This is a genomic window from Saccharothrix xinjiangensis, assembly GCF_039527585.1.
Classification (GTDB): domain Bacteria; phylum Actinomycetota; class Actinomycetes; order Mycobacteriales; family Pseudonocardiaceae; genus Actinosynnema; species Actinosynnema xinjiangensis.
This window is the reverse complement of the sequence record NZ_BAAAKE010000023.1, coordinates 1-57,671: the sequence shown is the minus strand read 5'-3', so window position 1 is coordinate 57,671 and position 57,671 is coordinate 1. Positions and strand designations below refer to the sequence as shown.

Sequence of the window (57,671 nt, the reverse complement as noted above, 5' to 3'; positions counted from 1 at the left end):
CCAGCGTGGCGGGCCCCCGTGCCCCGACGGTCCGCTGGTTCTGGTTGTCGTAGACGGAATGCCCCTGCCGGTTGGTCAGCACGGGGCGGTCATCACCCGGTTGGGATCCCTTGCTCGCCACGTCGGTCATGACGGTCGCGTCGTCCTTCCACACGTCTGCCCGGTCCACTGCGCCCATCGGCCTACCCGCTGGGCCGATCGGAGCAACGCGTACGGCCGAAAGGTACCGGGTCGGGTGGTGTGGATCAGGCGGGGTGGGCCGGGCGGCGGGGGCGCGTCGCGGGCCGGGCGTCGCGAGCCGGGCGGCACGGGCCGGGCGGCGGTGTCCCGGCCCGTGCCGCCGCCGGTCACGTGTAGCAGGGCTTCTCGAACCGGAACCCCTCCGCCGTGGGCCCGGTGAAGAAGTCCTTGACCAGCCCCACCCCGGTGGGCTCGCCCTCCTGCGGCCGGTAGATCAGCGACTGCCGGACCAGCGACTCGTCCGGCGTCCCGGAGAACCGGCCCGCGCCCTCGGGCAGCATCCCCTCGTAGTCGACCGACTCCAGCTGCCGCACCGCGTTCAGCACGCCCGCGCGGGTGAGGTCCTTGTTCTCCGCGGCCTTCTCCAGCGCCGCCTTGAGCGGGTACGCCCACACCCAGCCCGAGGTGTACCCGTCGTTCGGGGTGACGCCCGACAGGGCCGCGCGCATCGCCTCGTGCCCCGGCGAGTCGGTCCCCCACGGCTTCCACGGCGCGGACTGGTAGTACAGGGCCTTGATCGCGGACGCGGCCGGGCTGGCCAGCAGGCCCTGGTTCCACGTCGGCGAGGTGCCGATGAACTTGCCGGTGAAGCCGCGGGCCGCGGTCTGCCCGACGATCACCGCCGCGTCGGTCGGGCCGACGGTCAGGACGACCACGTCCGGCTTGGCCGACACGATCGCGTCGATCGCGCCGCCCTGGTTGTCCTGCCCGGTCTGGGTGACGGTGCTGGAGAAGGTCAGCCCCCGCCCCTCGGCGGCGAGCTTCGCCCCCGCGGCGGCGTCGTCGCCGTAGTCGCCCTGGAAGTGCACGGCCATCACGCTCTTGGCGCCCAGGTCGTCCGCCGCGAAGTCGACCGCGTTCATCGACTCCACGCAGTAGTTCGCGCCGGACTCCAGCACGACCTCCTCGAAGCCCCACAGCGACGTCCACGACGCGGGCACGCTCACCATCTGCGTGCTCTCCAGGTCGGGCAGGATGGCCGCGGTGGTCGGCGAGCCCAGGGTCTGGGTCAGCGCCAGGACGTCGCCCTTCATCTCCTGGTAGACCTGGTTGTGGATCTGCGGGTTGTACTTGTTGTCGGCGACGTGCGTGGTCATGTCGATGTCGTAGCCGCCGATGCCGCCCTGGTCGTTGACCCGCTTCCAGAACGCCTTCTGCGACTCGACGATCGACGTGGCCAGGGCCTTGAACGGCCCCTCGGTCAGGTCGGAGATGGTGCCCAGGTAGATGCAGCCGCGGTCGGGGTGGCCGGTGTCCGGGCACGGCTCCCGGGTCACCCCGAAGTCGACCTTGGTGCCGCTCTCGTCCTGGGCGGGCGCCGCGCCGTCACCGCCGCGGCAGGCCGCCGCGGCCAGCGCCACCACCGACAGGACCGCGACCACCGCTCTGCGCCTGACTCTTCCGGAGCCAACCATCACATCCACCCTCCGAACTCGGGGATTCAGTACGAGAAAGGCCAGGTGCGCCAGTAGTTGCGGACCCGTGCCCAGATCCCGACCAGGCCGCGCGGCTCGACGATCAGGAACACCACGATCAGCAGCCCGTACAGCACCGCCTCGACCTGGAACACGGTCACCGCGCCGGTCGCGTCGGCGCTGATGAACGGCAGCACCTCCGGCAGCTCCCGGGTGACGCGCGGCAGCAGCGTGATGAACAGCGCGCCCATGATCGCGCCGGAGATCGTGCCCGCGCCGCCGATGAGGACCATGGCGATGTACTGCACCGACAGCAGCAGCCCGAACGAGCCCGGGTCGAAGAACCCGTTCACCGCGAACAGCAGCGAGCCCGCCACGCCGGCGTAGAACGACGAGATCGCGAACGCCAGCACCTTGTACCGGGTCGGGTCCACGCCGATCACCGCCGCCGCGAGGTCGCGGTCGCGCACCGCCGCGAACGCCCGCCCGATCCGCGACCGCACGAGGTTCCGCGCGAGCACCCCGAACACCACCAGCAGCACGAACATCAGCAGGTACAGCTGCTGCGGCCCGGTGAACCACGCCGAGGGCCGGTCCAGCCGCACCCCGAGCAGCTCGGGCACCGCCGCGGGCCTGCCGATGCCCGGACCGCCGGTCAGCGACGTCCACTCCCGGAACACGTGCTCGCCGAGGAACACCAGCCCCAGCGTCACGATCGCCAGGTACAGGCCGCGCAGCCGCACCGCCAGCGGCGCCACCAGCAGCCCCGCCAGTCCCGCCACGAGCCCCGACGCCAGCAGCCACACGGGCAGCGAGGTCACGCCGAACCCGATCACCCGGCCGTCCGGGTCGCCGGACAGCGCCGCGCCCGTGTACGCGCCGATGGCCAGGAAGAACGCGTGCCCCAGCGACACCTGCCCGGCGTAGCCGGTGACGATGTTCAGCCCGATCGCGCCGATCGCCGCGACGAACCCGGTGGCCAGCAGCACCAGCAGGTCGTCGGTGACCAGGAACGGCACCAGCAGCGCGAACGCCACCAGCGCGCCGGTCCAGGCCCGCTTGGGCCGCGTGTTCAGGAACGCGGTGTCCTGCGCGTACGAGGTGTACAGCTCCGGACGACCCCTCACAGCCGTTCCACCTCCTTGGCGCCGAACAGGCCGTGCGGTCGCACCAGGAGCACCACCAGCATCAGCGCGTACGGCGCGACCAGGGCGAAGTTCGGTCCGAGCCACGGCGCGACGTCGCCCTGGTAGGTGCCGACCAGCGACTCCACCACCCCGACCGCCAGGCCGCCCGCGACCGCGCCGCCCAGCGAGTCCAGGCCGCCGAGGATGACCGCGGGCAGCGCCTTGAGCGCCACCACCCACAGCTGCTGGTCCACGCCCGCGCCGGTGGCCACGAACACCCCGGCCAGCGCGGCCAGCCCGCCGGCCAGCGCCCACGACAGCGCGAACACCGACCCGACCCGGATGCCCTGGGCCAGCGCGACCTCCTGGTCGTGGGCGACCGCCCGCATGGCCAGGCCCGTGCGGGAGAACCGGAAGAACGCGAACAGCGCGACCACCACGGCCACCGTCGTCGCGAGCATCACCAGGTACCGCTGCTGCACCTCGACGCCCAGCAGCGACACGGTGGTCAGGCCCCACGGGTCGCCCACCGGCAGCACGTCCAGCCCGATGAACGCGTTGGTCACCACCCGCACCACCACGTCCACGCCGATGGTGATGATCGCGACCACGAACACCGGCTTGCCGATCATGGGCCGCAGCACGGTCCGCTCCACGCCCAGCGCCAGCGCCGCGATCACCAGCGCCGCCACCGGCACGGCCAGGAAGAACCCGACGCCCGGCGACAAGTGGGCGACCAGCACCGCGCCCGCGAGCATGAACGCCGGCTGCGCGAAGCTGATCACCCGCGTCGACTTGTGGATGATCACGAAGCCCAGCGCGAGCAGGGCGTAGACCGATCCGGTGCCCAGGCCCCGGACCAGCGACTGGAGGAACTCGCTCACGACCGCCCCCCGCCGAGGTACATGTCCTCCACCAGCTCCCCGTAGGCCTTGGCCAGCGCGGACCGCTTCACCTTCTGGGTGGCGGTCAGCTCGCCGTCCTCGTGCTCCAGCTCCTTCGGCAGCATCCGGAACTTCTTCACCTGCTCCACGGCGGCGAACCGCTCGTTGACCTCGCGCACGACCCCGTCCACCAGCTCGCGCACCTCGTCCTTCTCCGCCAGGTCGCGGTAGGTGGTGTAGGTGATGCCGCGCCGGCCGGCCCAGTGGCCGACGGTGTCGGGTTCGATGCCGATCAGCGCCACCAGGTACGGGCGCCGGTCGCCGAGCACGACGGCTTCCTTGACGTAGGGGGAGGCCTTCAGGGCGTTCTCGACCTCGGACGGGGCCACGTTCTTCCCGCCGGCCGTGATGATGATGTCCTTCATCCGGTCGGTGATCCGCACGTGCGTGCCGTCGACCCACTCGCCCACGTCGCCGGTGCGCAGCCAGCCGTCGCCGGTGAGCGCCCGCCGGGTGGCCTCCTCGTCGCGCCAGTAGCCCGCGAACACGCCCGGGTGGCGGGTCTGGATCTCGCCGTCCCCGTCGATCCGCAGCTCCACGCCCGCCTGCGGCTCCCCGACCGTGCCGAGCCGGACCCGGCCGGGCCGGTTGCCGGTGGCGACGCCGCTGTTCTCGGTCATCCCGTACACCTCGTGCACGGGCACGCCGATGCCCATGAAGAAGCGGAGCACCTCCGGCGAGATCGGCGCGGCGCCCGACGCGGCGTAGCGGACGTGCCGCATCCCGATGCGCGTCTTCAGCGCCCGGTAGCAGCACACCCAGCCCACCGCGTACCGCAGGCGGGTGGCGGTGGTGTGCCGGCCGCCGTTGCGGACCAGCTCGGCGCCGACCCGGTCGGCGACCCGCAGCCAGAACCGCGTGGTCACGCGCTTGACCGGGGACGCGTTCGAGGTGCCGACGGTGACCGCCGCCAGCACCTTCTCCCAGATGCGCGGCACGCCGAACAGGATGGTCGGCTGCACCTCGCGCAGGTTGGCCTGCACGGTCTCGATCGACTCGGCGAAGTGCACCTGGATGCCCGCCGCCGCGCTGAGCCAGGTGGTGAAGACGCGCTCGGCGACGTGGCACAGCGGCAGGTACGACAGGGTGACGTCGCGCGGCGAGGCCGCCGGGGAGGCGAACGCGCCGCCGGTGGTCGCGGCGACGGCGAACTCGACGTTGGCGGCGGTCAGCATCGCGCCCTTGGGCGGGCCGGTGGTGCCGGAGGTGTAGACGAGGGTCACCACGTCGTCCGGCTCGGCCTCGCGCACCCGGCGGGCGACCGCGCCCGGGTGGTCCTCGCGGTGCCGCGCGCCGAGGGCGAGGAAGTCGTCCCAGGACACCAGGCGGGGGTCGGTGTAGCGGCTCCGGATGCCGCGCGGCTCCAGGTAGACGACGTGCTCCAGGTCGGGCAGCGCGTCCAGCACGGCCAGCACCTTGTCGACCTGCTCCTGGTCCTCGGCGACGAGCACCCGAGCGCCCGAGTGGGATAACAGGTACGCGACCTCGCTCGCCGGACTGGTCGGGTACAGGCCGACGGTGGTGGCGCGCACGGCCACCGCGCCGATGTCCGCGTACAGCCACTCGCGGCGGTTCTCCGAGTGCACGGCGACCCGGTCGCCCGGGTCGACGCCGAGCGCGAGCAGGGCGTGACCGACCAGCTCGGCCTGGTCCCAGTACTCCGACCAGGTGACCTCCTGCCAGATGCCCAGGCGCTTGGCGCGCAGGGCCACCGCCCGCGGGGTGGCCGACGCCCGGTCGCGCACGCGGGTGACGACGGTGGTGATCACGCGGCGCCCCCCGTGCCCTGGTGGTCGCGCGCCTCGCCGAGGTAGGCGCGGACCACGTCCGGGTCGCGCTGCACCTCGGCGGGCGTGCCGGTGCGGATGGGCCGGCCGAAGTCGAGCACCAGCACCCGGTCGGCGAGGTCCATGACCAGGCCCATGTCGTGCTCGACCAGGACGATCGCGATGCCCAGCTCCTCCCGGACGTCCAGCACGAACCGGGCCATGTCCTCGGTCTCCTCGGCGTTCATGCCCGCCACCGGCTCGTCCAGCAGCAGCACCTTCGGCTCCATGGCCAGCGCCCGCCCCAGCTCCACGCGCTTGCGCACCCCGTAGGGCAGCAGCCCGACGGGCATCCGCCGCCACGGGGCCAGCTCCAGGAAGTCGACGACCTCCTCCACCGCCGCCCGGTTGGCCAGCTCCTCGCGCCGCGCCGGGCCGAGCCAGGCGAACGCCGCCAGCGCGCCGCACCGCATGTGGTGGTGGCGGCCGAGCATGAGGTTCTCGACCACGTTCAGGTGGGCGAACAGCTCGACGTTCTGGAAGGTGCGGGCGATGCCCAGGGCGGCGATCCGGTGCGGGCGCACGCCCAGCAGCTCCCGCCCCTCGAACCGGACGGACCCCGACCGCGGCCGGTACACGCCGGAGAGCACGTTGAAGATCGACGTCTTGCCCGCGCCGTTCGGCCCGATGATCGCGAACAGCTCGCCGGGGTCGACGTGGAACGACACCCCGTCGATGGCGGTGACCCCGGCGAAGGCCAGCGTCACGTCCTCGAACTCCAGGACGGGGTTCGCGGCGGGGTTCGCGGTCGGGTCCGCGGCGGGGTTCGCGGTCGGGTTCACGAGAGCCACCGCTTCCGCCGCTTGTAGTGCTTGACGTCCCGGAACGACCGCGCCGCGCCCTCGCCGCCCAGGCCCAGGTAGAACTCGCGCACGTCCTCGTCGGCCAGCAGCGCGACCGCGGGCGAGTCCATCACGACCTTGCCGGTCTCCAGCACGTAGCCGTGGTCGGCGATGGACAGCGCCATGGTGGCGTTCTGCTCGACCAGCAGCACGGTCGTGCCGTCGGCGTTGATCTTCACCACGAGGTCGCGGATCTGCTGGACCACCAGCGGCGCCAGGCCCAGGCTCGGCTCGTCCAGCAGCAGGTACCGGGGCTCGGACATGAGCGCCCGCCCGATCGACAGCATCTGCTGCTCGCCGCCGGACAGGTAGCCGGCGCTCTGCCCGCGCCGCTCCCGCAGCCGCGGGAACAGCTCGTACATGCGTTCCAGGTTGCGCTTGACCGCGCGCGGCGCGGTGTGCCCGCCGACGCGCAGGTTCTCCTCGACGGTGAGCTGGGCCAGCACGCGCCTGCCCTCCAGCGCCTGCTTCACCCCGAGCGCGGCGATGCGCGAGGGCGACGCGCGGTGGATCGGCTCGCCGTCCAGCGTGACCCGCCCCCGGGTGACCTTGCCCTCGTGCACGCCCAGCAGGCCGGACAGGGCGCGCAGCAGGGTGGTCTTGCCCGCTCCGTTGGCGCCGAGCAGCGCCACGACCCGACCCTCGGGGACCTTCAGGCTGACGCCGCGGAGCACGAGCACGACGTCGTCGTAGACCACTTCGAGGTTGTTCGCCTCCAGCACCGGCGCCTCCGTGTGGTTGGCGTGGGGAGGCGGCCAGTATGGCCCCGATCACAGCGTTACCTACCGCTGTTCGCAAACCGTGATGAACCCTCCCACCGCCTGTTCGGCTTTCACGATTCTGTTGCTGGGTCCTGTGTGGACTGGTGTAACGCCCCTGACACGCGGGTATGCCCCCCGAACCTGGAACGAGAGGAGCGTTCGCCACTCATGGACGGCCCGGAGGTGGAGCTGAGGGTGGCGGCGCGGCCGACGCACCTCTCGACGGTCCGCGCGGTCGCGAAGGCGGTGGCCCGGTCCACCCCGGAGCTCGCGATCGACCTGGTGATCGCCGTGGACGAGGCGTGCACCGCCCTCGTCGCCCGCGCGAAGAGCGGGACGCAACTGCTGTGCAGGTTCGCCCGGGAAGGTGATTCCATTCGGTTTCACGCACAGGTCCGCTCATCGGCCGTCACCGTGCCCGACCACGACTCGTTGTACTGGCGGGTCGTCAGTTCCGTGACAGACGCGGTGGCCACATGGGTGGAGGGGGACGGCCACTTGCGGGTGGAGCTGAGGTGCCGGGCATGAACGCGGTCGACTACCAGCCGATGTTCCACGAGATGGCGACGGCTGACGGGGTGAGGCACCAGCAGCTGCGGGACCGGCTGGTCACCGAGCACCTGCCGATGGCCAGGCACATCGCCGACCGGTTCGCCGAGCGCGGCGAGTCGGTGGAGGACCTGCGGCAGGTGGCCGCGGTCGGGCTGATCAACGCGGTGGACCGGTTCGACCCGTCTCGCGGCATCGACTTCCTGGCGTTCGCCGTGCCCACCATCACGGGCGAGGTGCGGCGGTACCTGCGCGACCAGGGGTGGGCGGTGCGCGTGCCCCGCAGGTTGAAGGAGCTGTGCACGGCGATCGACGGCGCGCGGGTCGAGCTGGTCAGGCGCACCGGGCGCACGCCCAAGCCGAGCGAGGTGGCGCGGCACCTGGGCGTGCCCCTGGACCAGGTGTACGAGGGCCTGCACGCGGCGTCGGCGCACCACCTGCTGTCACTGGACGACGGGCTGGCCGACTCCGAGGGGCTGGCGTTCGACGACCCGGCGCTGGAGGTCGTGGAGCTCCAGCACGCCCTCGACCCCATGCTGCGCGGGCTGCCGAAGCGGGAGCGGCGGATCGTGGTGCTGCGGTTCTACCGGAACATGACGCAGAGCCAGATCGCCGACTCGGTGGGCGTGTCGCAGATGCACGTGTCGCGATTGTTGAGCCGATCCCTGGCGCGATTGCGCGACCTGCTCGACGATTGAGCCGGACGACGGTTGGACCGGCCGGTGCCGGTTGAGCCGGGTGGACGCGGTTGAGCCGAACGGGCCGGTCGAGCCGGACCCGGGTGAGAGGGGTTGGTCGCGGTGGTGGCGAACCTGTGCTGGCCGCAGCGGTCGGCCCTGTGCGTCGGCGTGCTGCTCGTGCTGTGGGGCGTGGCCGACTTCGTCGCGGGCCGGGCGCCCCTGGGGGTGCTGCACGTGGTGACCGGCGTGGTCCTCGGCGCCTCCGCGACGTCGATGCGCGCGTCCCGACCCGTGGGAGCGCTGATGGCCGTGGTGTTCCTGGTGGTGTTCGCGTTCGGCGTCGGTGAGGCGGGCGAGGCCGGCCAGGCGGGCCAGGTCGGTTCGGCGATGGACGCCGGCGCGGTCGGCAACGCGGCACACCTGCTGATCGGCTTCGCGTCCGTGGCCGTGGCCGCGAGCTGCGCGTGGTGCGAACAGCGCACGCGGTCAACCCTTCGCGTGCCCTGACCCACTCGCCCCCGACCCGCTCCGCTCTCCCGCTTGCCGCTCTCCCGCTTGCCGCTCTCCCGCTTGCCGCTCCCCCGCTTGCCGCTCCCCCGCTTGCCGCTCCCCCGCTTGCCGCTCCCCCGCTTGCCGCTCTCCCGCTTGCCGCTCCCCCGGTTGGTGACCGATCGTCCTGAATCGTGACGAACGGTTGCCTTAGGCCACTTTCGGGTACCTCCCGTTTGACCCGAACCGGGAGGACCCATGGACACCGCGAGTCTGCACGACGTGGTCGGGATCGAGGGGCCGTTCGTCTCCGTGTTCCTGGACGTGGGCGACCACGTCGAACTGCGCTGGCGCGCGATGCGGGACCAGCTCCAGGCCCAGTCCGCCGACCCGTACCTGGTGGCGTTGGCGCACAACTCGATCATGAGCGGCGAAACCCCGCGCGGCATGGCGGGCCGAGGCCTGGTGGTGGGCGGCGGGCGAGTGCTGGTGGACCGTTACGTGCCCGTGCCGCCCACCGGGTACACGGCGCGGTACGGCGAACTGCCCTACCTCCTGCCGCTGGCGGACCTCTCCGAACCGCTGCTCCCGCACGTCGTCGTGCAGGTGGGCGAGCACGGCGTGGACCTGCGCGGCGTGGACCCGAGCGGCCGACCGGTGGCCGTGGCGACGGTCGGCGCACGCCGCCCGGACCACCGCCTGGACGCGGCCGAACTCGCCGACGTGGCCCACGAAGCGACCTCCCTCGTGGACCGCCTGGGCGCCCCGCTGCTGGTGCTGGCGGGCCCGCTGGCCGGCCGCCGTTCACTGCGCGTGGCGCTGCCCAGCCGGTACCACCACCTGGTGGTCGAGGTCGAGGGCCCGCCGGACCGAGCGGTCCTCCACCTGGCAGGCCGGGCCAACCAGGACGCGCGCCGAGCCGTGGTCGAACGCTTCCGCGACGAGTCGACCCGCCTCACCGGCCGAGCGGTGCACGGCCTGGACGCGGTGACGCGGGCACTCGAAGAGGGCACCGTGGACACCCTCCTCCTGACCGACGTGCTGGCGGGCTCGCACCTGGTGGGCGAACACCGAGCCGACGAGCTCCTGCCGCTGCGGGCGGTCACCTGCGAGGCGGACATCGTCCTGGTGGGCGGTGCGATCCGGCTCCACGAGGACGTCGGGGCGCTGCTCAAGGACTGATCACTCCCACCCCCACCCAGTTCCGCCCCACCCAGTCCCGCCCCAACCAGTTCCACCCCCACCCGGCTCCACCCCCACCCCGCCGATTCCACTCCCCCCTCCGCACCTCCACCCACATCCCGCTCGCCTGCCGCCCATCCGGCGTGCGGGTCGGGCCGCCTCCAGGCCAGACCGCCTCCGGGCCGGGTCAGGGATCGGAAGGTGTGGGCCTGGCAGGTTCATCGGGTCGGCCAGGTCCAGGGTCGGGGTCGGAAGCCAGGGGCCGGGGCCGGGGGGCCGAGGCTCAGGGTCGTTGCGGTGCCCCGCCCAACACAACATCCGGTGGTTCGCGCAGTTCCTCATGTTCAACCGAGTCGCGAACCCCTCGTTTTCGTACATCTTCGGCCGATGATCACCCGATCGTGTGGCCGATCCGCCTAACCCTTCCCCTTCTTCCGCAGCAACTTCACCACGGCCCGCTCCACTGTCCCACGGTCGGCCGACTTCGGCTTGATCACCACCCCGCGCCGCCAGAGGTCCACCACCCTCGGGTCGACGTAGGACTTCCGGGCGACCGCCGGCGTGTTCCCGAGGTGCTCCGACACCTCCCGCACCACCGCCGCCTCCACCCGCTTCGCCCCGCTCTTGGTCCCCGGCGTCCCCTCCCGCGCGAACGCCGCCGCCGCGAGCACCGTCGCGTGCCACGTCCTCAGGTCCTTCACCGAGAACTCGTCACCGACCAGCTCCTTGAACCGCTCGTTGATGTCGTCCGACCCGATCTCGTACCCGCTGTCGTCCACGAGCAGCCTCTCACCCGGGCCCGACTCCGAACCCGAACCGGACCCGGCCCCGGCCCCGGAACCAGCCCGCCCTCGCAACAACGACCGAACCGCCCGGGCCAACCCCGCGTCCTCCACCTCCGTGGTGAACTGGATCCCGCCCTTCGCCGGGTAGCAGAAGTCCACAGTGGACCCCCTCACCGCCACGTGCGTGCACAGCAGCGTCGCCACCCCGTGCGTGCCGTTGTCCGCCGCGTACGTCTCGCCCCCGACCCGGAACACCCCCTGGTCGAGCACCGCCAGCGCCACGGCCAGCACCCGCCGCCGCGAGCGGCCCCGTTCGCGCAGTTCCCGGCCGACCTCCTCGCGGAACGCCGGCAGCGCGGGGACCAGCTCCAGCACCCTCTCGTGCTTCTCCTCGTCCCGGTCCTGCCGCCACTTCTCGTGGTACAGGTACTGCCGCCGCCCGGCCGAGTCCGTGCCGACGGCCTGGATGTGCCCGTTCGGGTGGGGGCAGATCCACACGTCCCGCCAGGCCGGCGGGATCACCAGGGCCTTCACCCGTTCGACCGACCCGGCGTCCAGGGGCGCGCCGTCCGCGTCGGTGTAGCTGAACCCGCGCCCCCGCGCACGGCGGTGCCAGCCGGGTCCGTTGGGGTCGCTGCGGCGGAGTCTCACCCCCGCGCAGGTTCCCTCCCGGACCAATGCCAAACACGATGGTTGGATCATGCCCCGATTGGGTATGGGAGCGGTCATGAGACAGCCGTGGACCGTCGGGGTCGAGCAGGAGTTCCTGCTCGTCGACCCCGAATCACGCCGTCCCGTTCCGCTGGCGGAGTCGGTTCAGCAGCACGCGGGGGCGCGCCTGGACGTGCAGCGCGAGCTGACGCCGTTCCAGATCGAGGTCGCCACGCCGGTGTGCGAGTCGACCGACCAGCTGTTCGAGCAGGTCCTGCTCGGCCGGACGCACCTGGCGAAGGCCGCGCACGCGGCGGGGTGCCGGCTGCTGGCCTCGTCGGTGCCGCCGATCGGCACGGCGGGTCCGCCGCCCGGCACGGACGACCCCCGCTACCGGATGATGGAGTACTCCCACCGCAAGATGATCGGCGGCTCCGGCGTGTGCGGGATGCACGTCCACGTCGGCGTGCCGGACCAGGACACGGCGGTGCGCGTGGGCAACGCCCTCCGGCCGTGGCTGCCGACGCTGCTCGCGCTGAGCGCGAACTCGCCGATCGAGCAGGCGGAGGACACCGGGTACGCGAGTTGGCGCTCGATCGTGTGGTCCCGCTGGCCGATCAGCGGCCCCCCGCCGCACCTGGCGTCGGCCGAGGAGTACGACCGGGTGGTCAGCGCCCTGGAGGCGACCGAGGTGCTGCTGGACAGCGGCATGGTCTACTGGGACGTCCGGCCGTCCGCGAACCACCCGACGGTCGAGATCCGGGTCACGGACCTGCCGATGACGGCCCGCGAGGTCGTGGTCATCGCCGAGCTGATCAGGGCTTTCGCCCGGACCGCGGCCGAGTCGGCTGACGTCGAGCCGGTGAGCGACGTGCTGCTGAAGGCGGCCTACTGGCGCGCGTCGCGCGACGGCGTGGACGGGCTGGCCGTCGACCCCCGCACCGGTCACCTCCTCCCGGCCCGCGAGCTGGCCCTGGAGCTGGCGCGGTGGTGCGAGCCCGCGTTGCGGGACGCGGACGCGCTGGGCACCGTGGAGGGTCACCTGGAGTGGCTGCGCAGTCACGGCAGCGGCGCGGCCAGGCAGCGGCGCGCGTTCGGCGCGTCACCCGACGCGCGTGAGCTGGTGGACGTGGTGGTGGCCGAGACGGTCGACGACGCCCGCTAGGGATTACCGTGGAGTACGCGCCGCACCGGGCGGCGTTGAACGAGAGGAGAACGAGCGTGCCAGAACCCGCGGCGACGCTCGCTTCCGTGCGGGTCGACCGACCGGCGGACGGCGTGGTGGTGCTGCACGTGTCGGGCGAGTTGGACACGAGCAGCGCGGACGAGTTGGCCAGGCCGCTGAAGGAGCACCTGGTCGAAGGCGTGCGAGGGGTGGTCGTCGACCTCGGCGGAGTGCGGTTCCTGGGCTCCGCCGGCCTGGAGTCGCTGGTGGTGGGCAACCAGCGGGCGTCCTCGCTGGGCGTGTCGCTGGTGCTCGTGGCCACGAGCCGGGCGACCCTGCGCCCCATCCAGGCGACCGGGTTGGACTCCGTGTTCACCGTGGTCGAGTCGCTCGATGACGCGTTGGGCCGGTTCTAGCGGAACCGGCGGACGGTCCTGATGGCGCAGCGCACCGCCCCCACCGGGGGCAGTGCGCCCGCCGGGGGGACCACCCAGCGCGACTCCTGCGCGGGGATGCGCCGGGGTCCGCGCCAGTACCGGGCGTTCGGCGGCAGCACGTAGCGCGGTTCGGGTTCGGCGTCCGGCTCGGCGAGGAACAGCCATCTCAGCCGGGGGCCGGGGATCGCGAGGATCGGCCCGAGGGGGCCGGTGGAGCGGAGCTGGTGGCTCACCTCGGCGCCCCAGCTCGCGGGCACCTCCACGGCCACCACGCCCTCGTCGAGGACGAGGCAGTGGTCCACGTACCAGGGATTCATGCCCGTTGATCTTGACAGCGGTCCGTGTCGGGACTGTGTCCCGAGGCGACGTTCCGCGTTAATCCTGGCCGATGTCCTCGAACCACAGCTCGGGCTTGGCCGCGATGAACTCCGTCATCATCGCCACGCACCCCGGGTCGTCCAGGAGGGTGATCCCCACGCCGTGCTCGGCCAGCCAGTCGTGACCGCCGTGGAAGGTCCGGGCTTCGCCGATCACCACGCGGGGGATGCCGAACTGGCGGACGAGGCCGCTGCAGTACCAGCAGGGTGACAGCGTGGTGACCATCACGGTGCCGCGGTAGCCCGCCCGGCGGCCCGCGGCGCGGAACGCGGCGGTCTCGGCGTGGGTCGAGGCGTCGCCGTCCTGCACCCGCCGGTTGTGGCCGCGACCGAGCAGCTCGCCGTCGGCGGAGAACAGCGCCGCGCCGATCGGTATGCCGCCCTCGGCCAGGCCCGCGCGTGCTTCCTCCACCGCCACGGCCAGCATCTCGCGTGCGTCCACCCGCCCAACCTAGCGGCCGGAACGCGCGCGAACGCAGAACTCGGGGGTCCTGAGCGTTCGACACGGTGGACCTGGGCGTACGACTCGCGCGGGCTGGACGTACGACACGCGGGGGCTGGGCGTACGACTCGCGCGGGGGTCAGGCGCCGAAGCAGAGGAAGCCCGCGCCGGCGGCGTAGGCGGCGTCGCCGGATTCGCGGTGGGCTTCCTGGGCGTTGGCCAGGGCGACCGCCGGTGGTTCGCCGGCGTTCAGCCGGCGGTGCAGGTCGACCATCAGGGGGGTGGTGACCTCGGCGGGGACGGGGACGACCGGGGCGATGAGGGTGCGCGTGCCCAGGCCGAGGAGGGCGGCGGTGAAGCCCATCAGCTCGTCGCCGGGGCGGACCGCCGAGAGGCCCGAGTCGCAGGCCGACAGGACCACCCGGGCGGGTGGGGTGCGCAGGCGTTCCAGGTCGTAGACGGTGAGGGGGCCGTCGGCCAGTTCCAGGGCGGAGAACAGGGGGTTGTCGGCGCGGAACGAGCCGTGCGCGGCGACGTGCGCCAGCGGTGCGCCGTCCATCGCGGCGGCCACGGCGTCGACCGTGGCGTCCGCGCCGACCAGGACCGACGCCGGGCCCGTCAACGGGGCGATGGCGGCGATCTCGGCGGGTGCGGCGGGCAGCCTCGGGCCGGCGGCCAGGACCGCCCGACCGGGGCCTGATGCCCGACCCGCGCCGACCGCCCAGTCCGGCCCGTCCGCCAGGCCCGCCTGGCCGGGCGCGGCGCCGTTGAGGAGGTGGGTCGGGGGCCGGGGAGCGCCGGGTGGGCGGGGGTCGGCCGTGGAGGCGCGGAGCCAGACGGTGGCCGAGGGGGCCACCACGACCGAGCGGCCCCGGCAGCTCGGCAGGGCGGACCAGGGCAGGCCGCCGAGGGGGCCGGTGGGCGCCAGCACGAGGGGGCGGGCGCCGAGGCGGCGGCGCAGGGGTGCGAGCAGGCGGGTCTCCAGCAGGCCGGCCGCGTGGTCCGCGCCCGCGCGGACGGCCGAGCGGTCCACGTGCTCGGGCAGGGTGACCAGGCGGTGCAGGGCGAAGCGGAGCAGCCGGACCTCGCGCAGGGCCCCGTCGAGCCGGCCCAGGTGGTGCAGGGAGGCGCGGCCGCCCGCCACCACCACGGCCAGCAGCGCGCCACCGTGGTCGATGTACTCCACCAGGGCCGCCGGGCCGAGGGCGTGGGCCAGGTCGTGGACGTCGGGCGGGGTGGACACGGCGCCGCCGCCGCTGGTCTGCCGGGTCAGGTCGCGCACGCGCTGCTCGCCGCGCACCTGCCGCTGCCGCAGGGCCGCCACGGGCCTGCCACCCAGCAGGGCGGCCTCCAGGTCGGCGGTCACGGCGCGCAGCTCGGCCAGGGCGTCGGCCAGGCCGGAGTCCTCGGGTGGTCGGGCGGGGGTCATGCGCAGCGCGCCGGCCCGCCACGCCTCCGCCCACGACAGGACCCGGGCGGCGTGCCCGGAGGCCACGGCCGCGCGCAGGCCTTCCAGCGCCAGCGCCTTGCCCTGGGCGCCGCTCAGGGCGCGCAGCTCCGCCGCGCCCAGCGACACCCGGTACTCGTCGAGCAGCCGCAGGCCGCGCCGCAGGGCGATCTGCGCGCCCCGCGCGTTGCCCTCCAGGTCGCGTCGCAGCGCCTCGGCGTACCAGCCCTGCACGCGGTGGGCGGCCGTGCCGCCGTGCCGGGCCGCGCCCGCCACCACCAGTTCCGCCACGGCGCGCCGCCCGTCGCCGAGGTCGCGGGCCACGAGCGCCGCGTCGACCCGGGCCTCCAGGCCCGCCATGCGCCAGCCCAGGGCGTCGAGCCGGGACGCCACCCGCGCCAGCGCGGCGCCGAGGGCCCGGTCGCGCCGCCCGCTCAGGTACGCGGCGCGCAGCTCCACGTGCCGGGCGCCCGCCTCCCACACCTCGCGCTTCTCGCGCCGGAACCCGCGCCGCGCGGCCACCGCCATCTCCACGGCCCTGTCCAGGTCGCCCTCCAGCAGGGCGACGCGGGCCCGGTAGAACATCGCCTCCGAGCGGGCCAGCACCAGGTCGTCGCCCAGCTCCTCCAGCGCCCGGTCGGCCGCCGCCCGCGCCTCCTCCAGCAGGGGCACGGACACCAGCAGCTCCAGCCGGTTGATCAGCAGCGCCGGGCGGGGCACCTCCAGCCGCCGGTACTCGCGCTCGGCCTCGGCGAACATGGTCAGCGCCCGGGGCACGTCGCCCGCCCGGGACGCGGAGATGCCCGCGTTCCACCGCACGTCGGCCACCGCCAGTTCCAGGTCCAGCTCGCGGTAGAGGGCGGCGGCGCGGTCGAAGTCCTCGTCGGCGGCGCGCAGGCCGCCCGTGTAGGCGCGCAGCAGGCCCCGGTTGTTGCGGGCGCGGGCCTCGCCGAGCTTGTCGCCGGTGCGGCGGGCCGCCTCGATGGACCGGTTGTACTCGCGCCGGGCCTCGTCGTACCGGCACAGGTAGTGCAGCACCAGGCCGCGCTGCATCCGGGCGATGTCGGCGTCGCCGCCGTCCAGCTCCTCCAGCGCCGCGTTGACCGCGCGCAGCGCCTGCGCGTGCCGGCCGGTGTTGGACAGCACGAACGCGAGGCTCACCCGGGCCAGCGCCGCCAGTCGCGCCGAGCCCGCCCGTTCGGCGATCCGCACCGCGCGGCGCAGGTGCCGCAGCGCGCCGTCGAAGTCGTGCAGCTCCCGCAGGGAGAGACCGATCGCGCGTTCGGCGGCCGACGCCTCTTCCGCGTCGCCCGCCGCCCGCGCCGCCCGCAGTGCCGAGCGGCCGATCTCGATCGCCGCGCGCGGGTCCCGCTGCCGGGCCTCCAGCGCTGCGGCGGCGGTTTCACCGGCCACGAGAACCACCTTATTACCAAGAACCCTGTGGTAGCTTGATCAAAGCTCACCACACCCCTTCTACGCCGTTGTGAGGCCGTGGTGTCCCAACCTTCCGATCGTGCGGCTCTTTACCTCAGGGCATTCGACCAGGCGATCAGTGAGCACAAGAACTTCCTGTTGCACCCGGAGCGCGGTCGGGAATTCGCGTACGTGGCGCGGGAGCTGCTCACCATCCCGGAGGACGTCGCCCGGGTCGCCCGGAAGTTGGCGCAGAACAACATCGGCAGCGAGCGCGGCAGGGATTTCGCGGGCATGGCGCGGCTGGTGCTGCCGGTGCGCAACGCCGGTGACGTCCCGGACGTCGTGCGGCTGCTGCGCGACCCGCAGCAGTGGCCGGGCGAGCGCACACCGGTGGTCCAGCCGCACCACGTGCTGTTCGGGCACGGCGGCAACATGCACGGCCACCCGGGTCAGCCGCCGCGCGTGTCGGGTCCGATCGCCGACCCGGCGCCGGCGGACGCGGGCCTGGGCAGGGGCGTGACCGTCGGCATCGTGGACACGGGCATCTCGCAGACGGCGGGCGGCGACCACCCGGCGTGGCTGGGCACCGCGTTCTCGCCGAGGGCCGACGAGGTCGACCCGGCCTACTCCGCCGGCGACGTGTTCGCGGTGGAGGGCGGTCACGGCACGTTCGTGGCGGGCGTGGTCCGGCAGGCCGCGCCGGGCGTGCGGTTCGACCCGGAGAAGGCGCTCGACCAGTTCGGCCTGGGCACCGAGGAGGACTTCGCGCGGGCGCTGTCCTCGTTCGACGAGCGGGTGCAGGTCGTCAACGTGTCGATGGGCTGCTTCACGCAGGGCGACGTGGCGTCCGAGCCGGTCCGCCGGTCGGTCGCGGCGCTGCCCGCCGACGTGGTGGTGGTCGCCTCCGCCGGCAACCAGGGCACGGCCCGGCCGAGCTGGCCCGCCGCGCTCCCGGGGGTGACGGCGGTCGCGGCGGTCGCCGAGGAGCGCGACGGCACGCGCTCACCCGCCTGCTACTCCAACCACGGCCACTGGGTGGACGCGTGCGCGGTCGGCAACCGGACCAGCACGTTCCTCAAGGGCCGGTGGGTGCTGCCGGGCTACCCGGACGAGGTCTACGACCGGTTCGCCTACTGGCTGGGCACCTCGTTCGCCGCGCCGCACGTGGCCGGGCGGATCGCCGCGACGATGACCCGGTCGGGCGTCTCGGCCGCCGCCGCGCGCGACCAGCTGCTCGTCGGGCAGCCCGAGTTCTTCACCGGCTACGGCGTCTTCGTCGAATGAGGCCGACCGGCCTCACCCGACAGGGTGGTCGGTGTATCTGGCGAACGCCTCCGGGCTCCGTAGTGTGTGGCATCGACGAACCTGAAGTCCGAGACCCGGCCGGGGTCCGCGCCGGCGCACGCCCGGTCGGTGGTGAAGCACCCCCGGGACCCGAGGAGGGGACGTGATCCCAGCCCCGATCGCCGCGCTGGTGGGCGCGGCGGCGGACGGCGACCAGCGTGCGTGGCACGAGATCGTGGCCCGCTTCACGCCGCTGGTGGTGTCGGTGATCCACCGGCACCGGCTGCGGCCCGCGGACGCGGCGGACGTGAACCAGACGGTGTGGCTGCGGCTGGTCGAGCAGATCGGCAGGCTGCGGGACGCCGACGCGCTGCCCGGGTGGATCGCCACGACCACCCGCAACGAGTGCCTGCGGATGCTGCGGATGCAGCAGCGCCTCCAACCGTTCGACCCGCAGTCCGAGGAGGAGCCGGCGAGCCCGGTGGACGCGGAGGCCGAGCTGGACGAGGAGCTGGAGACCGCGCAGCGGCTCCAGGCGCTGCGCGACGGGTTCCGCGCGCTGCCCGAGCACTGCCGGGAGCTGCTGACCGCGCTGCTGGCCGACCCGCCGCCGAGCTACTCGTCGGTGGGCGAGCGGCTGGCCATGCCGGTCGGCAGCATCGGACCCACCCGCAGCAGGTGCCTGGACAAGCTGCGGAAGACTCCCGCGGTGTTCCGCCTGTTCAAGCCGAGGCGGGTCGACGGAGGAGGTGTGCTCGGTGCTGAAGGGCGATCCGGGGTGGGAAAACGATGAGGAGCTGCTGCGCGACCTGGCGGCGGCCATGGCGGAGGCGCGGGACGTGCCCGCGCACGTCGTCGAGGCGGCGCACGCGGCGTACACGTGGCGCACCGTCGACGCCGAGTTGACGGCGCTGACCAGCTACGACTCGATCATGGACGCGGAGCTGGCGGTGCGGGCGCGGGCCACGTCGACCGCGCGGCAGCTCGTGTTCGACGCGGAGGGCGTCTCCGTGCAGGTCGAGGTGACCGAGGCGGGCGTGGCGGGTCAGGTGCTGCCCGCGCGTCCGGGCCGGGTGGAGCTGCTGACCGCCGGCGGGCCGGTCGAGGAGGCGGAGCTGGACGAGCTGGGCATGTTCCTGCTCGGGCCGCCGCCCCCGGGTCCGGTGCGGTTCCGGTGCGCGGTGGGCGGCACGACCGTGGTGACCGACTGGGTTTGCGTGTAGCCCCGTCACGGGCGCCCTGCCCGCCCGCGACGGGGCATTCCGAATGCCGGGAAGTGGTGTCGACCTCCCCTTTCCGCCCCCGGTTTTCCACGAATGGGTGACAGGGGTTTCTAACCCGTTCGGCGGATGGTTCTTTCCCAGTAGGGTGGCTGGGCCGGCGTATTTGGCCGATGGTCAACCACCACCCGAGAGGTGCACCGTGGTCGAGCGAGCTGAGTGGTCCCAGGACGGGCCGGGGACGGCGAACCCGTGCGCCGCCGTCGGCCGCGAGCCCTGAGCGCCCCGGCGCCGGCCGACCGGAGCCGCGCCGAACGATGACCGAGCCCGGTGGACCCGACCGCACCGGGGGCAGCGCTCCCCCGGACGGCCCCGCGCGCCAGGACCCGGCCGAGGTGTGGGCGAGGGCGCTGGCCGGCGCCGCGTGCGCGCCGGTGGCGGGGGCGAGGACCCGCGAGGACCTGGAGGAGCACCTGGCGCTGCTGGTGCGGCTGCTCACGGCGGTCCCGTTCGACCCGGACGGCGCCGGCGAGGTCGGCACGTGGCTGGTGGCGGCCCGGTTCACCGGCCCGGACTGCCTCCGGCGGACGATCGAGGTGCTCGGCCGCCTGCTGCCCGACCTGGCCGACGCGCCCGCGGACCGGGTGATCACGCTGCTCGGCGCGGTCGCCGCCGGGTACGCGGGCGCCGCGCGCGGGCAGGTCTTCACCGAGCAGGAGCAGGTGCGGTCGTCGCTGCTGCGGGCGCTGGAGCGGGCCCGGGACGACCTGCACGACAGCGAGGCGCGGTTCCGGCAGGTGTTCGCCAGCTCCGCGGTGGGCATCGCGATCTTCGACGCGGACGGCGCGGTGGTGGAGGCCAACCCGGCGCTGGTCACCATGCTCGGCCCGGAGGAGGACCACCCGGGAGGACCGCGCCCCACCGGGCAACTCGCCACCGAACAGGGCGCTTCCCACCCGGACGCCACCGGGCAGGACACCGCCGGGCAGGACACCGCCGGGCAAGACGCCACCGAGCAGGACACCGCCGGGCAGGACACCGCCGGGCAGGACACCGCCGGACCAGGCGCCGGGCAGGGCGCCGCCGACCACGACCCCGGCGACCGGCCCCTCGAAGGGCGGCCCGGCGAGGCGGCGCGCGACGGCCGCCACCGGCCGTCCGCGCTGTTCACCCCCGAGGACCTGGCGGCGCTGCGCGCGGACCAGGCGCGGCTGCTCCGGTCGGACGACGGCACCTTCCGCACCGAGCGGCGGTTCACCGGCCCGAACGGCGATCCCATGTGGACGAACGTGGCGCTGTCGGTGGTGCGCGACGCCGACGGCCACCCCAAGTACCACGTCGCGGTCGTCGAGGACACCACCGAGCAGCGGGTGCTGCGCGAGTACCTGCGCCACCAGGCGCTGCACGACGTGCTGACCGGCCTGCCGAACCGGCAGGGCTTCCTGCCCGCGCTGGAGCGCGCGCTGGCCCGACCGGGCGCGGTCACCCTGTGCTACCTGGGCGTGCACGGCGTGGGCGTGGTCAACGACGGCCTGGGCTACGAGGCGGGCGACGAGCTGCTCAAGGCGGTGGCCCGGCGGCTGACGGCGGCGGTGGCCGGTGAGACCGCGACCGTGGCGCGGCTGGGCGGCGACGAGTTCGCGGTGCTGGTCGAGGACTCGCCCACCACGCCGGGCATCCCGTCGCTGGCCGCGGCGATCGAGGCGGAGCTGGCCGAGCCGGTGCACCTGGCGGGCCGCCGGTTCGTGCTGTCGGCGGCCATGGGTTTCGTGCGCACCGCGACGCGAGGGGTGGACCCGATGGCGCTGCTGCGCCGGGCGCACAGCACGCTGCGCCGCGCCGAGCGCGGCGGCCGGGGCCAGTGGGAGGTCTACGACGAGGAGCTGGACACCCGCGACCGGGAGCGGCTGCGGCTCGGCGCGGCCCTGGCGGACGCGGTGGCGAGCGGCGACGTCAACATCGACTACCCGCCGGTCGAGCGGGACGGCGCGCGGGTCGCGGTGGCCGCGCGGCTGCGCTGGCAGGAGGGCGGCGGCGAACCGGTCGGGCACGACGAGTGCCTGCGCTTCGCCGACGAGCTGGGCGTGAGCGGGCACCTGGCCGCGTGGTTGCTGGACGAGGCGTGCTCGTTCGCGGCGGTGGAGGGGCTGCCGGTGCTGGTGGCGCTGTCGCCGGACCAGTCCCGCGACCCGGAGCTGACCGCGCCGGTGGCCGAGGCGCTGCGGGCGTCCGCGCTGCCGCCGCCGCTGCTGTGGCTGGCGCTGTCCGCGCGGGGCCTGGCGGTGGACCCGGACGCGGTCGAGGACAACCTGACCACGTTGGCGGACATGGGCGTGCGGCGGCTGCTGCACGGCTTCACGTGCGCGCTGCCGGAGCTGTCCGTGCTGGGGCGCCAGCTGCTGCACGGCGTGGTGCCGGTCGACCCGCCGCCGGAGCCGCTGGCGCGCGAGGCGCTGGCGGCGGCGCTGCCGCTGGTGCGGTCGACCGGCGCGCTGGTGGTCAGCGACGGCCGGTGGCCGGGCGCGGACCTGGTCGCGCGATGGTGATGACCTCCCGGCTGGTGGCGGTGAGCGGGCTGCGGTCCCACCAGCCGTAGCGCTCGGCGACCTCGAACCCGGTCTCGGCCAGCAGCGCCTCGACCTGCTCGGCGGTGGTGAACCGCAGCGTCCCCCGCTCGACCTTCGGCTCGGCCCAGTCGGGGCAGCTGTAGGTCTCGCTGAGCCGCACCAGCCCGTCCTCCACGCTCTCCACGTGGTGCTCGACGCGCACGCGCTCCCCCCGCTCGCCCACGACGTCGGCGCCGTTCTCGGGTGTCCACCGCTCCCAGGCCCGGGCGCCCGGGTTGCGGGTCTCGAACGCGTACCGGCCGCCCGGTCGCAGCGCGCGGCGGACGGCGGCGAACTGCTCGCGCACCTCGTCGTCGGTGAGGAAGACCTGGAACACGTGACCGGTCATCAGGACCAGGTCGAACTCGCCGTCGAAGGTGACGCCGCCCAGGTCGCCGGCCACCCACTCGACGCCGTCGCGCCCGCGGGCCCGGGCGAGCATGTCCGGGTCGGGGTCGAGGCCGACGAGGCGGCCGGCGTGGCCCGCCGCGCGGGCCGCGTGGAGCACCACGCCGGTGCCGCAGCCGACGTCGAGCACCGCGTCGGCGGACAGCGCCAGGTCGAGGTAGAAGTCGTCGGACGGGCCCCACTCGTTGAGCGCGTCGTAGTAGGCGGCCACGTCCTGGTTCGTCGGGTTCTCCGGCATGGCACCCGAGTGTGGCCCTGCACGGCGGCGGGCCGCGACCGAATTTCCCGGTCGCGGCCCGCTGCCGTCGGAAGGGGGGTCAGGCGAACGTCGGCAGCCTCATCGCGTGCTGCACCAGCGTGATCAGCGTCTGCTTGGTCGACTGCCGGTTCCGCGCGTCGCAGGGCACGATCGGCACCGCCTGGTCGATCGTCAGCGCCTCCCGGATGTCCTCGATGCGGTGGTGCAGCAGCCCGTCGAAGCAGTTCACGCCCACCACGTACGGCAGTTCGCGGTCCTCGAAGAAGTCGATCGAGGCGAACGCGTCCGACAGCCTGCGGGTGTCGACCAGCACCACGGCGCCGATGGCGCCGCGCACCAGGTCGTCCCACATGAACCAGAACCGGTGCTGGCCGGGGGTGCCGAACAGGTACAGGATCAGGTCCTGGTCCAGGGACACGCGGCCGAAGTCCATGGCCACCGTGGTCGTGACCTTGTTCGGCGTGCCCGACAGGTCGTCCACGCCGACGCTGGCCTCGGTCATCACCGCCTCGGTGGTCAGCGGGACGATCTCGGACACGGAACCGACGAACGTCGTCTTGCCCACGCCGAACCCGCCCGCCACCACGATCTTGGTCGACGTGACGGTCGGGCTCACCGCGGGTGACCCCGGCCGACCGGGAACGCCACCGCTCATGTTGCTCTGCTTTCCCTAGTGGTCGGTGCGGTCTCAGCCGCGCATCGCGACGTGCAGCTGCGAACGGATCTCCGGGGTGAGCTGGACGCCCACCCGCTCGACCAGCCGCGTCATGGCGTAGCCGATCAGGCCGATGTCGCAGTTCGGCGCGGCCAGCACGGCCAGGCAGGAGCCGTCGCTGATGGACATCAGGAACAGGTAGCCCCGCTCCATCTCCACCACGGTCTGCTTGACGTCACCGGCCTCGAAGCAGCGCGCCGCGCCGAGGTTGAGGCTGATGAGGCCGGACGCGACGGCCGCGAGCTGCTCGGCGCGGTCGATGGGCAACCGGGACGAGGAAGCCAGCAGCAGGCCGTCCGCGGAGACCACGATCGCGTGCGCGACGCCCGCGACCCTGCCGACGAAGTCGTCGACCAGCCAACTGAAGTTGTCGATTTCTTCGGCTGCGGTGGTCACTTCTGCTCCTTGTTGTCTGCGTTGCCGAACGACACGCCCTCCCAGGGCATGGCGCTGTCGTCGCTGGACTCGCGGCCCAGCTGCACACCTCGCTGGTAGGTCGCGAACCGCTGCCGCAGCCTGTCGGCCGAGCGGCGCGGCGACGTGGCGGTGGCGAGGCCCGAGGGCGCCGAGCCCGCCGCCGGCTGGGGCCCGGTGGGCGCCGACCCGCGGGGCGAGGGCCCGGTGAGCGAGCCGGGCACCAGGCGCGCCTTGGGCACGCGCTTGGGCAGACCCGCGGTCGTGGTGTCGTCCACCGGCGCCTTGAGCAGGTTCGTGGCGGCCGACCAGCCGTCGTCCGCCGAGCCCCAGTCGGTGCCGCCACCCGACGTGGGGATGGCCGACGGCGAGGGCTCGCGCTTGGGCAGGCCCGCCGCGGTGGAACCGCGGGGCGAGGGCGGCACGGGCCTGGCGGGCAGCGACTGCTCGCCGCCTGCCAGGTCGACGCGGTCGGCGAACACCGTCTTCTCCGACGCGGTCGAACCGGACGCCGCCTGGCCGGGCGCCACCTGGTCGGGCGCCTGGTCGAACGGGGCCTGGTCGAACGCGGCCTGGTTGAACGCCGCCCGGTCGGGCGCGCCGGCCGGCCGGCCGGGGCGGGACTGGAAGCCCTGCTCGGCGCGGGCCTGCTCCGCCGCGGAGCCGAAGCCGCCCGTCTCGTCCATCAGGTCGGTGCGGTCGGCGAACATCGTCTTCTCGGCGGCGGACTCGGGCGGCACGTCGCCGCCCAGGTCGCCGCGCACCGTCGCCTCGGGGGCTTCGGCTCCTTGGAACCAGCGGGACAACACGTCCTCGTAGATCGGCAGGCGCTGGGTCGAGGCGTCGTCCTCCTCCTCGACCGGCGGCGCGGGCTTGACCGCGGCGGGCGGGTACGAGTAGTCGATCGGCGGCTCGCCCGGCAGCGGGGCCGCCTCCACGACGGTGGAGGTGAACAGGTCGGCTGCCGAGGTCTGCTCGACCTCGAAGAAGCCGTTGGGCTCGGCCTCGTGCGTGTGCACGACCTGCGGCGCCGGACCGGGCGGCGGCGAGGGGGGCGCGTAGTTGCCGGGCGGGGCGTCCGGCGTCCACTTGGGCACGCCGGCCAGCACGCCGACGCCGCTCTCCTCCAGTTCGAGGTTGGCCGGGCGCTGCGGCAGCGCCGCCGGCGCGGGCCGCGCGGTGAGCGGCTCGGGACCGCGGTGCAGCAGGTCGACCGGCAGCACCACCTGGGCCGTGACGCCACCCTCTATGTCGTCGTTGTTGTTCAACGTGACCCGGATGCTGTGGCGCTTGGCCAGCTGGCCGACCACGTACAGGCCCATCTCGCGCGCCACCGACACGTCGACCTCGGGCGGCTCGGCGAGCTTGGTGTTGGCCTCCGCGATGTCCTGCTCCTGCATGCCGACGCCGCGGTCGTGGATGCGGATGGACACCTCGCCGCGCCGGGTCTCTATGGCGCGCACCGTGACCTTGGTCGTGGGCTTGGAGAACGCGGTCGCGTTGTCCAGCAGCTCGGCGATGAGGTGCGCGAGGTCGTTGACCACGCGGCCCTGGATCTTCAGCTCCGGCGCGGGCGCGATCTGGATGCGCGCGTACTTCTCCACCTCCGACACCGCGGCGCCGAGCACCTCGGAGATCGGCACGGGCCGGGTGACGCGGCGGTTGACCGTGGTGCCGGAGAGCACCAGCAGGTTCTCGCTGTTGCGGCGCATCTGGGTGGCCAGGTGGTCCAGCTCGAAGAGGCTGGCCAGCTGGTCCGGGTCCTGCTCGTCCTGCTCCAGCCGGTCGATGACGGTGATCTGCCGCTCGACCAGCGCCTGCGAGCGCCGGGACAGGTTGATGAACATGTCGTTGACGTTCGCGCGCAGGGCCACCTGCTCGACCGCGAGGCGGACGGCTTCGCGCTGCACGGCGTCGAACGCCCGCGCCACCTGGCCGACCTCCTCGGTCGTGTGGATCGGCACCGGCACCAGCGCCTCCTCCGCCGCCCGCTCGGGGTCGCGGTGCTGGCGGATGCGCTTGATGGCGTCGGGCAGCCGGTTGCGGGCCACGTCCAGCGCGGTGCGGCGCAGCACGCGCAGCGGCGTCAGCATCGAGCGGGCGACGAACGCCATGAGGGCGAACGCGATGATCAGCGCCACGGCCACCAGGGCCGCGTCGCGCCACGCGGCGGCGCGGGCGCTCTCGGTCAGGTCGACCGCGGCGGCGTCGGCCTGGCGCTCGATGTCCTGCGCGACCGTCCGGTACAGACCGGCGGTCTCCTCGCCCAGGGCCATGACGTTGGCGCTGTCGATGGCGACCGAGCCCTCGTCGGCCTGCTGCACCAGGGCGAGCTGCACGAGCCGGTTGCGACCGTCCACCGCGGGACCGGACACGGTGTCCGCCAGCAGCTGGCGGTTCTCCTGGCCCGCGGCGCCGGCGAACTCGGCGAGCGCGGCGTCCAACCTGGACTGCGCGGCGCGCAGCGCGCTCTCCTGGCCCGGCGCGAACGCGCCCCGCTCGGCGGTGGCCAGCAGGATCGCGTTCTGCTGGGACAGCTGCTCCTTCGCGCTGTACAGCGCGAGGTTGGCGCCCGCCAGCGGGTTGATGGTCTCGTTGCTCAGGCTGCTCGACGTCGCGCGGTGCACCTGGGACAGCGCGGCGAGCAGCTGCCCGTACGCGGTGTGCACCGACACGTCCGGGTACCGGCTGTTGGTCACCGTGTTGCGCAACGAGTTCAGGCCGTCCAGCGACTGGAGGGCGCGCTGGAACGCGTCGGACACCGACTGGTCGATGCCCGTGGTGGACGCGGCGACGTCCCTGAGCCTGCCGACCTCGACGTCGACCCTGCTGGACCTCGTGACCAGCTCGGCGGCGTTCTCGCCGCGGCCGCCCGCGACGAACCACACGGCGGCGTCGCGCTCCAGCTGGAGCGCGTCGGACACCGCGGCCGCCTGGGCGGACAGCTGGAGCTCCCGCTGCACCTTGCCGAACAGCTCGACGTCGTCGAGCTGCGTGTTCAGCCGGAGGCCCGCGAGGGCCAGCGTGCTCAGCGCGGGCACCAGGAGCACCACGGCCAGCTTGCTGCGCAGGCGCCAGTTCCGCAGGCGCCACCGGGACACGCCCCGGTCGGCGGGCACGGCGCCTGTGCCGGGACCCGAGTCGGGTGGCCGACCGTTCCCGGCGTCACCCGCGTCGAGTTGAATCCGCTCCGGTTCTTCCCCGGAGGCGTGGTCGTCGTGACCGCGCACCGTCAGCACACTCCCCAGCCCCCCAGCCAGTGAAACGACATCTGCCTCAAACCCGGGCGATCTTCATGGAAAAAACCCGGGAGTCATACCGCCGTTCGGACCAGGTAGCCGGTAGTTTGCCAATCAACCATTGTCTCGCACCACCCTGGTGGGCGCGCTAAACGATCGCTAACCGGTGTTCACGGCTATTTCACGCTGGAGACCCGAACGGGAAACACCCAGGGGGAGCCCGACGACCAACCGGGCTCCCCCCGGGACGGTCAGCTGCCGGAGCTGCTGAACAGCATCGGCTTCACGTCGAACTTCTCCTTGAGCAGGCCATAGGTTGCCATCAGGTCCGAGACCCGCTGCAACCGGGTGGCGTCCAACGAGGTCGGGAACTCGCCGAAGTGCACGAGGCTCGCGGTCTCCTTGTCCACGCCGGCGTACTCGACCAGCAGCGGCTCCACCGTGGGGCGGTCGGCGGCGTCGCGCTGTCCCTTGGCCATCGCGCGCTGGAACGCCGCGATGGTCTTGGGGTTCTCCTCGACGAACTTGCCGGTGGCGGCGTAGCCGCCGATCGGGATGCCGTCCGTCACACCGGACGCCGCGTCGAGCACGGTGACCTGGCCGCTGTTGCGCTGGGCCCGGCTGATGAACGGCTCCACCATGAACGCGGCGTCGACCGTGCCGTTCTGGACCGCGGCCTCCATGTCGGGGAAGGCGAACTCCTTGAAGTTCACCTTCGACAGGTCCACGTTGGCGGCTTCCAGGGTGGCCTTCGCGGTCAGCTCGGCGATGTTCGCGAAGGTGTTGATCGCGATGGTCTTGCCCTCGAAGTCCTTGGGGGACTTCACCGGCGAGTCGCCCTTGGCGAGGATCAGGAACATGTCGGGCTTGGTCTGGTAGCCGTCGTTGATGAGCTTCAGACCGCCGACGTCCTTCGCGCCCTGCTTGGACTCGGCCAGGATGAACGAGACCCAGTTGCCGAAGCTGATGTCCAGGTCGCCCTTGATCAGGCCCGGGATGGCCGCGGCGCCACCCTGGATCTTGATCGGCTCGACCTCCAGGCCCTCTTCCTGGAAGTAGCCCTTCTTGATCGCGATGTGGACCGACGCGACGTCGAGGATGGGGAGCAGGCCGAGCTTGATCTTGGCCTTTTCGACCTTGCCCGATCCGGCGGACTCGGCGGGCTGCTCCTCCGAGCCGCCGAGCAGGCCGCAGCCCGACACGGTGGCGAGGAGCGTGACAGCGGAGAGAACGCCGAGAATCCTTCGTGCCGAGAGGCCGACTCTTCGAGTCATGGGGTGCATCTCCTGTTGGAGTGGCGACTTTGCGGGGGCAGGATGCACGGGCGACGGGGGCGCTGTGACCCACTCAAAGTGATGCGGGTGGCTCGACAAGACCCCAGTCGACCGACACTCGAAGGCTGATCCACTACCTTCGGTGAGCATCTTTGCACAGGCTGTCCAGAGGTTGGGGTATGCGGTGATCGATCATGACTCCGAATGGGCCGTACAGAGCAACCGGCGTGCCGTGGGCATCGTCGGCGCGGGCCCGGCCGGGTTGACCCTGGGGAACCTGCTCCGCGAAGCCGGTATTCCCTGCGTGGTGCTGGAAAGGGGCACTCGCGAGCACGTCGAGAACAGGCCCCGCGCGGGGGTGCTGGAGCACCGCGCGGTGCAGATGCTCGCCGCCCACGGGCTGGCCGACCGGCTGCTCCAAGAGGCGGACAGGCACGGGTCCTGCGAGTTCCGCGTCGACGGCGTCGCGCACGAGGTGGACTACGCCACCCTGTACGACGGCCAGACGCACTACATCTACCCGCAGCAGGAGGTCGTCAAGGACCTCGCGCGGCACTACGTCGACGAGCGCGGCGGCGACGTCCGCTGGTCGGTCAGCGACGTCGAACTGCACGACGTCGAGACGCCGGAACCGGCCCTGAGCTGGACGAACGCCGACGGCGCCCGCGAGCGGCTGGAGTGCTCGTTCATCGCCGGCGCGGACGGGTTCCACGGCGTGGCGCGGCGCAGCATCCCGCCGGGCGCGGTGCAGGAGTTCAGCCACCAGCACGGCATCGAGTGGCTGAGCATCCTCGCGGAGGCCCCGCCATCCACCCATAAGGTGATTTACGCACTTCACCCGGATGGATTCGCGGGGCACATGCTCCGCAGTTCTACGGTTTCGCGCTACTACCTCCAGGTCCCGGTGGACGACACCGTCGACAACTGGCCGGACGAGCGGGTGTGGACCGAGCTGCACAAGCGGTTGGCGCTCAAGGACTCCGACTGGCGGCTGAACGAGGGCCGCATCATCGAGAAGCGCATCCTGGACATGCGCAGCCACGTGGTCGAACCGATGAACCACGGGAACCTGTACCTGCTCGGCGACGCCGCGCACATCATCACGCCCGTGGGCGCGAAGGGGATGAACCTCGCGTTGCACGACGCCGAGGTGCTGGCCGCCGCCCTGACGTCCTACCACCGAACGGGCGACGACAGCGGGCTCCGTTCGTACTCCGAGGTGTGCCTGCGCCGCGTGTGGCGTGCGCAGGAGTTCTCGCAGTGGATGGTGTTCATGATCCACCGTTCGCCGGAGCCGTTCCTGAGCCGTTTGGGCCAGGCCCGCCTGGAGCACCTGATCGGCTCGCGATCGTCGGCCGGGTACTTCGCCCAGAACTACGTAGGTCCTTGAAAAGAACACCTTACGATTAGCGGCGCCGCGCACGACTGAGCCGGCCCGCCGCACGAGGAGAACGACCGCGCCCCGTTCTCCGCCGCGCCCCCGCAACGGATCGCGGTGGAGAACGGAGCACAACGCGGCACACCATTTCCGATCCCGCGACCGATCGTCCCGCCCATTGGGCGATCCCGCCGGACGGCGCCATTCCCCGACTCTCCACAACGCACTCGCGCGGTGATCCCCGGGCACCGCAACGCTTTTCCTTTCGGGCACCGCGCCGCGCCCGTTCCGAAACGCTTCCTCACACCCGTTTTCCCCGGCCCGACCGACGCGGGCGCCCCCTTCTCCCGCAGGGGCCGGAAAACCGGTCGGGACGCGCCGCCGGCGGCGGTCCCGCTCGCGGGAAACGATGTCGAATCGTTGCCAACGACGTTCATCGAAACCCAGGCGCGCCAAGGACTTCCCGCGCCTCCCGACCAGGCGCGACGCCGCGGACCGACCACCCGAACCCGGACGCGGCGACGGGCGACCCCCGGCGCGGCCCTGAGAGGCCCCGTGCGCCGCGGATCGCCCGTCGGACGACTCCCTACCTCACGCGAGAGGTTTTCACGTCGTGGCGCGCTCCTCGGCCTCCACGCGGGACGCCTCGGCGCGCTCGGCCTCGGCCCACTTCGCCGCCTGCGCCTCGTTGGCCCGGCGGCGCGCCGCGACCTGCTCGGCGGTCTTGCCGACGTTCAGCAGCCGCGCGACCTCCGCCCGCAGCGCCACGAACTCCTCGGACTCGCGCGTGCTGATCTGGTCGCGCTGCGCGGGCAGGTCCACCTTGAGGTCCGCCACCACCGACGCGGGCGAGGTGGACAGCACCAGCACGCGGTCGCCCAGGTAGACGCTCTCGTCGATGTCGTGCGTCACCACCAGCACCGTGGTGTCGTGCTCGGTGCGGACCTTCAGCAGCAGGTCCTCCAGCTCGAACCGGGTCTGCGCGTCCACCGACGCGAACGGCTCGTCCATCAGCAGCAGCGCGGGCCGGTAGGCCAGGGCGCGGGCGATGGCCACGCGCTGCTGCATCCCGCCCGACAGCTGCCACGGGTACTTGCGGTGCGCTGTGGACAGTCCGACCCACTCCAGCGCCTCGACCGCGCGGGCCCGGCGCTCGGCGCGGCCCAGGCCGCGGCGCAGCGGGAACTCGACGTTCTTGAGCACCGACAGCCACGGGAACAGCGAGCGGCTGTAGTCCTGGAACACCACGGCCAGGTCGTCGGGCACGCCGCTGACCCGGTCGCCGTGCAGGCTGACCTCGCCGCGGGTCGGGCGGATCAGGCCGGAGATGGTGCGCAGCAGCGTGGACTTGCCGCAGCCGGACGGTCCGACGACGCAGACCAGCTCGCCTGCGCCGACGGTGAACGACAGGTCGGCGATCGCGGTGTGCGCGCCGTCCTTGGCCTGGTAGGTATGGCCGAGATCGGCCACTTCGAGCATCGCGGTCACGCTTTTTCCTCCACCGTCGCGGGGGTGCGCTCCTGCCTCGGCTGCCAGGCGAGGGCCCGGTGCTCGAAGGCCAGGAGCACGGTGTTGAAGGCGTAGCCGAGGATCCCCAGGAGGATGATCCCGGCCCACATGTCTGGGAATTCGAAGGACCGCTGCGCCAGCAGGAGCTGCGATCCGATCCCGTTGTCGGTGCCGACCAGCTCGGACACGACCATGAGCACCAGGGCGAGCGACAGGGAGACCCGCAACCCGGCGAAGATCTTCGGCGACGCGGCGGGCAGGACCACGCCGAGGACCCACTGGTGCCGGGGGATGCGGAACACGGCCGAGGTCTCGAACTTCGTGGCGTCGACGGAGCGGGCGCCGTCGACGCTGTTGAGCAGGATGGGCCACAGCACGCCGAAGACGATCGTGGCGATCTGCATCTGGGTGCCGCCGCTGAACAGGAGCAGGAACACCGGCACCAGGGTGGGCGGCGGGATCGAGCGCATGAACGTCAGCAGGGGACCCGCGAACTGCATGGCCGCCGAGGAGCGGCCGAGGGCGACGCCGAGGGCGACGCCGATCACGGAGGCGATGGCCCAGCCGCCGAGGAGCCTGCCGACGCTCGGCAGGACGTGCTCGAAGACCGAGTCGCTGAGGAACAGGTCCTCGACGGGACCGGACAGCCACAGCGCCTGCGCGGCGGTCGCGATCTCCGTCGGGCGGGGGAAGAACGTGTCGTCCGCGAGCCAGGTGAGCAGTTCCCAGACCACGACGAGGCCCGCGAACACCGCCCACCGCTGGATGAAGCGGTTCACGAGCGACCTCCCGTGACCGTGCTCCACCCGACCCAGCGGCGCTGCGCGCGCTCCAGCCCCTCGTTGAGCAGGAAGCCGATCACGCCCGCGACCACGGTCCCGGCGAGGACCAGGTCCATGCGGCCCGAGCCGCTGCGCGCGTCCATGATGAAGTGCCCGATGCCGCCGCCCGAGCCGCCCGCGAGCAGCTCCACGCTGACCAGCACCACGAGGCTCGTGGTCGCGGCGAGGCGGATGCCCGTGAACACGAACGGCAACGCGCTGGGCAGCGCGACGGAGAACAGCACGCGCAGCCGGCCGGAGCCGAACGCGCGGGCCGTCTCGACGAGCAGCGGGTCCAGCTCGTCGAGCGCGTAGATCGTGTTGAACAGCAGGGGCCACATCGCCGCGTACACGGCGAGCGAGATCTTCATCTCCGGCCCGATGCCGATCATCACGATGGCGAGGGGGATCAGCGCCACCGACGGGATCGGCCGCAGGAACTCCACCACCGCCCGCGTGGCGTGGCGCACCGAGGGGACGCTGCCCAGCACCAGTCCGAGCGGGACGGCGATCCCGATCGAGATCCCCACCGCGATGAGGAGCGCGAGCAGCGTCGCGATCACGTCCCGCAGGAACGCCTCATCACCCAGCAGCTTCAGCAGTTCCACCGCTACGACGGACGGCGGTGGAAGGTAATCCGAGGGAACCAGCCAAGATCGGCCGAACAGCTCCCAGACGACGAGGAACCCGGCCACACCGAGCAGTCCTCGGGTGAGCGCACGCACGCGCAACGCCTCTTCCCAGTTGATCAACCCCAGCCAACGCGGCTCAATCTAGAGAGAGAAGGGCCCCACCACAATGAGTGGCGGGAAAACTCCACGATGTGATCTTGCGATCCACCCTCGACTTTCCGTTGGCCGAAAGCCCACCCTCGCGAGTCGCACACCCAGGACGCGCGAGTCGTACGCCCAGCCCCACCGTGTCGTACACCCAGGACGCGCGAGTCGAACACTCAGGACCACCGTGTCGAACACTCAGGACCCTTGAGTTCTACGTTCAGGCGCCGCACGGCGGGTCGTACGGCATGTCCCCGAGGTGCCGGGCCCACTGCTCCGCCGTGATCCGCGGGTGCGCGACGGCGCAGACGCGCTCCTCCACCGCCGCGAGGTCGGTCTCCCAGAACCGCACCGCCGAATCGCCCGCGCTGATCAACCCCGACCCGCCCGGCGCGAACACCACCGAGCTCACACCGGACGCGTGCGCCGCGAACGACGCCACCGCCCGCACCGGCTCCGACCCGCCGAGGTCGAACACCCGCAGCACCCCGTCCGCGCCGGCCACCGCCACCCGCCCGTCACGCACCGCGACCGCCCGGACCGCCGACCCGACCGGTTCCCGCGGCGCGACCTCCACGTGCTGCCCGAGGTTGGCGTCCCACCGACGCTCGGGCCGCCGCCACAGCGCCGCCTGCCCGTTCTGCTCCACGGTCACCAGCTCGCCGCCCACCGCCACGGCCAGCGACTCGACCTGCGCCGCCGTGGGGCTCGGCCGCGGCCGGCGCACCAGGCCGCCCGGACCGGTGGGCCCCCACTCCTCGGTCCACCCGTTGAGCCTGGTCACCACCAGCCGCTCGCCGGTCTCGTCGAACGCCACCGCGTTGACCGGGCTGCTCCGGGCGTCCAGGTCGGCGACCACCGAGGTCTGGAACAGCGTCCGCACGTCCCACAGCCTCGTCCACCCGTCCACGCCGCCGGTGGCGAAGTAGGGGCTGCGCGGGCTGAACGCCACCACGCGCCCCTCGCCCGCGTCACCGACGAGGACCGGCGCGGCCGGGTCGGCGACGCGCCACACCCGCACCGCGTCGTCCTCCGCGACGGTCACCAGGTGCGCGCCGTCCGGGCTGAGCGCCGCGGCGCGGACCTTGCCCCGGTGCTCGGTCAACGCCCGCGCCGTGCGCAACCCGGAGGGTTCGAGGGGGTGGACCAGCCGCAGCACGCCCTCGTCGTCCACGGTCGCGACCAGCTCCCGCGCCGCGGCGACCACGACCGACCGGACCTGCGTGGCCTGCCGGAACGGCAGGTCCGCCACGTCGACCAGCCGCACGGTCCGGTCGCCGCCCGCGGTGACGACCGACCGGCCGCCGGCGGCGAACCCGACCGAGGTCACGGGCCCGAGGTGCCCGGCGGGCGCGGCGACCTCGACCGGCGCGCCCCGGTCGGCCACGTCCCACAGCCGGGTCACCTGGTCCTGCCCCGCCGTCGCCAGCACCCGGCCGGCGCCGTCGAACGCCACCGCGTGCACGTCGGCGCCGTGCCGCAGCACGCCGAGCTGCCGCGCCGGGCCCTCCCCCACCTCCCACAGCCGCACCACGCGGTCCTCGCCCGCCGTCGCCAGCAGCCGCCCCGAGCCCGCCACGGCCAGCGCGGTGAGCGCGCCGACGCCCGAGACGGCGGTGGTGGTCGCGCCGGTGGTCACGTCGACGACGTCCACCCGGTCGCCGGACAGCACCGCGAGCGCCGTCGGGGACAGGAACGCCACCGCGCGCGACGCGTCGCCGCCGACCCGCTCCGGCCGGCGGAGCCGGATCGGGTCGCCGAGGTCCCGCACCAGCGCCGGCCGGTCCCCGTACCCGGCGGCGAGCCGGCGGCCGTCGGGCGAGAACGCCAGCGACACCGCGGTCCTGGTGGGCTCCTGCTCGAACAGCACCTGCCCGACCTCCGGGCGCCGCGGGTCGCGCACGTCCACCACCACGACCCGGCCCGCGCCGGCCACGGCCACCCGCCCGCCTCCCGGGTCGAACGCCACCGCGGCCACGCCCGCGACCGCGGGCAGCTCGGCCAGGTGCGCCGGGCGGCGCGGGTCGGACACGTCGACCAGCCGCGCGTTCCGGGTGCTGGTGTCGTCCACGACCGCGAGCACCGACCCGCTCGGCGCGACCACCACCGACCGCGCCGCGGTGATCCGCGTGGCGTACGGCTCGGCGAACGCGCCGAGCACCGCGTCCCGCGTCTCCGGCAGCCGGGCCAGCCGGTGCGCGGCCAGGTTGAGCTGCAACGACAGCCCCGGGTCGGTGGTGCGCAGCCCGGCGGCCTGGGTGATCACCTTGTGCGCCAGCGCGATCGCGGCCTGCTCGCTGGCCGACCGCTCGGCGCGGACGGCGAACACGGTCGCGCTGAACGCCAGCACCAGCAGCACCGCCATCACCGACACCAGCTGCCGCAGCCGGCGGGCGCGCCGGTGCTCGGCGGCGTGCACCGCGTCGTCCGCGGCGATGCTGGCCTCCAGGAACAGCTGCTCACCGGGCGTGAGCCGCGACCAGGCCTCCCCGTCGACCCACTCGCGGGCGAGCGCCAGCCGGGTGCCCCGGTACAGCGCGGACGGGTCCCGGTCCAGCGATTCCCACGTGCGCGCGGCGTCGGTCAGCATCCGCTGCGACCGCAGGCCCGCGCGGTCCTCGGCGATCCAGCCGCGCAGCCGCGGCCAGTTGTGGATCAGCGCCTCGTGCGCCGGCTCCGCGGTGTCGCGGTCGAGCACCACCAGGCGCGCCTCCGCCAGGGCGGCCAGCACCTCGGGGTGGTCGACCTCGTCCCGGGCCACCCGGCGCTTGGTGTCCTCGGTGCCCTCGCCGACCGCGATCAGCCGCAGGAACACCTGCTTGGCGACCAGCTGCCGGTCGGGGGACATCCGGGCGTAGACGTCCTCGGCGCTGCGCGCGATCGAGTGCTCGATGCCGCCGGCCTCCTCGTAGGCCGCCAGGGTGAGCACGACGCCGCGCCGCCTGCGCCAGGTCTCCAGCAGCGCGTGCGACACCAGCGGCAGCGCCGCGGGCTGGCCCGCCGCGTCCGACACGAGGCGGGTGACCAGCGCGGTCTCCACCTTGCAGCCGACCGCGTTGGCGGGCGCGACGACCGCCTCGCGCAGCTCGTCCGCCGTCATCGGGGCGACCAGCACGTGCCCGCCGCGCAGCGCCTCGACCAGCTCCGGGTGCCGGCCGCAGTGGCCGAGGAAGTCGGCCCGCACGCCGAGCACGACCCTGGTCCGGCCGGTCGGCGCGGTCGCGGCGGTGGTCAGCGCGGCGATGAACGCGGCCCGCTCGGCCGGGTCCGCGCACAGCGTGAAGACCTCCTCGAACTGGTCCACCACCAGCAGCAGGTCGTCGTGGCGGCCCACCACGGCCTGCCGGACGCGCAGGTGCAGGTTCTCCGGGTAGGAGGAGAACTCGGTGACCAGCGCGGACGCGGTCTTGCCGGTGAACGCGGCGATCCGCGCCGCCAGCTCCTCCACCGGGTGGGCGCCCGGCGTGAGCACGACCGAGGGGCCGGGCGAGGCCGCCACCAGGCCGGCCCGCAGCACCGAGGACTTGCCCGACCCGGACGCGCCGAACACGCCGGTGCACCGCCGCCGCCCGACCAGCTCGACCAGTTCGCCGACCAGCCGGTCGCGGCCGAAGAACCGGTCGGCGTCCTCGACCTGGAACGCGGCCAGCCCGGCGTACGGCGCGCGGCCGTCGTCCGGTTCGGCGCGCGGCGCGGCGAGCTGGTCGGACAGCTCCCGCCAGCGGGCCTCCCACGAGGACACCTCGCCGCCGCACGCCCGCACGTAGGCCAGGGTCACGGCGAGGCTGGGCAGCTTGCGCCCGTTCGCGGCCTCGGACAGCGCCGCGGGCGAGTAGTGCGCCTGCCTGCTCAACTGCCGGTAGGTGGGGCCGCCCGCCCGCTCCCGGAGCTTGCGCAGCTCCGCCGCGAACTCACCCAGCCCGTGGTGCTCCGCCCGTAAGGGGCTCTCCCGTCTGGCCACGTCGCCCTCCCCTTCGACGAGGGCGATTGTTCAGCCGGTCCCGTTCAGCGTCCACGGGCTGACGCTGAACAACTACAGGCCGACGGCCTTGTAGAGGGAACCGACCTCCTGGCGGTTGAGCACGCGCATGGAACCGGGCCGCTGGTTGCCCAGGCGCACCTCGCCCACGGCGGTGCGGACCAGGCTCTCCACCGGGTGGCCGACGTGCTCCAGCAGGCGGCGGACGATGTGCTTGCGGCCCTCGTGCAGGACGACCTCGACCAGCGCCTTGCCCGGCACGGCCGAGATCAGCCGGAACGAGTCGACCTTGACCGGGCCGTCGTCCAGCTCGATGCCCGCGCGCAGGGTGCGGCCCAGGTCCCTCGGGATGGGGCCGGGCACCTCGGCGAGGTAGGTCTTGGGCACCTCGTAGGAGGGGTGCATCAGGCGGTGCGCGAGGTCGCCGTCGTTGGTCAGCAGCAGCAGGCCCTCGGTGTCGGCGTCGAGCCTGCCGACGTGGAACAGGCGGTCCTTGCGGTTGGCCAGGTAGTCGCCGACGCACGGGCGGTGCTGCTCGTCGTGCATGGTCGAGAGCACGCCGCGCGGCTTGTTCAGGACGAGCGTGAGCACGTCGTCCCTGAGCTGCACGCGGACGCCGTCCACGTGCACGACCGCCGTCTCGGGGTCGATCCGGCGGCCCTGCTCGCGGACCACCTCGCCGTCGACCTGGACGCGGCCCAGCTCGATCAGCTCCTCGGCCACCCGGCGCGAGGCGACCCCCGCTTTGGCGAGCACCTTCTGGAGCCGGACCCCTTCGGGCTTGTCCTGGTCAGACATCGTCGATCGCATCCACTTCGGGCAGGAGGGGAGCGATCGGGGGCAGGTCGCCGAGCGACGACAGGCCCAACCGCTCCAGGAACAGTTCGGTCGTGCGGTAGAGGATGCCACCCGTGTCGGAGTCGGTGCCCGTCTCGGCGATCAGGCCGCGCGCGACGAGCGTGCGGATGACGCCGTCGACGTTCACCCCGCGCACCGCCGCGACCCTGGCCCTGGTGACGGGCTGCCGGTAGGCGATGACCGCGAGGGTCTCCAACGCGGCCCGGGTGAGCTTGGCGCGCTGCCCGTCGAGCAGCAGCTTCTCCACGAATGGCGCGAAGCGGTCCCGCGTGTAGAACCGCCAGCCGTCCCCGATTCTACGCAGGTCGATGCCGCTGCCCTGCTCGGTGTAGCGGGCGGCCAGGCGGTGGAGGGCCCGGGTGACGCGCTTCACGGGCTGTTCGAAGACGCCGGCGAGCTGGTCCTCGGCGATGGGGCTGTCCACGACGAGGAGGACGGATTCGAGCGCGCCGTCCAGCTCGGCGTCGTCGGACAGGTCGGGCAGGCCGCCGGTCTCGTCGACTTCCGGTGTTTCCGGCGTTTCCGGTGCTCCCGGGGTTTCCGGCAGGTCGAGCGCGGGGGTGGGCTCCGCGCCCGAGGCGACCGGCTCGGCCGCGGTGCCCGGCGGGAGGGCGGGTTCGGGCGCGGCCCGGTCGGGCGGCGCCGGCTCGTTCTGGGTCACCCGTACTCCTCGTCCTCGTCCTCGGCGTCGTCCTCGGCCCGCTCCGGCGCCCGTCCCTGCTGCTCGTCGCCCACCCAGGTGATGCGCAGCTCACCGAGCGGGTCCGGCTGCTCGAACGCCAGCGCCTTCTCCCGGTACAGCTCCAGCAGCGCCAGGAACCGGGCGACCACCTCCATGGTCTGCGTGCACCCGGCGATCAGCTCGGCGAACGTCGTCGTGCCCAGCTCGGCCAGCCGTTCCCGCAGCAGGTCGGCGTGCTCGCGCACCGACACCCGGTGCTGGTGGATGTGGTCGGTGGACACCGTCGGCGGCGGCTTGGGCCGGAACACGACCGCGGCGATCTCGGCGAACCGCCGCGCGTCCACGCCGAGCATCACCTCGGGCAGCAGCCCCTCGTACCGCTGCTCCAGCGCCACCGACCGCGGGTAGCGCCGGTAAGCGCCCTGCTCCAGCTCCCCGAACAGGGCCGCCACCTGCTTGTACGCCCGGTACTGGAGCAGCCGCGCGAACAGCAGGTCACGGGCCTCCAGCAGGGCCAGGTCCTCCTCGTCCTCCACGTCGCCCGCGGGCAGCAGCCGGGCCGCCTTCAGGTCCAGCAGGGTCGCCGCGATGACCAGGAACTCGGTGGTCTCGTCCAGGTCCCACTGGTCGCCCATGGCCCGGATGTAGGCGATGAAGTCGTCGGTGACCTGGTGCAGGGCCACCTCGGTCACGTCCAGGGTGTGCTGCGAGATCAGCTGGAGCAGCAGGTCGAAGGGGCCCTCGAAGTTGGTCAGCCGGACCTTGAACCGACCGTCGTCGGGCGGGGTCGGCGCCACCTGCCCGACGGCGTCCCCGGCCGCCCCCGGTGCCGCCTCCGGCGCGCTCCCGGCCTCTGCCGCCGCGTCCCCCGGCGTCTCCGCCGCTGCCCCGGGCGCTCCGGCCCCGGTCCCGGCCGTCTCCGCCAGGACCCCGGGTGGTGCCTCACCGCTCACCGCTCGCGCAACCTGCGCACCAGCAGGGAGTCCTCGCCGTGCCCTTCGAGGTCGTCCAGCACGATCGCGATGGCCTCGCGGACCACCCGGCCCCGGTCCACCACCAAACCGTGCTCGCCGCGCAGCGCCAGCCGGGCGTGCTCCAGCGCCAGCAGCTCCTCGTCGGACACGTACACGGTGATCTTGGTCGAGTGCTTCTGCCGCCCGGTGCCCCGCCGCGGTGCGGGCGCGGGCTCGGGTGCGGCCCGGCCGGAGTCCTGGCCGGAGCCCTGGTCAGGGACCGGTTCGGGGGCCGAGCCGGTGAGGCGGAACAGTTCGGACGCGCCCGGCAGTGATGGGCGTCGGGTCACCGGGCGATCACCTCGCGCGCCAGTGCCCGGTACGCCTTCGCGCCCGCCGAGCGGGGCGCCCAGCGGGTGATCGGCTCGCCGGCGACGGTGGTCTCCGGGAACCGGACGGTGCGGTTGATCACCGTGTCGAACACGACCTCGCCGAACGCCTCGACCACGCGCGCCATCACCTCGCGCGAGTGCAGCGTGCGCGGGTCGTACATGGTGGCGAGGATGCCGGTGATCTCCAACTTCGGGTTCAACCGCTCCCTGACCTTCTCGATGGTGTCTATCAACAGGGCGACCCCGCGCAGGCTGAAGAACTCGCACTCCAGCGGGATGAGGACGCCGTCGGCCGCCGCCAGGGCGTTGACCGTGAGCAGGCCGAGCGACGGCTGGCAGTCGACCAGCACGTAGTCGTAGCGGTCGATCACCGGGCGCAGCGTGCGGACCAGCGTGTGCTCCCGCCCCACCTCGGAGACCAGCTGGATCTCGGCGGCGGACAGGTCGATGTTGCTGGGCAGCAGGTCCATGCCCTCGACCGGCGTGTTCATGATCACGTCGTTGATGCCGACGTTGCGCTCCATGATCACGTTGTAGATGGTCTGGTCGAGCTGGTGCGGGTGCACGCCCAGGCCCACCGACAGGGCGCCCTGCGGGTCGAAGTCGACCAGCAGCACCCGCCGGCCGTACTCGGTCAGGGCCGCGCCGAGGTTGATGGTGGACGTGGTCTTGCCGACCCCGCCCTTCTGGTTGCAGACCGCCATGATGCGGGCCGGGCCGTGGTGCGCGAGGAGGGGCGGGTCGGGCACGTAGCGCAGCGGCCGGCCGGTGGGGCCTATGTCGCCCACCAGCTGCTCGGTGGCGTCCTCGTCGACCGGCGCGGCGTGCGGGGCCAGGCTCAGCTCGACCTGGGCCCGGGGCACACCGGTCTGCTGCGGCGGCGGGGGCGGTGCTCCCCACGACCCGCTCGCGTGCCCCGGTGTCGACATCGCCTTCCGATCCCTAGTCCTCTGCCTGGGCGCAGCCTAGGCACCGGGAAGCCGGGCAGCAACGCGCCTCGCCGGAGCCGGCGCGAAGAGTTGTCACCTCGGGGTGGTGCGCGTCACCGCACCGCGCCCGCCCGGCCCGCCGCCCGGAGCACCACGTCGAGCAGACCCGGGAACAGCCGGTCCAGGTCGTCGCGCCGCAGCGAGACCCACCGCTGGTTGCCGCAGGCCCTGGTCCGGGTGATGCCTGCCTCGCGCAGCACGCGCAGGTGCTGCGACAGGGTGGACTTTGCCACGTCCACCAGCAGCGCGCCGCACAGGCGCTCGCCGCCGGACTCGATCTGCCGCACGACCGCCAGCCGCGTGGGGTCGCTCAACGCGTGCAGCACCGACCCCAGCTCGATGGCGGCGGGTTCCGGCTCGTCCAAGTTCGGCACCTGGTCGGCACCTCCAGCTCGTCTGCTCGCTCGGTCGTTTCCGGTCCGGTGCGGGCCCGGGGGCCCGCGTCACCCCGAAGCGCGAGGATGGGCGGTCGCGTAGACCTCGCGCAAGGTGTTCACGGTTACGAGGGTGTACACCTGGGTCGTCGTGACGGAGGCGTGTCCCAGCAGCTCCTGCACCACGCGCACGTCCGCGCCGCCCTCCAGCAGGTGGGTGGCGAACGAGTGGCGCAGGGTGTGCGGCGAGACCTCCGCGGTGATGCCCGCCCGCCCGGCGGCGGCCTTGAGCACGTGCCACGCGGTCTGCCTGGTGAGCCTGCCGCCGCGGGCGTTGAGGAACAGGGCGGGGTTGGCGCGCTTGGCCAGCGCGGGGCGGGCGCGCACCAGGTAGGCGTCCAGCGCGGCGAGCGCCGGCCTGCCGACCGGGACGACCCGCTGCTTGCCGCCCTTGCCGTCGAGCAGGACGGTGCGCTCGGCGGTGTCGAGGTCGTCCACGTCGAGGCCGACGACCTCGGAGATGCGCGCCCCGCTGGAGTAGAGCAGTTCGAGCAGGGCGCGGTCGCGCAGCTCGGCGGGGGTGTCGCCGCGGGCGGTGTCGAGCAACCGGAGCACGTCGTCGACCGGGATGGCCTTGGGCAGCCGCTTGGGCGGCTGCGGCGGGCGCACCTCGCGGGCCGGGTCGTGGGCGGTGAGGCCCTCGCGGTGGGCGAACCGGTGCAGCCCGCGCACGGCGACCAGGGTGCGGGCGGCGGAGGAGGCGGCCAGGCCCGATTCGCGCAGCCCGGCCAGGAAGTCGGTGACCAGGGGCTCGGTGACGTGACCGAGGTCGGTGACGTCGCGGGCGGCGAGGTGGGCGGCGTAGCGGCGGAGGTCGCGGGTGTAGGAGTCGAGGGTGTTGCGGGCGGTGCCGCGCTCCACCGCCAGGTGGTCGAGGTAGGCCGCGATGGCCACACCGGCAGGGGTCCCCCCCAAGGGGACCCCTGCTTTGACATTACCGCTGAGGTCTGACAATTCCGGGACCTTCGTCCGCCGCCTGTGCATAACTGCGCTGCTCGTGCTCGTGCCTGCTCGTGCTCTTGCCGCTGTACTCGCCGCTGTCCGGTTGAGCCGGTCGTGCTCGCGGTCCGGTCGTGCTGCCGCCTGGTCGAGCCCGTCGAGCCCGTCGCCGGCCACCCGAGCCCGCCGCCCGCCTGCCCACCCGCGCGCCCGCCCGTCACACCCGTCCCCGTGCGCAAGGCAGTGTGCCGCCCCCGAGCGCCCGCGTCGAGGTGCACGGGTGCCCACCGCCACCCCGGAGCACCCACCAGCCCCGCCCCCACCAGCGCCTTCACCTCTCATCGGCGACTCGTGCGTTCCCGGGTTGCGAGCGGCGGGCGGCTGTTAGCGTTGACGTGTGTCGGAACCCCACCAGGTGCGCATCGGCGACCAGCAGCGCCAAGAGGCGATCAGCGCGCTGAACGAGCACTTCGCGGCCGGTCGCCTGGAGATCGGCGAGTACGAGCAGCGCGTCGGCTTCGCGTCGGGCGCGCAGACCGCCCAGGAGCTGGCGGCGCTGTTCAACGACCTGCCGCACCCCAGGTTCCAGCCGCCGGTCGCCGAGTACCCGCAGGCCACCGGCTACGCCTCGCCCGGCCACCCGACCGCGGGCTACCCGACCGCCGGATACGCCGCCCCCGGTTACGGGCCGCCCCCGCCCGGCACGAAGGGCTACGCCGACCCCGCGCACGCCTACCCGCCGGGCTTCAACCCGGGCGCGCCCTACGGCGTGGACCCGCTGACCGGGCAGCCGCTGTCGGACAAGTCGCGCATCGCCGCGGGCGTGCTCCAGCTGGTGCTGCCGTTCGGCATCGGCCGGTTCTACATCGGTGACACCGGTATCGGCATCGCACAGCTCCTGACCTGCGGCGGGTGCGGCATCTGGTCGTTGGTCGACGGGATCGTCCTGCTGGTCAACGGCGGCACCGACAGCCAGGGCCGCAAGCTACGCGACTAGGTTCCGCACCAGCATCCACGTCACGGCCAGGGCCACCACCGGCACGCCCACGGCCCGCGGCACCGGCGGGGTGGGCCTGCCCGACCTGGCCGCGCGCACCCACCTCGCCCACAACCACACCAGCAGTGGCAGCCCGGCGACCAGCATGACGGCGTTGAAGTGCCACGCCGCGGCGAGGTCGCCGTGCAGCAGCGCGTGGACCATCCGCGTGGAACCGCACGCCGGGCACTGGATGCCGGTCAGCGCGTAGAGCAGGCACGGCGGCAGGAGCGACCCGGGCTGGTTGGGGTCGACGAACAGCAGCACCCCGCACCCGGCCGCCGCCGCCGCGGCCACTCCCCACGGCCCTCCCCCACGCACGTCCGCCATTATCCGCCATCCACCGGGGCCGGTGGTCAGGGAGACTGGGACCCGTGAGCTTCGCCGTGCACGCCCGCAAGGTGCGTGACGCCTCGTTGCCGATGCGCCGGCGGGTGTCCGCGCTCAAGTCGTGCGTGCAGCTGTTCCGGCCGTACGGGCACTTCGGCACGCTCGCCTACCTCGAACTGGAGGTGGGGCCGTTCCAGTGCGACGACGAGGCGCTGGTGCGGGCGCTGGAGCTGCTGGAGGCGCGGCGGGAGCGGTGGAAGGCGGCGGTGGCGGCGTTCGCCGAGGTCCGGCGGGCCGAGAAGCGGGCGGGTCGGCGGACGCCCTCGGGGCCCACGCCGTTCAGCCGGCGGGAGGACCTGGTGGCGGGCGCGCGGTGGCAGGAGATCCTGACCGCCACGCGCCGCGCGCACCGCCTGGTCGCGGGCCACCGCCGCTGATCGGCTCACGACGCCCGCGACCCCGCCGCCCGCTCCCCCGACCGGCACCCGCCCAGGCGACTTCTCCCGCCCGGGACCGGGGCCCGCAGCCTGCACGACCCGCCCCCTCAGCCCTGGGACCGACGGGCAACCGTCCCCGCTCAGCCCCCGGCCAGCAGGCGACCCGTCCCGCTCAGCCCTCCGACCGGCGGGCGAACCGGGTCGGGCGGTCCCCGAACGGCGCGTCCGCCGGGCGGCTCTCCGCACGACCCGCGACCACCGCCTGCGCCGCCAGCAGCCCGGACACGGCGGCCCCGTTGACGATGTCGCCGGCGAGGGCCATGGCCACCGCCTCGTCCAGCGGGAAGGTCTCGGCCTCCAGGTCGGCCTCCTCCTCGCCCTGCGCGTCGCGGTCCACCACGCTCAGGCCGCGGGCCAGGAAGACCCGCACCACCTCGTCGGTGAAGCCGGGCGAGGCGGCGACGTCCACCAGCGTCTCCCACGTCGACGCGGCCAGCCCGACCTCCTCGGCCAGCTCGCGCCGGGCCGCCGAGAGCGGCGACTCGCCCGCCGCGTCCAGCAGGCCCGCGGGCAGTTCCCACAGCCGCCGCCCGAGCGGGTGGCGGTACTGGTGGATGAGGGTGACCGCGCCGTCGTCGTCCAGGGCGACCACGGCCACCGCGCCCAGGTGCTCGACCACCTCGCGCTTGGCCGTGCCGCCGCCGGGCATGACGACCTCGTCCACGCGCAGCGCGACGACCCTGCCCACGTGCACGTCCCGCGAGGAGACGGTGCTGAACTCGTGCCTCCCGGTCACTTCGCGGCCCCCGCGGTCTCCGGCTCCGGCAGCGGCAGGCGGTCGGCCAGCCGGTAGTCCAGGGCCGCCTTGACGAACGCCGCGAACAGCGGGTGCGGGCGGGTCGGGCGCGACTTCAGCTCCGGGTGCGCCTGGGTGGCCACGAAGAACGGGTGCGCGTCGGCGGGCAGCTCGACGAACTCCACCAGCCGGTCGTCCGGCGAGGTGCCGGAGAACACCAGGCCCGCGGCGGCGAGCCGGTCGCGGTAGGCGTTGTTGACCTCGTAGCGGTGCCGGTGCCGCTCGGACACCTCGGTCGCGCCGTACGCCAGCGCCACCTGGGAGCCGGGTACGAGCTTCGCCGGGTACGCGCCGAGCCGCATGGTGCCGCCCATGTCGCGCTGGCCGGAGACCACGTCCTGCTGGTCGGCCATGGTGCTGATCACCGGCGAGCCGGTGTCCTCGAACTCGGCGGAGTTCGCGTCGGCGATGCCCGCGAGGTTGCGGGCCGCCTCGATGACCAGGCACTGGAGGCCCAGGCACAGGCCCAGCAGCGGGAGGCCGCGGGTGCGGGCGTGGGTGATCGCGCCGATCTTGCCCTCGATGCCGCGCACGCCGAAGCCGCCGGGGATGAGGATCGCGTCGAGGCCGGAGAGGGCGTGCGCCGCGCCGGACGGGGTCTGGCACTCGTCGGACGGCACCCACACGATCTCGACCTTGGTGCGGTGGGCGAACCCGCCCGCGCGCAGCGCCTCGGTCACCGACAGGTAGGCGTCGGGCAGGTCGACGTACTTGCCGACCAGGCCGATGCGGACCTTCTCGTTCGGGTTGTGCACGCGGTCGAGCAGGTCGCCCCACACGGTCCAGTCGACGTCGCGGAACGGCAGGTCCAGCCGGCGCACCACGTAGGCGTCCAGGCCCTCGGCGTGCAGCACCTTGGGGATGTCGTAGATCGACCGCGCGTCCACGGCGGCGACCACGGCGTCGGTGTCGACGTCGCACATCAGGCCGATCTTGCGCTTGAGCGCGTCGGGGATCTCGCGGTCGGCCCGGCACACGATGGCGTCGGGCTGGATGCCGATGTTGCGCAGCGCCGCGACCGAGTGCTGGGTCGGCTTGGTCTTCAGCTCGCCGGAGGGCGCCAGGTAGGGCACCAGGGAGACGTGCAGGAAGAAGACGTTGTCGCGGCCCACGTCGTGGCGGACCTGGCGGCACGCCTCCAGGAACGGCAGCGACTCGATGTCGCCGACCGTGCCGCCGACCTCGGTGATGACCACGTCGGGCGCGACGCCGTCGGCGCCGGGCTCGGCCATGGCGCGGATGCGGCGCTTGATCTCGTCGGTGATGTGCGGGATGACCTGGACGGTGTCGCCGAGGTACTCGCCGCGCCGCTCCTTGGCGATGACCTCCGAGTAGACCTGGCCGGTGGTGACGTTGGCCTCGCCGGACAGGTCACGGGCGAGGAACCGCTCGTAGTGGCCGATGTCGAGGTCGGTCTCCGCGCCGTCGTCGGTGACGAACACCTCGCCGTGCTGGAAGGGGTTCATCGTGCCCGGGTCGACGTTGAGGTACGGGTCGAGCTTCTGCATGGTGACCCGCAGACCACGGGCGGTGAGCAGCTGACCGAGGCTCGACGCGGTGAGGCCCTTGCCGAGGGAGGAGGCGACGCCCCCGGTGACGAAAACGTGCTTGGTCGTACGTGCCTGCTGCACCAAGGAGGCTCCCCGTGGTCTGGATTTCCGCAGGGCCAACGGCCCTGTCCACGGGCCCTAACGCTAACACGCCACCGGTCACCCAGCGCGCTGGTGGGTCCTGTTGAGCATCACTCGGATGGCCTACCGCCACCCAACCCCCCGCGTGTCCTCCACTCAAGCATCGCGTGTCCTCCACCCAGACACCGCGTGTCCTCCACCCAGACACCGCGAGTCGAACACTCAGGACCACTGTGTCGAACGCTCAGGACCTCCGAGTTCCACGTTCAGGCGGCTCGAACGCGGAACACGCCAAGCCCGACCGGAGGACACGCCGGACCTGACCGGAGGACACGCGATGCCCGACTGGACGACACGCGATGCCTGAGCGGAGGACACGCGGGGTCGGGTGCACGGCTCGGCTGGTCCTGGGTGTGGAACTCGGGGGGTCTGAGGGTTCGACACGGTGTGCCTGAGGGTTCGACACGGTCGGTCTGAGGGTTCGACTCGCGCGGGGTCAGCCGGTGGTGACGGGGGCCGCGCCCTCCGCGTTGCCCGCGACGCCGTAGCGGCCGGCCTTGCCGTCCAGCTGTTCCCGCAGCGCCAGCACCGTCACCACGCGCCCGGCCGCCGTGTCCAGGTTGTCGACCGTCGACAGGACCGACGTCGCCGCCGTGTCCGCCCGGACGACGCCGACGGCGCCCGTGCCGTCCGCCGAACCCCGGCCGCCGGCCAGCACCGCGCCCGCGCCCGCCCGGTCCAGCTGCGACGCGAACCGGGCCACCACCGCCGCCCGGTCGCCCGCCGAGGCGCCCGACACCGACCCCCCGGTCAGCACCACGGCCAGCTGCGCCGGCCGCACCCGCGCGCCCTGCCGGACGAACCCCGCGCTCGCCAACCCGCTCAGCGCCGCCTCCACCTCCGCCTCGGCCGCCTGGGGCTTGCCGTCCGGGCCGAGCAGCAGCACCGACCCCAGCAGCGCGCCCGCCCGCGTGCCCGGGTCGGCCCCGGTGGGCAGCCGCGTCCCGGCGGGCTGGAGCCGCGCCACCATGCCCAGCAGCTGGTCGGCCTTGTCGGGGTCGGCGAAGGAGTCGGTGAGCTGCACCTCCCCCGTCACCTCGGCCCCGGACGCGCGCAGCAGCTCCGCCAGCGCGTCCCGGTCGTCCGGCCCGGCGTCCGCCGTGGTCACCAGCACGACCGACCGGTCGGCGAGCTGCCCTCCCACCGCCAGCGGCCCGACCGCGCCGGCGAACCGGTCCGCCTCGGCCAGCCGCGCGTCCTGCGCGTGGCGCCCCTCCCGCAGCGCGGCGACCTCCCGGCCCAGCTCGCTGTTGTCGTCGGTCAGCCCGGACAGCAACCGGCCGCTGATCGCGGTCGACCCCAGCACCACGCCCACGGCCAGCGCCAGGAACACCGCGGTGACGCTGACGACGTGGTAGCGCAGCGAGATCACCGGAACAACCCCCTCACCCAGGTCACGGCGGAGCCGATCGCGTCGGCCGCCACGTCCAGGTACGCCTGCCCGACACCGGACACGGTCAGCGCGGCCACCATCGCCAGGACCGCCGCCGACACCAGCAGCACGACCACGCCCGTCGACACCCGGCCGCGGTGCAGCACCGCGACGGCCCGGCCGTCGACGAGCTTGTCGCCCAGCTTGAGCCTGGTCAGGAACGTCGACGGGTTCGACCCCGAGCGCCCCCGGTCCAGGAACTCCCGCAGCCCGGCCTGCACGCCCACGGTCACCACCAGGGCCGCGCCGTGCGCCTCGGCCAGCAGCAGCGCCAGGTCCTCGGGGTTGCCGTCGGCGGGGAACGTCACCGCGCCGATGCCCAGGTCCTGGATGCGCTCCAACCCGGGCGCGTGCCCGTCGGTCTGCGCGGGCACCACGACCTCGGACCCGGCGCGCAGCGCCTCGGTGCCGATGCCGTCCGGGTCGCCGACGATGACGTCGGGCTTGAACCCGGCCCGGTGCAGGGTGTCGGCGCCCGCGTCGACGCCGATGAGCACCGGCCGGTGCTCGCGGATGTACTTGCGCAGCTTCCGCAGCTCTTCCGCGTGCCGCGGCCCACCGGCCACCACCAGCACCTGCCGGTCGCGCATCGGCACGACCAGGTCGGGCACGCCCACCCCGTCGAGGAGCAGCTCCCGCTCGCGGCGCAGGAACTCGATGGTGTCGGCGGAGAACGCCTCCAGCTGCGACGCCATGCCCGCCCTGGCCTCGACCACCGCGTCGGCCACGGACTCGGCGGTCTGCTCGACGCCCCGCGCGACCTCGCGGTCGCCGACGAACACCCCGCCCTCGTGCAGGCGCACCTTCGCGCCGTCCCGCACCTCGCGCAGCACCCCGGTGCCGACCCCGTCGACCAGCCGGACGCCCGCCTCGACGAGCACCTCGGGCCCGAGGTTGGGGAACCGCCCGGAGATCGACGACGACGCGTTGACCACCCCGACCACCCCGGCGGCCACCAGGGCCTCGGCGGTGCGGCGGTCGACGTCGACGAGGTCGAGCACCGCGACGTCGCCGCGTTCGAGCCTCCGCAGCAGGTCGCCCGCGCGCCGGTCGACCCGCGCGACGCCGGTGACGCCCGGCAATTCGTGGTTCGTGCGGTGCAGCAACCCGGAGAGCTTCATGACCCGATGGTGGCCCACGCCGCAGGAGCCCCCGGACCAACACGCCGGGCCCTTCACCCCTCCACAGTGGACGGACTACCCGGTCGGGTGACCTCGGTCGTCGTCCACGGGCCCCAGCTCGACCACCGGGATGGCGATGCCGAACGGCGGCGTGTCGTCGTCGTCCTCCACCTGGTGCACCGCGACGCCGGTCGGCCGCGCCGCGCGGGCGGGCCACTCGACGGACAGCACGGCCCCGACGGCGATCAGCGCGGCCGCCACGCCCACCAGGTAGCCGCCCGAGCCCACGAAGGTGCGGACGTCCTCGTCGGGCAGGGGGCCGCCGAACAGCACCGACCACGTCTCCACGACCGCCCACAGCACCCCGGCGGCCAGGCCCGCGCCCGTGAACGCCGCGAGCCGGCCGGCCACGGCCTGCCGGGGCGCGCGGAACTGGAGCGCCGCGCCGGCGCCCGCCAGCAGCGCCGCCAGGACCAGGGGGTAGCCGTAGGACGGCTCCGGGCCGCCCTGGTCGCCCAAGCCCTCGGGGTCGGGCTCGCGGACCAGCTCCCACCCGGTGATGCCGACCGTGACGACCCGGCCGTTCGACACCGGCCCGCCCGAACCGAACAGCTCCTCCTGCTGCACGCCGTACAGGGGGAGCAGCGAGCCGAAGACCACCAGCACCGCGCCGACGACCAGGGCCACCACCCCGGCCAACCGGCTCACGGCGCACGCTCCGGGTCCCGGGGGTCCTGACCGGGCCCGGCGGAACCCGAGCCCGCCGAACCCGAAGCCTCGGAGCCCGACGTCTCGGAGCCCGGAACCGCTGAACCCGAGCCGACAGGGCCGGTGCCGGCGGGATCGGCCGGACCCGCGTAGTCGCTCTCCGGCAGCCGCGCCACCTCGACCACCGGGATGCCGAACGGCGGCGTGTCCTCGTCGGCGTCACCCACCGCGTACACCACCGCACCCCCCGGCCGGGGCGTCGACCGCCGGGCGTGGACCAGCACCAACCCCGCCACCGCGACCAGCACCGCCGCGCTGAGCAGCCAGATCCCGGCGCCCGCCGTCTCCCGCAGGTACTCGCGCTCGATGCCGTTGGACCCGCGCAGCGCCGCCGACACGGCGGACCACACCGCCCACACCGCGCCGACCAGCACGCCGGTGGCGCCGAGCGCGGTGTACCTGGCGATCCCGCGCTGGTGCTCGGGCAGGAACACCATGGCCGCGGCGACCGCCAGCAGCAACCCGGCCACCACGATCGGCACGCCGTACTGGGGCGTGCGGCCGAAGTCCAGGTCCACCACCTGGGCGGGGTCCAGCCGCGCGGCCCACGACGTGGTCGTGATGCGCAGCGCCTCGTCGCCCCGGCCGAAACCGGACTCCAGCACCGTCAGCGGCAGGAAGGTGCCGACGACCGCGCCCGCGGCGGCCAGGACCAGCAGGGCCGCCCCGAGCAGGCGCCGGTTCACCTCTTCTTCGCCTTGCGCCGCACCACGGGCACGCTCTCCTTGTCCGCCTTCGCCGCCGCCAGCAGCTCCTCGGCGTGCGCGCGACCGGTGTCGGTGGAGTCCATGCCCGCGAGCATCCGGGCCAGCTCCACCACCCGCTGCGACTCGTCCAGCCGCCGCACGCCGCTGCGGGTCAGCACGCCGTCCGCGGTCTTGTCGACCACCAGGTGCCGGTCCGCGAACGCCGCCACCTGCGGCAGGTGCGTGACCACGACGACCTGGTGGCTGCGCGCCAACCTGGCCAGCCGCCGGCCGACCTCGACCGCCGCCCGGCCGCCGACGCCCGCGTCGACCTCGTCGAACACCAGCGTCGGCACCGGGTCGGAGTGCGACAGGACGACCTCGAGCGCCAGCATCACCCGGGACAGCTCGCCGCCGGACGCGCCCTTGTGCACGGGCAGCGCGGGCGCGCCGGGGTGCGCGATGAGCCGCAGCTCCACGTCGTCCACGCCGGACGCGCCGGCGTGCAGCAGCCGGCCGCCGACCTCCAGCGCCTGCGCGTCGCCCGCCTCGGCGACCCGCGGCCGCACCACGACCTCCACGCTGGCGTGCGGCATGGCCAGGCCGGTCAGCTCCTCCGACACGGCCTTGCCCAGCTCTTCGGCCGCCTCCGCGCGCGCACCGGTCACCCGCAGCGCGTAGCCGGCCAGCTCGACGGCCAGCTCGTCGCGCCGCGCGGCCAGCGCCGCCAGCGCCTCGTCGGAGGTGTCCAGGCCGGACAGCCGCGCCGCCGCGTCCTGCGCCCACGCGATCACGCCGTCCACGTCCGCGGCGTACTTGCGGGTCAGCGACTTCAGCTCGGACTGGCGGGCCAGCACCTGCTCCAGCCGCGCCGGGTCGGCCTCCAGGTGCTCAAGGTAGGACGCGATCTCCGCGCCCACGTCGGCCAGCAGCGTCTCCGCCTCGACCAGCCGGGGCTCCAAATCGCGCAGCTTGGGGTCCTCCGAGGCCACCAGCCGCCGCCGCGCCTCGCCGATCAGGCCCAGCGCGCCCGGGTTGTCCGGGTCGCCGTCCGGCGAGCCCGCCACCGCGTACTGGGCGCCCGCCGCGGACTCGCGCAACTGGTCGGCGTCGGCGAGCCGGCGCGCCTCCGCGACCAGCTCCTCGTCCTCGCCGGGCTTCGGGTCGACCGCGGTGATCTCGGTCAGGCCGTGCCGCAGCAGGTCGGCCTCGCGGGCCAGCTCGTGCGACCGGCGGGTGCGCTCGGTCAGCTCGGCGGCCACGCGCAGCCACTCGTCGCGGATCCTCTGGTAGGCGCGCAGCGGCCCGGCGACCTCGTCGCCCGCGAACCGGTCGAGCACCGACCGCTGCTCGGCGGGCCGCAGCAGCCGCAGCTGGTCGTTCTGGCCGTGCACGGCCAGCAGCTGCTCGGCCAGCTCGCCCAGCACGCCGACCGGGACCGACCTCCCGCCCAGGTGGGCGCGGGACCGGCCGTCGGCGCCGACCGTGCGGACGGCGATCACGCTGCCGTCGTCGTCGGGCTGGCCGCCGACCTCCTCGGCGACCTTCGCGGCCGGGCTGCCCGCCGGGGCCTGGAACCGGCCCTCGACCACCGCCTTCTCCGCGCCGTTGCGCACGCGCGACGCCTCGGCCCGGCCGCCACCCAGCAGGTGGAGGCCGGTGACGACCATCGTCTTGCCCGCGCCGGTCTCGCCCGTCACCACGGTGAACCCGGGGTCGAGCTCAAGGGTGGCCTCGTCGATCACACCGAGGCCCTGGATGCGCATCTCGGCCAGCACAACAGAGGACACTACTGGGCGACGCCGACGAACCGTGTGCTCGGGGGCCGGCTTTCCCCAGTTGATCTACCTGGCCGAGGGACCCCGCCACCCCTGCACCGGCAGCTCGAACTTCTCCACGAGCCGGTCGGTGAACGGGCCCTGCCGCAGCCTGATCAACCGCAGCGGGACGCTGCCGCCCACCACCTCGACCCGCGCGCCGGGCGGCAGGTCGATGGTGCGGCGGCCGTCCGCGGACAGCGCCGCCGGGTAGCTCTCCGGGTCGACCTCCAGCGCCACCACCGACGCGGGCGACACCACCAGGGGCCGCGCGAACAGGGCGTGCGCGTTGCTCGGCACCACCAGCAGCGCCTGCACGTCCGGCCACACCACCGGCCCGCCCGCGGAGAACGCGTAGGCCGTGGAACCCGTCGGGGTCGCCACCAGCACGCCGTCGCAGCCGAACGCCGACACCGGCCGCCCGTCCACCTCGACCACCACGTCCAGGATGCGCTCCCGGGTGCTCTTCTCCACGCTGGCCTCGTTGAGCGCCCACGTGCTGCCCAGCACCTCGCCACCGGAGAACGCGGTCACGTCGAGCGTCATCCGCTCGTCGACCTCGTAATCGCGGTCCAGGACGTGCCGGATCGCCTCGTACAGCGCGTCCGAGTCGGCCTCCGCCAGGAACCCGACCCGCCCCAGGTTCACCCCCAGCACCGGCACGCCCGCCGCGCGCGCCAGCTCGGCCGCGCGCAGCAGCGTGCCGTCGCCGCCGAGCACGAACACCAGCTCCGCGCCCTCGGCCGCCTTGTCGTCCGCGGGCACCACCTGGGTGAAGCACGACGGGTCGAGGTCGGGCGCCTCGTCCTCCAGCACCCGCAGGTTCACCCCGCCCGCCGCGAACCGCGCCGCGACCTCCTGGGCGACCAGCACGTTGCTGCGCCGCCCGGTGTGGACGACCAGCAGGATCTCCCTCGTCACCAAGTTCCCCTCACCGGTCACTGGGGTCCTTCGGCCACGGCCGTGCGCACGAGCGCGGCGGCGGCCTCGTCGGGCAGCGGCTCACCCCGGCGCAGCCAGGCGAAGAACTCGACGTTGCCCGACGGCCCGGGCAGCGGGCTCGCGGTCACCCTGTGCAGCCGCAGGCCGAGACCGGCGGCGGACGCGACCACGTCCAGCACCGCCTCGGCGCGCAGCTCCGGGTCCCGCACCACACCGCCCGAACCCAGGCGCTCCTTGCCCACCTCGAACTGCGGCTTCACCATCGGCAGCAGGTCACCGCCCTCCTCCAGGCACGCCGCCAACGCCGGCAGCACCAGCCTCAAGGAGATGAACGAGAGGTCCGCCACCACCAGCCCGACCGGACCGCCGACGTCCTCCGGGACCAGCGACCGCACGTTCGTCCGGTCCTTGACCACGACCCGGTCGTCCGTGCGCAACCGCCAGTCCAGCAGCCCGCGCCCCACGTCCGCGGCCACCACCTGCCGGGCGCCCGCGCGCAGCAGCACGTCGGTGAACCCGCCGGTGGACGCGCCCGCGTCCAGGCAACGCCTGCCCGCCACCACCACCCCGGAGAACGCCTCCAGCGCGCCGACGAGCTTGTGCGCGCCCCGCGAGGCGTAGTTCGGGTCGTTGTCGTCGGAGCGGACCACCAGCGCGGTGTCCAGCTCGACCGCGGTCGCGGGTTTCGTGGCCACCGTGCCCCGGACGGTCACCCGGCCCTCGGCGACGAGCTGGCTCGCGTGCTCCCGGGACCTGGCCAGCCCGCGGCGGACCAGTTCGGCGTCGAGCCGAGACCTGCGCGGCACCGGATCAGACCCTGTCGACGCTGGACAGCGCGGCGGTCAACGCCGCGTGCACGTCGTCGAACCTGGCCACGTGCTCGACCACGTCGAACTGGTCCAGCCCGTCCAGGCCGGCCAGCGCGTCCTCGATGCCGGCCACCGGGTCACGCGGCGGGCCGGGCAGGGGAACCTCGAAGCTCACGGTTTCAAGGTAGCCGATGCAGGATCGACAGGTCCGCCGCGACGTGCGTGGGCCGTCGGCCCTCCGGGAGGCCGAGCGCCTCCTCCTCGGTGGACACGCCGGTCAGCACCAGCAGCGAGTCCATGCCCGCGTTCACCGCGCCCGCGATGTCGGTGTCCAACCGGTCGCCCACCACCAGGGGCCGCTGCGCGCCGAGCGACTTCGCCGCCTGCTCCAGCAGCGGCGTCGCGGGCTTGCCCGCCACCAGCGGCTCCACCCCCGTCGCGGTCCGCAGGGCGGCCACCAGCGCGCCGTTGCCGGGCAGCAGGCCCCGCTCGGTGGGCAGGGTCGCGTCGACGTTGCAGGCGACCCACCGCGCGCCCGCCCGCACCGCCACGCACGCCTCGGCCAGCTCCCGCCACCCCAGGTCCTGCGACAGCCCCTGGACCACCGCGCCGACGCCGTCCGCGCGGTCCACCGGCTCGAACCCGCGCCGCCGGACCTCCTCGGCCAGCGCGGCGGTGCCCAGCACCAGCACGCGCGTCCCCTTCGGCACCAGGTCCAGCAGCATCGTCGCGCCGGCCTGGGCGCTCGTGCTGACCTCGTCCAAGGCCGCGCCGAACCCCAGCTCGACCAGGTGCCCGGCCACGTCCGAGGGCGACCGGGAGGCGTTGTTGGTGACGAACCGGATGCCGACACCGCGCTCCCGGGCGGCGGCCACCGCCTCCACCGCGCCGGGCACGGCTTCCCGGCCCCGGTACACGGTGCCGTCGAGGTCGAGCAACAGGGCGTCGTAGCGGTCCAGCAGCACGGGCCGCCTCCGTTCGGGTGGTTCGCGGGCACTGCCCCAAGTCTGGAGGCCCGACACCGTGCGGTGTCGGGCCTCCGGGGAGTGACTTCGGTCGCTCAGGACCGGCTGAGCCGCTCAGGGCCGGTCCGGTCGCTCACGACCGGTTCAACCCTGAGCGCCGGCTCAGTCCTGCGGGCTGAGGTCGAACGCGCGCTCGGCGGCGTCGGTCTCGTTGTCGTCGTCGGCCTGGGCGGCGTTGAGGAACCACCGCACGGCCTCCTCGGTGCGCCCGGCCGCCTCCAGGTTGTCGGCGTAGGCGTAGAACAGGCGGGCGCTCCACGGGTCCCGGCGCTTCGGCTCCAGGTCGTCGCCCTGGAGCGCCACCACGGCCGCGTCCAGCTGCCCCATGTCCCGCCGAGCGCCGGCCGCCACGATCCGCAGCTCGACCGACTCCTCCGCCGACAGCGGCAGGCCCTGCGCCTCGCGCGCCAGCTCGATCGCCCGCTCCGGCCGCCCCAGCGCCCGCTCGCAGTCGGCCATCACCGCGACGTGCCCGGCGCCGTGCGACATGCGCCGGGCGGCCCGCAGCTCCGACAGCGCCTCGGACCACTCACCGGCGTGGTAGGCGGTCAACCCGGCGGCCTCGCGCACCACCGCGACCCGCGCCGCCTTCGACCGCGCGTACCGGGCGTGCTCCAGGGCCAGCTCGGGATCGTTGTCGACCAGCATGCCCGCGGCCGCCAGGTGACGGCCGACGATCTCGGCCAGGCCCTTGGGCAGCCCGCGCAGCTCCTGCTTCACATCGGGGTCCAGCACGGAGATGTCCGCCTCGGGCGGCAGCTCGGGCGTGCGGGACCGGGCGAACGCCCGCTCCCGGCCCTCGCCGGCCTCGGCATCCGCCGAACCCTCCGAGCCGACCCGGTTCCCGGGGGTCTCGGCGTTCGCCGCGGACCCGGGCGTCCCGGGCGCCTCCGACGTCTCCGCGGTCTCGGAATCCGGGAAGGCCGAAGAGGTCCCGGGGATCTCCCGCTCGACCCCGATGCCGTCCTCGGTCACGATCCCGGCGCCGGTCCCGGCCACGATCTTGACGTCGGACTCGACGCCCTCGGCGTCGGCGTCATCGGCGTCAGTGTCATCGGACCCGGGCGCACGCTCGGCCCGAGCCACGGCCGGCTCGTCGGCGTCGCCCTCGGCACCGGCGACCTGCCCGGCCTGCTCAGCCTGGCCGACCTGGTCGTCGGCACCGGTCCCGACGACAGCCGCGCCGGTGTTCACCGACTCGTCGGCCTCGACCGCGGTGTCCTCGTCGCCGCGCTGGTCCTCGACCTTCGCGACCCGGTCCTGGAACCGGGCGGCCCGCTCACGGCTGCGCTCGTCCCGCCGATCGTCGCGCTTGTCGTCGCGCTTGTCGTCACGCCGGTCGTCCCGGCGGTCGTCCCGGCGGTCGTAACGCGGCTTGTCGTACTGCGGCCGGTCGTGCCGAGGCCGGTCAGAGCGGGGACGGTCGTCCCGGCGGTCGCTGCCCCGGTCGTCCCGACGCGGGTAACCGCCCCGGTCGCCGGCGCCAGGTCGGTCGTTGGTCCGGTCATCGCGCCGCTGGTAGCCACCCCGGTCACCGGGCCGGTCGTCACGGCGCTGGTAGCCGCCACGGTCACCCGGTCGGTCATCTCGACGCTGGTAGCCACCACGGTCACCCGGTCGGTCATCGCGGCGCGGGTAACCGCCACGCTCGCCACCACGGTCACCGGACCGGTCGTCACGCCGCGGATAACCACCGCGCTCGCCACCACGGTCACCAGGCCGGTCGTCACGCCGCTGGAAACCACCGCGGTCCTCGCGGGGCCGGAACTCACGGCGCTCACCGCCGCGTTCGCCACCACGCTCACTGCCGCGGTCGTCCCGCCGGAACCCGCCCCGGTCGCCGAAGTTCCGGTCACCGGAACGCTCGTCACGACGCTGGTAGCCGCCACGGTCACCCGACCGGTCATCACGGCGCTGGTAACCGCCACGGTCACCACCCCTGTCACCGGGCCGGTCATCGCGCCGCGGGTAACCGCCGCGGTCCTCGCGGGGCCGGAACTCACGGCGCTCACCGCGATCCCCGCCACGGTCGCCGGGCCGGTCGTCACGCCGCTGGAAACCACCGCGGTCGCCGGAACGGTCACTCGAACGGTCATCACGCCGGTCGAACCGCGGCCTGCTGTCGTCGCGCCGGAACCCGCCCCGGTCACCGGAGCGGTCGTCGCGCCGCTGGTAGCCGCCGCGGTCCTCACGAGGCCGGTCGTCACGAGGCTTGAACTCACGAGACCGATCGTCGCGGGGCCGGAACTCACGGCGCTCACCGCCGCGCTCGCCACCGCGGTCGTCGCGCTTGTCATCCCGCTTGTCGTCGCGCCGGAAATCACGGCGGTCGCCCTGGCGGTCGTCACGCCGCTGGAAACCGCCGCGGTCGTCGCGGGACTTGTCAAAACGGGGACGCTCGCCCCTGCTGTCGCCCTTGTTGTCGCCTCGGGTGTCGTCGCGGCGGTAACCGCCGCGGTCATCCCGACGCTGGAAGTCGTCTCGGCGCTGGTAACCGTTCGTCCGCTCGCCCCCACGAGCGTCACGGCCACCGGCCGGCTTGCGGTCGCCCTGGGTTCGGCCACCGTCGTCGGATCGGCGCGGGCGGTCTCCCTGGCCACGCTGACGGTCGCCGGGTCGATCCCCGAACCTGGACACTTGCTCCTCCTACTGTGGACACGCCGAAAGGGCTTGCGATCAGGGCACAACCGAATGTGCCCCCACCACAAGCCCTTTCAGGGAAGAATGTTCGGCGGCGTCCTACTCTCCCACACCCTCACGAGTGCAGTACCATCGGCGCTGGAAGGCTTAACTACCGGGTTCGGAATGGGACCGGGT

Annotated in this window: 54 protein-coding genes and 1 rRNA gene (1 of these 55 running past the window's edge); 13 read left to right on the top strand and 42 right to left on the bottom strand. The window is 73.7% G+C overall.

From position 1 onward, the window contains the following. From ABD223_RS32505 to ABD223_RS32475, 7 genes are all read right to left on the bottom strand, one after another. On the bottom strand, positions 1 to 178 hold the start of the coding sequence (locus ABD223_RS32505) for a catalase (protein ID WP_344040517.1). Its footprint begins 1,526 nt before the window's first position; 178 of the gene's 1,704 nt are visible here — the first part of the coding sequence; the start codon lies at positions 176 to 178; its stop codon lies off the left edge, out of view. 169 nt (positions 179 to 347) lie between these two features. Then, a complete protein-coding gene (locus tag ABD223_RS32500) occupies positions 348 to 1,622 on the bottom strand; it encodes an ABC transporter substrate-binding protein (protein ID WP_344040516.1) in 1,275 nt (424 codons plus the stop codon). A 59-nt stretch (positions 1,623 to 1,681) separates the two neighbouring features. Then, positions 1,682 to 2,782 carry a branched-chain amino acid ABC transporter permease gene (locus tag ABD223_RS32495; protein ID WP_344040515.1) on the bottom strand — a complete coding sequence of 367 codons (1,101 nt, stop codon included), beginning with the start codon at positions 2,780 to 2,782 and terminating at the stop codon, positions 1,682 to 1,684. Next, positions 2,779 to 3,666 (bottom strand): branched-chain amino acid ABC transporter permease, encoded by an 888-nt coding sequence (locus ABD223_RS32490; protein ID WP_344040514.1) that lies wholly within the window; start codon positions 3,664 to 3,666, stop codon positions 2,779 to 2,781. The genes ABD223_RS32495 and ABD223_RS32490 overlap by 4 nt, the downstream gene beginning before the upstream one ends. Next, positions 3,663 to 5,495, bottom strand: coding sequence for an AMP-dependent synthetase/ligase (locus ABD223_RS32485; protein WP_344040513.1), 1,833 nt, complete (start codon positions 5,493 to 5,495; stop codon positions 3,663 to 3,665). Before ABD223_RS32485 ends, ABD223_RS32490 begins: the two co-directional genes overlap by 4 nt. Then, a complete protein-coding gene (locus tag ABD223_RS32480) occupies positions 5,492 to 6,334 on the bottom strand; it encodes an ABC transporter ATP-binding protein (protein WP_344040511.1) in 843 nt (280 codons plus the stop codon). The genes ABD223_RS32485 and ABD223_RS32480 overlap by 4 nt, the downstream gene beginning before the upstream one ends. Next, positions 6,331 to 7,116, bottom strand: a complete 786-nt coding sequence (locus tag ABD223_RS32475) for an ABC transporter ATP-binding protein (protein ID WP_344040510.1) — start codon at positions 7,114 to 7,116, stop codon at positions 6,331 to 6,333. Before ABD223_RS32475 ends, ABD223_RS32480 begins: the two co-directional genes overlap by 4 nt. 207 nt (positions 7,117 to 7,323) lie before the next feature. Here ABD223_RS32475 and ABD223_RS32470 point away from each other — a divergent pair, with 207 nt between their 5' ends. The 4 genes from ABD223_RS32470 (at position 7,324) to ABD223_RS32455 (ending at position 10,055) form a co-directional block, all read left to right on the top strand. After that, positions 7,324 to 7,683: an ATP-binding protein gene (locus tag ABD223_RS32470; RefSeq protein WP_344040509.1), complete on the top strand. Its 360-nt coding sequence runs from the start codon at positions 7,324 to 7,326 to the stop codon at positions 7,681 to 7,683. Beyond that, complete coding sequence (locus tag ABD223_RS32465) at positions 7,680 to 8,402, top strand: SigB/SigF/SigG family RNA polymerase sigma factor (protein WP_344040508.1); 723 nt, start codon at positions 7,680 to 7,682, stop codon at positions 8,400 to 8,402. Before ABD223_RS32470 ends, ABD223_RS32465 begins: the two co-directional genes overlap by 4 nt. A gap of 102 nt (positions 8,403 to 8,504) precedes the next feature. After that, complete coding sequence (locus ABD223_RS32460) at positions 8,505 to 8,891, top strand: hypothetical protein (RefSeq protein ID WP_344040506.1); 387 nt, start codon at positions 8,505 to 8,507, stop codon at positions 8,889 to 8,891. A 240-nt stretch (positions 8,892 to 9,131) separates the two neighbouring features. Then, a complete protein-coding gene (locus tag ABD223_RS32455; RefSeq protein WP_344040505.1) occupies positions 9,132 to 10,055 on the top strand; it encodes a hypothetical protein in 924 nt (307 codons plus the stop codon). A 416-nt stretch (positions 10,056 to 10,471) separates the two neighbouring features. Here ABD223_RS32455 and ABD223_RS32450 read toward each other — a convergent pair whose 3' ends face one another. Beyond that, positions 10,472 to 11,491: a DNA topoisomerase IB gene (locus ABD223_RS32450; RefSeq protein WP_344040504.1), complete on the bottom strand. Its 1,020-nt coding sequence runs from the start codon at positions 11,489 to 11,491 to the stop codon at positions 10,472 to 10,474. Between the two features lie 76 nt (positions 11,492 to 11,567). Here ABD223_RS32450 and ABD223_RS32445 point away from each other — a divergent pair, with 76 nt between their 5' ends. Both ABD223_RS32445 and ABD223_RS32440 read left to right on the top strand, forming a co-directional pair. Next, complete coding sequence (locus tag ABD223_RS32445) at positions 11,568 to 12,656, top strand: carboxylate-amine ligase (protein WP_344040503.1); 1,089 nt, start codon at positions 11,568 to 11,570, stop codon at positions 12,654 to 12,656. 56 nt (positions 12,657 to 12,712) lie between these two features. Beyond that, a complete protein-coding gene (locus ABD223_RS32440; protein ID WP_344040502.1) occupies positions 12,713 to 13,072 on the top strand; it encodes an STAS domain-containing protein in 360 nt (119 codons plus the stop codon). On the opposite strand, the gene ABD223_RS32435 is transcribed toward ABD223_RS32440, so the two are convergent. From ABD223_RS32435 to ABD223_RS32425, 3 genes are all read right to left on the bottom strand, one after another. Beyond that, positions 13,069 to 13,410: a hypothetical protein gene (locus ABD223_RS32435; RefSeq protein ID WP_344040501.1), complete on the bottom strand. Its 342-nt coding sequence runs from the start codon at positions 13,408 to 13,410 to the stop codon at positions 13,069 to 13,071. The two genes, ABD223_RS32440 and ABD223_RS32435, sit on opposite strands and share 4 nt — an antisense overlap. 58 nt (positions 13,411 to 13,468) lie before the next feature. Next, on the bottom strand, positions 13,469 to 13,897 hold the full coding sequence (locus tag ABD223_RS32430) for a nucleoside deaminase (protein ID WP_344040628.1): 429 nt from the start codon (positions 13,895 to 13,897) through the stop codon (positions 13,469 to 13,471). 154 nt (positions 13,898 to 14,051) lie between these two features. Next, on the bottom strand, positions 14,052 to 16,772 hold the full coding sequence (locus ABD223_RS32425; protein ID WP_344040500.1) for a CHAT domain-containing protein: 2,721 nt from the start codon (positions 16,770 to 16,772) through the stop codon (positions 14,052 to 14,054). 159 nt (positions 16,773 to 16,931) lie between these two features. On the opposite strand from ABD223_RS32425, the gene ABD223_RS32420 reads away from it, so the two are divergent. The 4 genes from ABD223_RS32420 (at position 16,932) to ABD223_RS32405 (ending at position 21,825) form a co-directional block, all read left to right on the top strand. After that, positions 16,932 to 18,059 carry a S8 family serine peptidase gene (locus tag ABD223_RS32420; RefSeq protein WP_344040499.1) on the top strand — a complete coding sequence of 376 codons (1,128 nt, stop codon included), beginning with the start codon at positions 16,932 to 16,934 and terminating at the stop codon, positions 18,057 to 18,059. 163 nt (positions 18,060 to 18,222) lie between these two features. Further along, the gene (locus tag ABD223_RS32415; RefSeq protein ID WP_344040498.1) at positions 18,223 to 18,852 is read left to right on the top strand and encodes an RNA polymerase sigma factor; all 630 of its coding nucleotides are present in this window, start codon (positions 18,223 to 18,225) and stop codon (positions 18,850 to 18,852) included. Further along, positions 18,818 to 19,282, top strand: coding sequence for a hypothetical protein (locus tag ABD223_RS32410; RefSeq protein WP_344040497.1), 465 nt, complete (start codon positions 18,818 to 18,820; stop codon positions 19,280 to 19,282). Before ABD223_RS32415 ends, ABD223_RS32410 begins: the two co-directional genes overlap by 35 nt. 314 nt (positions 19,283 to 19,596) lie before the next feature. After that, positions 19,597 to 21,825 carry a diguanylate cyclase domain-containing protein gene (locus ABD223_RS32405; protein WP_344040495.1) on the top strand — a complete coding sequence of 743 codons (2,229 nt, stop codon included), beginning with the start codon at positions 19,597 to 19,599 and terminating at the stop codon, positions 21,823 to 21,825. Here the strand turns inward: ABD223_RS32405 and ABD223_RS32400 are convergent. From ABD223_RS32400 to ABD223_RS32380, 5 genes are all read right to left on the bottom strand, one after another. Then, on the bottom strand, positions 21,779 to 22,531 hold the full coding sequence (locus ABD223_RS32400) for a class I SAM-dependent methyltransferase (RefSeq protein ID WP_344040494.1): 753 nt from the start codon (positions 22,529 to 22,531) through the stop codon (positions 21,779 to 21,781). The genes ABD223_RS32405 and ABD223_RS32400 overlap by 47 nt on opposite strands. Before the next feature lie 79 nt (positions 22,532 to 22,610). Next, positions 22,611 to 23,207: a GTP-binding protein gene (locus ABD223_RS32395; protein WP_344040493.1), complete on the bottom strand. Its 597-nt coding sequence runs from the start codon at positions 23,205 to 23,207 to the stop codon at positions 22,611 to 22,613. 33 nt (positions 23,208 to 23,240) lie between these two features. Then, the gene (locus ABD223_RS32390) at positions 23,241 to 23,663 is read right to left on the bottom strand and encodes a roadblock/LC7 domain-containing protein (RefSeq protein ID WP_344040492.1); all 423 of its coding nucleotides are present in this window, start codon (positions 23,661 to 23,663) and stop codon (positions 23,241 to 23,243) included. Then, a complete protein-coding gene (locus ABD223_RS32385; RefSeq protein WP_344040490.1) occupies positions 23,660 to 26,911 on the bottom strand; it encodes a sensor histidine kinase in 3,252 nt (1,083 codons plus the stop codon). Before ABD223_RS32385 ends, ABD223_RS32390 begins: the two co-directional genes overlap by 4 nt. A gap of 260 nt (positions 26,912 to 27,171) precedes the next feature. Then, positions 27,172 to 28,194, bottom strand: a complete 1,023-nt coding sequence (locus ABD223_RS32380) for an ABC transporter substrate-binding protein (protein ID WP_344040488.1) — start codon at positions 28,192 to 28,194, stop codon at positions 27,172 to 27,174. Between the two features lie 232 nt (positions 28,195 to 28,426). Between ABD223_RS32380 and ABD223_RS32375 the strand changes: the two genes are divergently transcribed. Next, the gene (locus ABD223_RS32375) at positions 28,427 to 29,584 is read left to right on the top strand and encodes a 4-hydroxybenzoate 3-monooxygenase (protein WP_344040487.1); all 1,158 of its coding nucleotides are present in this window, start codon (positions 28,427 to 28,429) and stop codon (positions 29,582 to 29,584) included. A 594-nt stretch (positions 29,585 to 30,178) separates the two neighbouring features. Here the strand turns inward: ABD223_RS32375 and ABD223_RS32370 are convergent. The 11 genes from ABD223_RS32370 to xerD all read right to left on the bottom strand — a co-directional run bounded on the left by ABD223_RS32370 (position 30,179) and on the right by xerD (position 41,859). Beyond that, complete coding sequence (locus tag ABD223_RS32370) at positions 30,179 to 31,060, bottom strand: ABC transporter ATP-binding protein (protein ID WP_344040486.1); 882 nt, start codon at positions 31,058 to 31,060, stop codon at positions 30,179 to 30,181. Continuing rightward, on the bottom strand, positions 31,057 to 31,860 hold the full coding sequence (locus ABD223_RS32365) for an ABC transporter permease (RefSeq protein WP_344040485.1): 804 nt from the start codon (positions 31,858 to 31,860) through the stop codon (positions 31,057 to 31,059). Before ABD223_RS32365 ends, ABD223_RS32370 begins: the two co-directional genes overlap by 4 nt. After that, entirely contained in the window at positions 31,857 to 32,627 is a 771-nt protein-coding gene (locus ABD223_RS32360; RefSeq protein WP_344040484.1) for an ABC transporter permease, read from the bottom strand. Before ABD223_RS32360 ends, ABD223_RS32365 begins: the two co-directional genes overlap by 4 nt. A gap of 271 nt (positions 32,628 to 32,898) precedes the next feature. After that, on the bottom strand, positions 32,899 to 36,639 hold the full coding sequence (locus ABD223_RS32355; protein WP_344040482.1) for an nSTAND1 domain-containing NTPase: 3,741 nt from the start codon (positions 36,637 to 36,639) through the stop codon (positions 32,899 to 32,901). Positions 36,640 to 36,711: 72 nt separating this feature from the next. Then, positions 36,712 to 37,455: a pseudouridine synthase gene (locus tag ABD223_RS32350; RefSeq protein ID WP_344040480.1), complete on the bottom strand. Its 744-nt coding sequence runs from the start codon at positions 37,453 to 37,455 to the stop codon at positions 36,712 to 36,714. After that, on the bottom strand, positions 37,448 to 38,176 hold the full coding sequence (scpB, locus tag ABD223_RS32345; protein ID WP_344040479.1) for an SMC-Scp complex subunit ScpB: 729 nt from the start codon (positions 38,174 to 38,176) through the stop codon (positions 37,448 to 37,450). Before scpB ends, ABD223_RS32350 begins: the two co-directional genes overlap by 8 nt. Beyond that, positions 38,173 to 38,994: a segregation and condensation protein A gene (locus tag ABD223_RS32340; protein WP_344040626.1), complete on the bottom strand. Its 822-nt coding sequence runs from the start codon at positions 38,992 to 38,994 to the stop codon at positions 38,173 to 38,175. The genes scpB and ABD223_RS32340 overlap by 4 nt, the downstream gene beginning before the upstream one ends. Positions 38,995 to 39,146: 152 nt before the next feature. Then, positions 39,147 to 39,500, bottom strand: coding sequence for a hypothetical protein (locus ABD223_RS32335; RefSeq protein WP_344040478.1), 354 nt, complete (start codon positions 39,498 to 39,500; stop codon positions 39,147 to 39,149). Continuing rightward, the gene (locus ABD223_RS32330; RefSeq protein WP_344040476.1) at positions 39,497 to 40,471 is read right to left on the bottom strand and encodes a ParA family protein; all 975 of its coding nucleotides are present in this window, start codon (positions 40,469 to 40,471) and stop codon (positions 39,497 to 39,499) included. The genes ABD223_RS32335 and ABD223_RS32330 overlap by 4 nt, the downstream gene beginning before the upstream one ends. Before the next feature lie 113 nt (positions 40,472 to 40,584). After that, entirely contained in the window at positions 40,585 to 40,905 is a 321-nt protein-coding gene (locus ABD223_RS32325) for an ArsR/SmtB family transcription factor (RefSeq protein WP_344040473.1), read from the bottom strand. A gap of 69 nt (positions 40,906 to 40,974) precedes the next feature. Beyond that, positions 40,975 to 41,859 (bottom strand): site-specific tyrosine recombinase XerD, encoded by an 885-nt coding sequence (gene xerD, locus ABD223_RS32320; RefSeq protein WP_344040472.1) that lies wholly within the window; start codon positions 41,857 to 41,859, stop codon positions 40,975 to 40,977. A gap of 442 nt (positions 41,860 to 42,301) precedes the next feature. On the opposite strand from xerD, the gene ABD223_RS32315 reads away from it, so the two are divergent. Then, positions 42,302 to 42,901, top strand: a complete 600-nt coding sequence (locus tag ABD223_RS32315) for a DUF1707 domain-containing protein (protein WP_344040471.1) — start codon at positions 42,302 to 42,304, stop codon at positions 42,899 to 42,901. On the opposite strand, the gene ABD223_RS32310 is transcribed toward ABD223_RS32315, so the two are convergent. Continuing rightward, a complete protein-coding gene (locus tag ABD223_RS32310; protein ID WP_344040470.1) occupies positions 42,890 to 43,270 on the bottom strand; it encodes a DUF2752 domain-containing protein in 381 nt (126 codons plus the stop codon). The two genes, ABD223_RS32315 and ABD223_RS32310, sit on opposite strands and share 12 nt — an antisense overlap. A 44-nt stretch (positions 43,271 to 43,314) precedes the next feature. Here ABD223_RS32310 and ABD223_RS32305 point away from each other — a divergent pair, with 44 nt between their 5' ends. Then, a complete protein-coding gene (locus ABD223_RS32305; protein WP_344040469.1) occupies positions 43,315 to 43,707 on the top strand; it encodes a hypothetical protein in 393 nt (130 codons plus the stop codon). A 172-nt stretch (positions 43,708 to 43,879) separates the two neighbouring features. On the opposite strand, the gene ABD223_RS32300 is transcribed toward ABD223_RS32305, so the two are convergent. The 14 genes from ABD223_RS32300 to rrf form a co-directional block, all read right to left on the bottom strand. Beyond that, the gene (locus tag ABD223_RS32300; RefSeq protein ID WP_344040468.1) at positions 43,880 to 44,503 is read right to left on the bottom strand and encodes an NUDIX domain-containing protein; all 624 of its coding nucleotides are present in this window, start codon (positions 44,501 to 44,503) and stop codon (positions 43,880 to 43,882) included. Further along, positions 44,500 to 46,194 carry a CTP synthase gene (pyrG, locus tag ABD223_RS32295; protein ID WP_380648371.1) on the bottom strand — a complete coding sequence of 565 codons (1,695 nt, stop codon included), beginning with the start codon at positions 46,192 to 46,194 and terminating at the stop codon, positions 44,500 to 44,502. The genes ABD223_RS32300 and pyrG overlap by 4 nt, the downstream gene beginning before the upstream one ends. A 496-nt stretch (positions 46,195 to 46,690) precedes the next feature. Next, entirely contained in the window at positions 46,691 to 47,626 is a 936-nt protein-coding gene (locus ABD223_RS32290) for a copper transporter (RefSeq protein WP_344040465.1), read from the bottom strand. After that, a complete protein-coding gene (gene steA / locus ABD223_RS32285; RefSeq protein ID WP_344040463.1) occupies positions 47,623 to 48,807 on the bottom strand; it encodes a putative cytokinetic ring protein SteA in 1,185 nt (394 codons plus the stop codon). The genes ABD223_RS32290 and steA overlap by 4 nt, the downstream gene beginning before the upstream one ends. A 75-nt stretch (positions 48,808 to 48,882) precedes the next feature. Next, positions 48,883 to 49,515 (bottom strand): hypothetical protein, encoded by a 633-nt coding sequence (locus ABD223_RS32280; RefSeq protein WP_344040462.1) that lies wholly within the window; start codon positions 49,513 to 49,515, stop codon positions 48,883 to 48,885. Further along, a complete protein-coding gene (locus ABD223_RS32275; RefSeq protein WP_344040459.1) occupies positions 49,512 to 50,261 on the bottom strand; it encodes a hypothetical protein in 750 nt (249 codons plus the stop codon). Before ABD223_RS32275 ends, ABD223_RS32280 begins: the two co-directional genes overlap by 4 nt. Continuing rightward, positions 50,258 to 52,039, bottom strand: coding sequence for a DNA repair protein RecN (recN, locus tag ABD223_RS32270; RefSeq protein WP_344040457.1), 1,782 nt, complete (start codon positions 52,037 to 52,039; stop codon positions 50,258 to 50,260). Before recN ends, ABD223_RS32275 begins: the two co-directional genes overlap by 4 nt. Before the next feature lie 66 nt (positions 52,040 to 52,105). Continuing rightward, complete coding sequence (locus ABD223_RS32265; protein WP_344040625.1) at positions 52,106 to 53,002, bottom strand: NAD kinase; 897 nt, start codon at positions 53,000 to 53,002, stop codon at positions 52,106 to 52,108. A 14-nt stretch (positions 53,003 to 53,016) separates the two neighbouring features. Next, positions 53,017 to 53,826 carry a TlyA family RNA methyltransferase gene (locus tag ABD223_RS32260; protein WP_344040455.1) on the bottom strand — a complete coding sequence of 270 codons (810 nt, stop codon included), beginning with the start codon at positions 53,824 to 53,826 and terminating at the stop codon, positions 53,017 to 53,019. A 4-nt stretch (positions 53,827 to 53,830) separates the two neighbouring features. Then, entirely contained in the window at positions 53,831 to 54,004 is a 174-nt protein-coding gene (locus tag ABD223_RS32255; RefSeq protein ID WP_344040453.1) for a hypothetical protein, read from the bottom strand. A 4-nt stretch (positions 54,005 to 54,008) separates the two neighbouring features. Continuing rightward, the gene (locus ABD223_RS32250; RefSeq protein ID WP_344040451.1) at positions 54,009 to 54,794 is read right to left on the bottom strand and encodes an HAD-IIA family hydrolase; all 786 of its coding nucleotides are present in this window, start codon (positions 54,792 to 54,794) and stop codon (positions 54,009 to 54,011) included. A gap of 162 nt (positions 54,795 to 54,956) precedes the next feature. Then, positions 54,957 to 56,048 carry a tetratricopeptide repeat protein gene (locus ABD223_RS32245; RefSeq protein ID WP_344040449.1) on the bottom strand — a complete coding sequence of 364 codons (1,092 nt, stop codon included), beginning with the start codon at positions 56,046 to 56,048 and terminating at the stop codon, positions 54,957 to 54,959. Then, positions 56,045 to 57,454: a hypothetical protein gene (locus tag ABD223_RS32240; RefSeq protein WP_344040447.1), complete on the bottom strand. Its 1,410-nt coding sequence runs from the start codon at positions 57,452 to 57,454 to the stop codon at positions 56,045 to 56,047. Before ABD223_RS32240 ends, ABD223_RS32245 begins: the two co-directional genes overlap by 4 nt. A gap of 126 nt (positions 57,455 to 57,580) precedes the next feature. Next, a 5S ribosomal RNA gene (gene rrf, locus ABD223_RS32235) occupies positions 57,581 to 57,671 on the bottom strand; the annotation flags it as partial.

Excerpts from the sequence above, each read along its gene's own strand:
- ABD223_RS32470 (WP_344040509.1), top strand. The coding sequence starts at position 7,324 with ATGGACGGCCCGGAGGTGGAGCTGAGGGTGGCGGCGCGGCCGACGCAC.
- ABD223_RS32465 (WP_344040508.1), top strand. The coding sequence starts at position 7,680 with ATGAACGCGGTCGACTACCAGCCGATGTTCCACGAGATGGCGACGGCT.
- ABD223_RS32455 (WP_344040505.1), top strand. The coding sequence starts at position 9,132 with ATGGACACCGCGAGTCTGCACGACGTGGTCGGGATCGAGGGGCCGTTC.
- ABD223_RS32445 (WP_344040503.1), top strand. The coding sequence starts at position 11,568 with ATGAGACAGCCGTGGACCGTCGGGGTCGAGCAGGAGTTCCTGCTCGTC.
- ABD223_RS32435 (WP_344040501.1), bottom strand. The coding sequence starts at position 13,410 with ATGAATCCCTGGTACGTGGACCACTGCCTCGTCCTCGACGAGGGCGTG.
- ABD223_RS32430 (WP_344040628.1), bottom strand. The coding sequence starts at position 13,897 with ATGCTGGCCGTGGCGGTGGAGGAAGCACGCGCGGGCCTGGCCGAGGGC.
- ABD223_RS32405 (WP_344040495.1), top strand. The coding sequence starts at position 19,597 with ATGACCGAGCCCGGTGGACCCGACCGCACCGGGGGCAGCGCTCCCCCG.
- ABD223_RS32400 (WP_344040494.1), bottom strand. The coding sequence starts at position 22,531 with ATGCCGGAGAACCCGACGAACCAGGACGTGGCCGCCTACTACGACGCG.
- ABD223_RS32395 (WP_344040493.1), bottom strand. The coding sequence starts at position 23,207 with ATGAGCGGTGGCGTTCCCGGTCGGCCGGGGTCACCCGCGGTGAGCCCG.
- ABD223_RS32380 (WP_344040488.1), bottom strand. The coding sequence starts at position 28,194 with ATGACTCGAAGAGTCGGCCTCTCGGCACGAAGGATTCTCGGCGTTCTC.
- ABD223_RS32350 (WP_344040480.1), bottom strand. The coding sequence starts at position 37,455 with ATGTCTGACCAGGACAAGCCCGAAGGGGTCCGGCTCCAGAAGGTGCTC.
- ABD223_RS32330 (WP_344040476.1), bottom strand. The coding sequence starts at position 40,471 with ATGTCGACACCGGGGCACGCGAGCGGGTCGTGGGGAGCACCGCCCCCG.
- ABD223_RS32310 (WP_344040470.1), bottom strand. The coding sequence starts at position 43,270 with ATGGCGGACGTGCGTGGGGGAGGGCCGTGGGGAGTGGCCGCGGCGGCG.
- steA (WP_344040463.1), bottom strand. The coding sequence starts at position 48,807 with ATGAAGCTCTCCGGGTTGCTGCACCGCACGAACCACGAATTGCCGGGC.